Below are 56,153 nucleotides of genomic sequence, written 5' to 3' on the forward strand. Positions count from 1 at the left end.
CATATCAACGCCCGCCTTAATAGCAAACAAACAGAGACTTTTTGCAAAATTAGCACAGAAGATGCCGTTTTTCTGGAAAATACTTTATTGAAATTAGGGCTATCGATACGTGCCTGGCATCGTATTCTCCGAGTTTCTCGCACAATTGCGGACTTAAAAGAACAAAACCGAATAGAAAAACCAGATATTATGGAAGCACTCAGTTATCGAAGTATGGATAGGCTACTTATTCAACTACAAAAGTAGACTGGATAAACTATAAATTAAAAGAGGGGCAAAAATTGCCCCTCTTGCGTAGATCATTAATAACAATGATGGTATTAATCATCAGTATCGGTATAGTCCTCTGCAACATCAACCTGCGGTTTTCCGCCGGAAAGAGTATGAAAACGTTTTGGACGGCTGATTTTTGCCAAATACTTAGTCCATACCTTTTCCTCTATCGTTGCGGGTGCACGTTCACCACGGCAAACTGAAACAAACAGCTTTTCTTCTTCTGTTTGAGGTTCACGTTTACCAAGATCCAATTCATTGAACGCATGACCGTGGCGTTCTAGCAATTGGGCCTCTTTGATGGTGAAATCACCATGACGGGAAAATCCACGTGGATAATTTTTATTATCAAAAAAACGATTAGTCGTGATGAAGCTTTCAGCCATCTGACACACTCCTAACTCTCATGTCATACCAATTATGGCGCGGAGTATTAGGGAGGCTTGACATTCTGTAAAACAAAATATTTAAATCTTAACGACAAAAACTATTGGAGATGCATGTGGACACTGAATTACTGAAAACCTTTTTGGAAGTCAGTAAGACTCGTCACTTTGGTCGGGCAGCTGAATCGCTCTATTTAACACAATCCGCTGTTAGCTTTCGGATCCGCCAACTAGAAAATCAGTTGGGTACCAATTTATTCACACGGCATCGCAATAATATCCGTCTAACCGCTGCCGGAGAACGCCTGGTTCCTTATGCAGAATCACTAATGAATACTTGGCAATTGGCAAAGAAAGAAATTAATTATGTTGCCCAGCATACAAAACTTTCTATCGGCGCTACAGCATCTCTATGGGAAAGTTACCTGACATCCTGGCTAAATGCATTTTACCAATACCACCAAGAAACCAGAATAGAATCTCTCATTTCGACACGCCAATCACTCGTTAAGCAATTGCATTCTCGTGAATTAGATCTACTCATTACGACAGAACTGCCCAAAATGGATGAGTTTCAAAGCCAGTTAATCGGTAATATCCAGCTTGTTTTATTAACGACTCAGCATAATCTTGATAAGGGCGTAGAAAATTATATTAAACTGGAATGGGGTGCGGATTTTCATCAGCAAGAACAACAAATTTTAAAGAGCGATCACCCGCCTATTATCACAACCACATCAGCGCATATTGCCAGAGAATTACTGGACAGTGTGAATGCGACTACCTTTCTTCCTATACACTGGCAAAAGGAATATCCCAAACTCGTTGCCTTACCTAATAATGAGTTAATAGAACGACCCTTGTACGCGGTATGGCTACAAAACAGTGATCAACAAACCCTCATCCAGCGCTTATTAAAAATTCCTGTTGAGAAAGCACCTATCACTGCCTAAGGGTAGTGTTGATAGTAAAGAACGGCTGAGTGTTCAGAGAAAAAGTGGCATGTCGAATAGTTTGGAATTACAAAAGATTTAAGTTGAAAAACGCTGTCTCAGAATCACCTAGAAAATGGCAGAAAAGAAAAAACCCAGCTAAATTTAGCTGGGCTATTAATCTGAAAGCTATATAAATTATTACTTAGTTGTTAACTGGCAGGGGCGGAGAGGCTCGAACTCCCAACACCCGGTTTTGGAGACCGGTGCTCTACCAATTGAACTACGCCCCTAAATACGGTGGCGGTGCGGACGGGACTCGAACCCGCGACCCCCGGCGTGACAGGCCGGTATTCTAACCAACTGAACTACCGCACCACCGAATTTCTTTCGCCTGGCTGCCTTTTGTGCCAGCAACCGGCCTTCTAATTTAAAATGTCTGGCAGTGTCCTACTCTCGCATGGGGAGACCCCACACTACCATCGGCGCTACGGCGTTTCACTGCTGAGTTCGGCATGGGGTCAGGTGGGACCACCGCGCTATTGCCGCCAGACAAATCCGGTTTTCAATCTCGAACAAGCTATTTCTCTCTGAAACTCTCTCTCTGCCCACTAAAACACCTTCGGTGTTGTCAGGTTAAGCCTCTCGGTTCATTAGTACTGGTTAGCTCAACGTATCGCTACGCTTACACACCCAGCCTATCCACGTCTTCGTCTTAAACGTTCCTTCAGGACCCTCTAAGGGTCAGGGAAGACTCATCTTAAGGCAAGTTTCCCGCTTAGATGCTTTCAGCGGTTATCTCTTCCGCACTTAGCTACCGGGCAATGCCATTGGCATGACAACCCGAACACCAGTGGTGCGTCCACTCCGGTCCTCTCGTACTAGGAGCAGCCCCTTGCAATCTTCCAACGCCCACGGCAGATAGGGACCGAACTGTCTCACGACGTTCTAAACCCAGCTCGCGTACCACTTTAAATGGCGAACAGCCATACCCTTGGGACCTACTTCAGCCCCAGGATGTGATGAGCCGACATCGAGGTGCCAAACACCGCCGTCGATATGAACTCTTGGGCGGTATCAGCCTGTTATCCCCGGAGTACCTTTTATCCGTTGAGCGATGGCCCTTCCATGCAGAACCACCGGATCACTAAGACCTACTTTCGTACCTGCTCGCGCCGTCACGCTCGCAGTCAAGCTAGCTTATGCCTTTGCACTAACCTCACGATGTCCGACCGTGATTAGCTAACCTTCGTGCTCCTCCGTTACGCTTTGGGAGGAGACCGCCCCAGTCAAACTACCCACCAGACACTGTCCGCAACCCGGATGACGGGTCCACGTTAGAACATCAAACATTCAAGGGTGGTATTTCAAGGATGGCTCCATGCAGACTGGCGTCCACACTTCCAGGCCTCCCACCTATCCTACACATCAAGGCTCCATGTTCAGTGTCAAGCTATAGTAAAGGTTCACGGGGTCTTTCCGTCTTGCCGCGGGTACACTGCATCTTCACAGCGAGTTCAATTTCACTGAGTCTCGGGTGGAGACAGCCTGGCCATCATTACGCCATTCGTGCAGGTCGGAACTTACCCGACAAGGAATTTCGCTACCTTAGGACCGTTATAGTTACGGCCGCCGTTTACTGGGGCTTCGATCAAGAGCTTCGCCTTGCGGCTAACCCCATCAATTAACCTTCCAGCACCGGGCAGGCGTCACACCGTATACGTCCACTTACGTGTTTGCACAGTGCTGTGTTTTTATTAAACAGTTGCAGCCAGCTGGTCTCTGCGACTGGCCTCGGCTCCGGACGCGCGGTCCTTCACCTAACGCCAGCGTGCCTTCTCCCGAAGTTACGGCACCATTTTGCCTAGTTCCTTCACCCGAGTTCTCTCAAGCGCCTGAGTATTCTCTACCTGACCACCTGTGTCGGTTTGGGGTACGATTAATGATAATCTGGAGCTTAGAGGCTTTTCCTGGAAGCAGGGCATCAGCAACTTCGCCACCGTAGTGACTCGTCATCAGACCTCAGTGTGATGGTCAGCCGGATTTACCTGGCTCACCCACCTACATCCTTAAACCGGGACAACCGTCGCCCGGCCTGCCTAGCCTTCTCCGTCCCCCCATCGCAATTATCACCAGTACAGGAATATTAACCTGTTGCCCATCGACTACGCTTTTCAGCCTCGCCTTAGGGGTCGACTCACCCTGCCCCGATTAACGTTGGACAGGAACCCTTGGTCTTCCGGCGAGCGGGTTTTTCACCCGCTTTATCGTTACTTATGTCAGCATTCGCACTTCTGATACCTCCAGCAGACCTCACAGTCCCCCTTCAACGGCTTACAGAACGCTCCCCTACCCAACAACACCTTAAGTGTCGCTGCCGCAGCTTCGGTGCATGGTTTAGCCCCGTTACATCTTCCGCGCAGGCCGACTCGACCAGTGAGCTATTACGCTTTCTTTAAATGATGGCTGCTTCTAAGCCAACATCCTGGCTGTCTGAGCCTTCCCACTTCGTTTCCCACTTAACCATGACTTCGGGACCTTAGCTGGCGGTCTGGGTTGTTTCCCTCTTCACGACGGACGTTAGCACCCGCCGTGTGTCTCCCGTGATAACATTCTTCGGTATTCGCAGTTTGCATCGGGTTGGTAAGTCGGGATGACCCCCTAGCCGAAACAGTGCTCTACCCCCGAAGATGAATTCACGAGGCGCTACCTAAATAGCTTTCGGGGAGAACCAGCTATCTCCCGGTTTGATTGGCCTTTCACCCCCAGCCACAAGTCATCCGCTAATTTTTCAACATTAGTCGGTTCGGTCCTCCAGTTAGTGTTACCCAACCTTCAACCTGCCCATGGCTAGATCACCGGGTTTCGGGTCTATACCCTGCAACTTAACGCCCAGTTAAGACTCGGTTTCCCTGCGGCTCCCCTATACGGTTAACCTTGCTACAGAATATAAGTCGCTGACCCATTATACAAAAGGTACGCAGTCACACCCTAAAGGGTGCTCCCACTGCTTGTACGTACACGGTTTCAGGTTCTCTTTCACTCCCCTCGCCGGGGTTCTTTTCGCCTTTCCCTCACGGTACTGGTTCACTATCGGTCAGTCAGGAGTATTTAGCCTTGGAGGATGGTCCCCCCACATTCAGACAGGATACCACGTGTCCCGTCCTACTCATCGAGCTCACACTGCCAACGCCTTCGGATACGGGGCTATCACCCTTTACTGCCGGCCTTTCCAGACCGTTCTCCTGACGCTGACACTGCTGATGGCTCTGGGCTGCTCCCCGTTCGCTCGCCGCTACTGGGGGAATCTCGGTTGATTTCTTTTCCTCGGGGTACTGAGATGTTTCAGTTCCCCCGGTTCGCCTCATTAACCTATGAATTCAGTTAATGATAGTGTGACAAGTCACACTGGGTTTCCCCATTCGGACATCGCCGGCTATCACGGTTCATATCACCTTACCGGCGCTTATCGCAGATTAGCACGTCCTTCATCGCCTCTGACTGCCTAGGCATCCACCGTGTACGCTTATTCGCTTAACCTCACAACCCGAAGGTGTCTTCGGAGATGCGGGTTGAGAGACGCCTCAATACTGTCTTAACAGCACTGAGTGTTTCAAATTTTCAGCTTGTTCCAGATTGTTAAAGAGCATGATTTGTAAATCGGCTGTCACCAGCCCACTTAAAAATACAGTTGGTTACGCCTCTCACCCGTTCCCCGCAGCGTGGCGTCCCCTAGGGGATTCGAACCCCTGTTACCGCCGTGAAAGGGCGGTGTCCTAGGCCTCTAGACGAAGGGGACATCTGTCTTCTTCGCAGACGCGCTGCTTCTTCTTCATTTTCATCAGACAATCTGTGTGAGCACTGCAACAATAACCTATCGTCGGTTTAAGGAGGTGATCCAACCGCAGGTTCCCCTACGGTTACCTTGTTACGACTTCACCCCAGTCATGAATCACAAAGTGGTAAGCGCCCCCCCGAAGGTTAAGCTACCTACTTCTTTTGCAACCCACTCCCATGGTGTGACGGGCGGTGTGTACAAGGCCCGGGAACGTATTCACCGTAGCATTCTGATCTACGATTACTAGCGATTCCGACTTCATGGAGTCGAGTTGCAGACTCCAATCCGGACTACGACAGACTTTATGAGGTCCGCTTGCTCTCGCGAGGTCGCTTCTCTTTGTATCTGCCATTGTAGCACGTGTGTAGCCCTACTCGTAAGGGCCATGATGACTTGACGTCATCCCCACCTTCCTCCGGTTTATCACCGGCAGTCTCCCTTGAGTTCCCACCATTACGCGCTGGCAACAAAGGATAAGGGTTGCGCTCGTTGCGGGACTTAACCCAACATTTCACAACACGAGCTGACGACAGCCATGCAGCACCTGTCTCACGGTTCCCGAAGGCACTTTCGCATCTCTGCAAAATTCAGTGGATGTCAAGAGTAGGTAAGGTTCTTCGCGTTGCATCGAATTAAACCACATGCTCCACCGCTTGTGCGGGCCCCCGTCAATTCATTTGAGTTTTAACCTTGCGGCCGTACTCCCCAGGCGGTCGATTTAACGCGTTAGCTCCGGAAGCCACAGCTCTAGGCCACAACCTCCAAATCGACATCGTTTACAGCGTGGACTACCAGGGTATCTAATCCTGTTTGCTCCCCACGCTTTCGCACCTGAGCGTCAGTGTTCGTCCAGGAGGCCGCCTTCGCCACCGGTATTCCTCCACATCTCTACGCATTTCACCGCTACACGTGGAATTCTACCCCCCTCTACGAGACTCTAGCCAACCAGTCTTAGATGCCGTTCCCAGGTTAAGCCCGGGGATTTCACATCTAACTTAATTGACCGCCTGCGTGCGCTTTACGCCCAGTAATTCCGATTAACGCTTGCACCCTCCGTATTACCGCGGCTGCTGGCACGGAGTTAGCCGGTGCTTCTTCTGCGGGTAACGTCAAACGCCAACCTTATTCAGGCTGCCGCCTTCCTCCCCGCTGAAAGTACTTTACAACCCGAAGGCCTTCTTCATACACGCGGCATGGCTGCATCAGGCTTGCGCCCATTGTGCAATATTCCCCACTGCTGCCTCCCGTAGGAGTCTGGGCCGTGTCTCAGTCCCAGTGTGGCTGGTCATCCTCTCAGACCAGCTAGGGATCGTCGCCTAGGTGAGCCTTTACCCCACCTACTAGCTAATCCCATCTGGGTTCATCCGATGGCGTGAGGCCCGAAGGTCCCCCACTTTGCTCCACAGAGATTATGCGGTATTAGCCACCGTTTCCAGTGGTTATCCCCCGCCATCGGGCAGATCCCCAGACATTACTCACCCGTCCGCCGCTCGCCGGCAAGAAAGCACGCTTTCTCCCGCTGCCGCTCGACTTGCATGTGTTAGGCCTGCCGCCAGCGTTCAATCTGAGCCATGATCAAACTCTTCAATTAAAAGTCTGATGCTCAAAGAATTAAACGGTTTATTCATAATGAATTCACTGTTAGTCACTCTTTAAGACTTGATTCTTTCTTTCGCCTTTCGGCGTTGAGATAGGGTCTTGCGAGTGCCCACACAGATTGTCTGATTAATTTGTTAAAGAGCGTGTCAACCGGGCATTGCTGCCGGGTTGCGAGGCTGCGTATCTTACGCTTTTCGCCCCGAGAGTCAAGCGTTTATTTTCGCTTTCTTCTCCCTGCCCGGCGCGGCCTGTATCAGCGTGGCGTCGGTCAGTGGTGGCGCATTATAGGGACTTTTACGGCGCTGGCAATCGTTTTTTTGAATTTTATTTTCATGTGCGTGTTTTTTGTTCTTTTTGGTGTAAAAATCATTCAAATAGACCAAAATTCATGTAATCCTCTCCGTTATATGACAATTTTTCCCTCAACAATATTTCTATACAATTGTTATTCACCCTTACTATTGAGGTTTTTATGTCCACTGTTCTGCGTCAATATCTAAATTTCTATCCCCAAGTTGGCCAAAAAGTTTTTTTAGACTCGTCTTCTATTGTAATTGGAGATGTCAAATTAGCAGATGATGTCAGTATCTGGCCTCTTGTCGTTATCAGGGGTGATGTGAATTATGTTTTAATTGGCTCGCGTACAAATATTCAAGATGGTTCTGTTTTACATGTGACTCATAAATCTTCAGATAATCCTAATGGTTTCCCGCTGATAATTGGCGAAGATGTCACGGTAGGTCATAACGCAGTACTACATGGATGCAAAATTGGAGATCGCGTCTTAGTTGGTATGGGTTCTATCTTACTTGATGGCGTCATTGTTGAAGACGATGTCGTAATTGGAGCCGGCAGCCTAGTTCCCCCAGGGAAAAAATTAGAAAGCGGCTATCTGTACATCGGTAGCCCCGTCAAACAAGTAAGAAAACTCAAATCTGAAGAGTTGAAAGGGCTACTCTATTCCTCCAATAATTACGTTCGCTGGAAAGATAACTATTTGTCAGCACAATCTGAAAGCAGAGAGTAACGTCCCAATTGATCATCATCCCCACTCAAAATGACCGTTTCAAACTCTTCTTCCAAATCCCAACGATGTTGGCGAAATAGATCGAGTGGGTGATGATCTTTACCATAACGTCCTATTATTTCATCAGAACTGATCATACACTCCACTAGCATACCATTCACCATTGCTGGAAATATCACCTTATTTTCTATTTCATCCCATTCTTCACGATCGGGAAATTGTATTGATTGATTCACGCGTGTCATTCCCGTCTCAGGGCATTTAAAACAGGTTCCATTTCAGGAAATACTCCATGCCATAATTCAAAAGAGTATGCGGCTTGTCCCACCAACATTCCTAAGCCATCAGCCAAACGTGAAACACCATGCTGATGAGCAAACTTCAGGAAAGGGGTTAATCCATGCTGGTAATACATGTCGTAACACACACTATTATTTTGGAAAATCAATGGTGATATGGCTGGAATTTGTCCATCAAGACCAGAAGCCGTTGCATTAATGATAATGTCAAAATCGGGATTAATAAGGTCAATGGTGCTCATTTCAATGGCTCGTATATCACCTAGCAGAGAAAATTTATTTGCAATTATTTGTGCTCGCTCAAATGTCCGGTTAGTGATAACTATGGAGCAACCAATTGATAACAAAGGATATAGCACGCCTTTTGCAGCTCCACCAGCGCCTATGATTAGAATCTTTTGTCCTTGAGTGATGAACTTGAGTCGCTGCAAATCCACTAATAGCCCCATACCATCTGTATTATCACCGAGTAATCGGTTTCCATCTATCCGTTTTAATGTGTTAACTGCACCACAGATACTGGCCCGTTCAGTCAATTCATCTGAGTACTTGTAAGCTCTTTCTTTAAAAGGAACAGTAATATTCGCCCCTAACCCCCCTCGCGAAAAAAAATGCGTTAAGGTTTGTTCAAAATTGTCTACTGGAGCAAGTACTTTCCCATATTGATGTTCAATACCTGTCTGTTCAGCAAATAATTGATGAATATAAGGGGATTTACTATGTGCAATTGGATTACCAAAAACTGCAAATTTATCCATTAGTTATCTAGCCTTGCCGGTATAGTTTGCCAGTTAACGCATCCCTGATTTCTGACGGGTTCTTACGCTCTCCAACCTTTCCTTCTAAGATTGGGATACGATCTCCAAATTGCTGCCTGACCTCTTCTACACTACGACAAGGTTCTAATCCACTGAGATTCGCACTGGTAGAAACAAGCGGTTTTTCATATATAGAGCAGAGTTGCTTAACCAAAGGGTGATCCGTAACTCGAACAGCTAATGTTGAAAACCTACCAGTCAGCCATTTTGGTGTAGTTATTTTCGCAGGTATTACCCATGTAACAGGACCAGGCCAAAATGAGAATATGGTTGCCTTCTGGAGCTCACTTAGCTGTTTATCATCAATATAAGGACATAGCCTTTCATAATTATCAGAAATAAGAATTAATCCTTTCTCCCAAGGCCTATTTTTCAATGCCAACAACTTTTGCACTGCTTTTTCACTATCAGGATCACATCCTAATCCAAAAACAGCTTCAGTCGGATAGGCAATAACTTTTTCTTCTTTTAAGGCTGTGATAACAACATTAAATGCTGGAAAGATTTTATGGCTCATTTGATGTCTCAATTTCATTAACTTGTTGCTTACTACACAACTTATTGGCACAGAATAATTTTGTGCCTCGGGAAGTGCGCTTTTCTACTAACAATGGATAGTGGCAAAACGTACATTCACCTGAGATAGGCTTATTGTTGAGTGCAAACTGACACGCGGGATAGCGGCTACAGGAATGAAATGTTTTACCAAAGCGGGACTTGCGCTGAAGTAATTTTCCTTTCTGACATTGAGGGCAATGAATTGACGTATCGTCAGGTTTATCAATTAATTCTGTATGCCCACATTCAGGGTAATGGCTACAGCCAATAAACATGCCATAACGTCCTTGGCGTAAGACTAGAGTAAAGCCACATTTTGGACAGATTTGCCCATCCAACTCTTTAACAATATGTCCTTCTGCCTGCGCTTTCAAGGGGCGAAGATAATGGCAAGATGGATAACTGGAACACGCATAAAATGGCCCATGAACTCCATTACGGATCACTAAATCAGCACCACACTCAGGGCAATGCTCTGTTTCTTTTATAGCAAAAGGAACTCTCTTCGACATATCTTACTCGCTGAATATCGGCAACCGCTATAACATAGGAAAAAGCACAAATTGAATAGGTTAACCGGTTCGAACATACCCACCAGCAACAACAGCAACTTTTCCCATCAGTTCTAACTCCAATAATTTGGTCATGACTTCCGTAACAGGCAGGGAAGAACGCTGAGCGATCACATCAATCGGTGTCACTTCACTACTTACGTTAACCAGCACATCTAAAAATGGCAACTCTGCTTGTTCAAATTGCCTATTTTCTTTCTCCTGGTCTTTTTCTTCGAGATTAGCCCATTGAAAGGCAACACTAATATGTTCCATGATATCCATTACATTCGTTACCAAATAAGCTCCCTGTTTGATCAACCAATGGTTGCCTTCGTTTGCGGGAGTCCCCAATGGTCCTGGTAATACAAAAATATCCCGGCCCTGTTCAAGGGCACAGCGAGCTGTAATCAATGATCCACTGCTTTTGTGCGCTTCTACAATGAGAAGAGCTAAACTTAACCCACTAATGATCCGATTTCTTCTTGGAAAATGTTTGGCTTTAGGAGGAGTATCAGGAAAAAACTCAGAAACTAATGCGCCATGTTCTTTAATATTCGCGGCCAAGGTTTTATGCCTAGTGGGGTAGATATTTGCAAGTCCACTACCAAGTACTGCAATTGTTTTCCCCCCTGAATCTAACGCTGCTTGATGACAGATACCATCAATACCAATCGCTAATCCACTCGTCACTACCAGATTATTTTTAGCTAAATCGCTTGCGAACATCTTCCCCCATTTATCACCATAAAAGGTCGCAGCTCTGCTACCAACCATTGAGATCTGTCTTTGAGATAAGACAGATACGTCACCTGCAACAAAAAGCACAAGAGGTGGAGAATGTATTTGCTTTAATAAAAGCGGATAGGTGGGATGAGAGAAAGTCAGCAAATGATGATCAGGTTGCTCTAACCACTTGAGAGCTGAAATCAATACGGAAGAGTTAGCTTTTGTAAATTGCAGACATTGTGCAGATGACAAGCCACACGCTTTAAGCAAAGATGTGCTACAACTCTTCGCTTGCAACAAGTGCTCCATCACAATCATGGCCTTCTCTACTGAGAGATGAGAAACCATTTTCATTCTTAACCACATTTCCATCGCTTCCATAACGTCATCCTGACTTAAAATTGAGAACAACACACCCATGATTAATTTATGCTCAATACTGTCAATCTAAATAGGAAATGTCTAGAATAGGCGTTAATTCTCACTCATTTTTTGGATGCAGTTCTAAACCTATATGTCAGTTTTACAAGTATTACATTATCCAGACGAGCGACTTCGCATAGTTGCCAAGCCAGTAAAAAAAGTCGATGCAGAAATCCAGCGTATCATTGATGATATGTTCGAAACAATGTATGCAGAGGAAGGAATAGGCTTAGCAGCAACGCAAGTTGATATACATCAGAGAATTATTGTCATTGATGTCTCTGAAAATCGAGATCAACGACTTGTTCTTATTAATCCTGAGGTCGTTAATGAAACGGGAGAAACAGGAATAGAAGAAGGTTGCTTATCTGTTCCTGAACAACGTGGATTTGTGTCACGTTTTGAACAAGTAAAGATTAAAGCTTTAGATTATCACGGTCTGCCATTGGAATTGGAAGCCGACGGGTTACTGGCAATTTGTATCCAGCATGAAATGGATCATTTGATCGGTAAACTTTTTGTTGATTATCTATCACTGTTAAAACGCCAACGTATCCGTCAGAAAGTTGAAAAAATTGATCGATTAAGAGCCAAAAACAAATAATTCTTATTATCACAGGAAATAACAGTGTCTGATTCTTTACGTATTATTTTTGCCGGAACCCCTGATTTCGCGGCTCGCCATCTGGCTGCTTTATTAAACTCTCAACATCAAATTGTTGGAGTACTCACTCCACCAGACAAACCGGCAGGAAGAGGTAAAAAACTGACACCAAGTCCTGTAAAGGCATTGGCTGAAGAGCATGATATTCCCGTTTTTCAGCCAAAGACCTTACGTACTGAAGAAAGCCAGCAATGGATCATGGAACAGCAGGCTGATATTATGGTTGTTGTTGCATATGGCTTAATTCTTCCTCAAGCAGTTTTAGATATACCTCGCTTGGGATGCCTGAATGTTCATGGTTCCTTGCTACCGCGCTGGCGCGGCGCGGCACCAATTCAGCGTTCCATTTGGGCTGGCGACCAGGAAACTGGCGTAACTATCATGCAGATGGACAAAGGGCTTGATACTGGCGATATGTTGCTAAAAGCAACTTGCCCTATTACAAATGAGGATACCAGTGCCAGCTTATATGAAAAACTTGCTAATATTGGCCCAGAAGCCTTACTCGACACTTTAAGTTTAATCACATCAGGAAAATGTCAGCCTGAAAGTCAGGATGACACTTTTGTGACTTACGCTGAAAAACTGAGTAAAGATGAAGCAAAAGTAGATTGGAATTTACCTGCAACCCAAATTGAGCGTTGTGTTCGTGCTTTCAATCCTTGGCCTATGAGTTTCTTCTTAATTAATGACCAACCAGTTAAAATCTGGCGAACAGAAGTCATTGCAGAGCAAACAACCCAAGTTCCCGGAACAATTATCAACGCGGATAAACAAGGTATCCAAATTGCAACTGCAAATGGAATATTAAATATTACCCACTTGCAACCCCCAGGTAAGAAAGCCATGTCAGCCGCCGACTTCTTAAACTCTAAACATGAGTGGTTTTCACCTGGCAACAAAATCAACTGATACTAACTTTGCCTAAATATTTCTAGCATTCAGGCTTCTTCTTATTTTTAGTTATGCTGACAAAGGTCAGCTTTTTTGACCATACCATGAAAAATATATATAACCTGAGAAGCATCGCTGCGAAAGCAATTACTCAAGTGCTTGAGCAAGGGCAATCCCTCAGCACCGTACTACCTGAGTTCCAACAAAAAGTTTCTGATAAAGATAAAGCGCTGCTGCAAGAGATCTGTTTCGGTGTGATGAGGGTATTACCTCAGCTTGAGTGGTTTATCAATCAGCTCATGGCAAAGCCATTGAAGGGAAAACAACGTATTTTCCACTACTTAATCATGGTTGGTATATATCAGCTCATGCATACGCGTATACCTGCACATGCTATACTTGCCGAAACTGTCAATGGTGCAACTGACTTAAAACGACCACAGCTGAAAGGCGTAATCAATGGTGTCCTTCGCCAGTTTCAGCGCCAACAGCAATTATTAATAGAACAATCAAATAATAACATTGGTCAATACCTACATCCTAAATGGCTGCTAGAGCGAATTCAAAAAGCATATCCCCAAAATTGGCAAGCTATAGTAGATACCAACAACCAAAAACCACCTATGTGGTTGCGAGTTAATCAACTTTATCATACGGCCAACGAGTATTTTGCACTATTAAAAGAAGCCAATATAGAAGCAGAATTAGATATCAGACAGGCTAGTGCTATTCGTCTTCTTAGCCCTTGTCCAGTCAGTGCACTACCAGGATTCCAGCAAGGATGGGTAACCATTCAGGATCGCTCCGCTCAAGGATGTGCTGAACTATTAACTCCACGGGACGGGGAATCTATACTGGATCTCTGTGCTGCACCGGGTGGAAAAACCACACATATCCTTGAAATTGCACCAAAATCTAAGGTTCTCGCGATCGATATTGATGAACAACGAATTAAGCGAGTGAAAGAAAACTTACAACGACTTAATTTAAATGCAGTCGTCAAAACAGGTGATGGCCGCCTTCCCCATGAATGGGCTTCCGGTGAACAATTTGATCGTATCCTTCTTGATGCACCATGTTCTGCTACAGGCGTCATTCGCCGTCATCCTGACATCAAATGGTTACGCAGAAATGAAGATATTGAGCAATTAGTGATATTACAAGCAGAAATCCTTAATGCTATCTGGCCATACTTAAAACAAAATGGCACGCTAGTTTATGCTACCTGTTCAATTCTGCCTCAAGAAAATAGTGAGCAAATAAAAGCATTTTTGGCCCGTCACACCGATGCCGTATTATCAGAAACAGGCAATTCAGGCACTCTCGGAACTCAAATTATTCCAGAAATTGCAGGGGGTGATGGCTTCTTTTATGCCCGACTAACTAAGCAATGATAATATGCTCTTGTTCCGATAGAACGAGAGAAATTTATGGTTTTGCTAAAAGCCTAATAATAGAAGACGGCTTTCAATCGAAAAGAGAATGCTATGAAGATAATCATTTTGGGTGCAGGCCAGGTTGGTGGAACATTAGCTGAAAATTTGGTTGATGAAAACAATGATATTACTGTCGTTGATACCGATACCGATCGTTTACGTCAATTGCAGGATAAATTCGATCTCCGAGTTGTAAATGGGCATGGCTCCCACCCAAGAGTATTAAGAGAAGCTGGAGCTGAAGATGCTGATATGTTGGTCGCTGTTACAAACTCAGATGAAACCAATATGATTGCATGCCAAATAGCTTACTCTCTATTTAACACACCGAATAAGGTCGCCCGGATACGTTCATCAGAATATATCCGAGAATCAGAGAAACTATTCCAACCTGATCATATTCCTATTGATTATTTAATATCTCCTGAACAATTAGTTATTGATTACATCTATAAATTGATTCAATACCCTGGAGCATTACAAGTTGTGAATTTTGCGGAGGGGCGTGTCAGTATTGTTGCGGTGAAGGCCTATTATGGTGGTTCATTAGTTGGCAATGCCTTGTCTTCACTCCGGGAGCATATGCCACATATTGATAGCAAAGTTGCTGCTATATTTCGTCATGATCGTCCCATTAGGCCACAAGGTTCAACAATTATTGAAGCCGGAGATGAAGTGTTCTTCGTGGCTGCCTCACAGCATATCAGAGCTGTCATGAGTGAACTACAACGTCTTGAAAAGCCATATAAACGTATCATGATTGTTGGTGGTGGCAATGTTGGTGCAGGGTTAGCTTTGCGCCTTGAAAAAGATTACAGCGTCAAACTAATTGAACATAACCAAAAAAGAGCCACGGAATTAGCCGAATTATTACATGATACCATTGTGTTCTATGGCGATGCTTCAGACCAGGAATTGCTAACAGAAGAACACATTGAACAGGTTGACGTTTTTATAGCATTAACAAATGATGATGAAGCCAATATTATGTCAGCTATGCTTGCAAAACGCATGGGCGCTAAAAAAGCCATGGTTCTTATTCAACGCAGTGCATATGTTGATTTAGTACAAGGCGGAGTCATTGATATTGCAATCTCTCCTCAACAGGCAACAGTATCAGCACTACTTGGTCATGTTCGCAAGGCAGATATTGTCAGTGTATTCTCATTAAGAAGGGGAGTGGCTGAAGCCATCGAAGCCATAGCTCATGGTGATGAGCATACTTCAAAAGTGGTTGGGCGTAAGATAGGTGATATCAAATTACCACCAGGCACAACAATCGGTGCCATTGTCCGTAGTGAAGAAGTCATCATTGCTAATGATTATAGTATTATTCAACAAGGTGATCATGTAATCATGTTTATTACTGACAAAAAATTTGTCCCGGAAGTAGAAAAGCTTTTCCAACCCAGCCCTTTCTTCCTGTAAAAGCACCAATTAAGTGATTTATTATATTAACCCGAATTCTGGATAAAAAATTGGCGAAGTGCCTGTTCCAAGAGCAAAGTTTTGGTGCACACCAAAAACCGCTCTAAGAAGGAACAGGCAATGAACAAACTAGTTGAAATTTTCTGCGATGTCGATGACTTTTGTCGTTTTTTCATTCCTCAATGGGAACAGTTTTGTCTTAATAAGGGGCATCGTCTACGCCGCAGGCAAGGTCACATGTATCCCAGTGAAATGATGACCATCCTGATCCGCTTTCACATGTCGCATTACCGTGATTTTAAACATTTTTATCTGGAGCATATTTGGAAATATCATCATCACGATTTTCCAACTTTGCTCAGTTATACCCGTTTTGTCAGTGTTTCCCCTTCCGTTTTAGTGCCGCTGTGCAGTTATCTGACTCAGTTAAAAGGAAAGCCCACGGGGATCGCTTTTATTGATTCCACGAGTTTACGCGTGTGCCATAACATTCGTATTCCCCGCCATAAGGTGTTTGAGGGGGTGGCACAGCGAGGAAAAACCTCGATAGGGTGGTTTTACGGTTTCAAATTACACTTGATTGTTAACCATCAGGGCGAAATTCTGGCACTCAAAATCACCGCCGGTAATGTGGATGATCGGGAACCGGTTCGCGAATTAGCAAAAGCATTAACGGGTTCTCTTTATGGTGACAAAGGCTATCTTAGTCAAGAACTGGCAGGTGCTTTAGCGCAAGCGGGTGTAACGTTCATGACAAAAAAGCGCCGTCACATGAAAGCGCAAGTGCTGGCTGAATGGGATAATATAATGTTATCAAAGCGTTTTATTATTGAAACAATTAATGGGCAATTAAAAACCATTTCTCAAATAGAGCATTCCCGGCACCGAAGTATAAAAGGATTTCTATTGACCGTTTTAGGTGGTGTCATTGCTTACTGCCTAAAATGGAAGAAACCGTCACTGAAAGTTTTCTACTCAGAAGAAGATTTTCCAATGACGGCTTAAACGGAATTCGGGTTATATTAATATCATCCAGTTAAAAAATTAGAAGGTCAATAATAACAACTTTAAAAAATTATTATTATTGGCCTCCCAACCACCCTTTTTACCATATTTTTCTTTACGATTATAACTGCCTTTACCTTTCTTATTTTTTTCAACTCGCTGTCTGAACAAAGGATCGTGTAATAAAGCTTCTATCGCATTGTCTTTAATAACGCCTTTTTTATGGCAATATCTTGTCATTATAACCTCTAAGTATAATTAATGAATAAGGCAATTTTTTGATTAAAAACACTGAAATTTTACTCTTAACATTCAGAATAATAAAGAAAAATTATCTATTTATTACATGCCCCTTCTTCCAAAATTTCTAATATAGAACAATATGTACTGACATGCGCACTACCACAACAGGCATCACTCAACATTTTCAAGGAATCGCGCATCTTTTGCATTTCTAATAACTTTTCTTCAACTTCTCGCAGCCTAGAATCAACAATATACTTCGACTCCTGGCATGTATGATGTTCAGGATCAACCCGAATAGAGAGTAACTCTACGATTGCATCCAGTGTAAAACCTAGTTGTTTGGCATAACGGATAAAGCGTAATCGCTGTAAATCCTGTTTAGTATAAAGTCTATAACCCCCATCAGTTCTTTCTCCATGAAGCATCAATCCTTGTTTTTCATAAAAGCGGATGGTATCCGGCGTTACACCTGCTAATTTAGCTAACTGACCAATGCGATACATAGAGAATTTTCCTATTAAGTCGTGAATAAGCACAATACTAACAGAATAGGTTAAAAGATCATCCAGGCGGGAAGATTTGCGGGTTAACGAATAAAGATAAGAGAGTGACTAAAGAAGAAAAATTATCAGAAGGCAATAAAAAACCGGGATAATACCCGGTTTTTTACGCCTCTACAGATTACTCTGCAGATGCTGCTTCTGTCTGAGACTCTGCTGCGCGGTCAACAAGCTCGATGTATGCCATCGGTGCATTGTCACCAGCACGGAAGCCACACTTCAGAATACGAGTGTAACCACCTGCGCGGCTCGCAAAACGCGGGCCCAGTTCATTAAACAGTTTTGCCACGATCTCATTATCACGAGTACGGGCGAATGCCAGACGACGATTAGCTACGCTGTCGGTCTTGGCAAGAGTAATCAGCGGCTCAACGACGCGACGCAGTTCTTTCGCTTTAGGCAGAGTCGTCTTGATGATTTCATGACGAACCAAAGAACCTGCCATGTTGCGGAACATAGCTTGGCGATGGCTGCTGTTGCGGTTCAATTGACGACCACTCTTACGATGGCGCATGACCTTATCCTTCTCAGTAAAACCTTAACCTGTGATCTAGTTATTCATCAGCAATACTTGCTGGCGGCCAATTTTCCAGGCGCATGCCCAGAGAGAGTCCACGCGAAGCCAGTACGTCTTTAATCTCAGTAAGAGATTTTTTACCCAAGTTAGGCGTTTTAAGTAACTCAACTTCAGTACGCTGTACCAGATCACCGATGTAGTGGATAGCTTCTGCTTTAAGGCAGTTAGCAGAGCGGACAGTCAATTCCAGATCGTCAACAGGGCGCAGCAGGATCGGATCAAACTCTGGCTTCTCTTCTTTAACTTCTGGTTGACGTACATCACGTAAATCAACAAAAGCTTCTAGTTGTTCAGCCAGAATGGTAGCTGCCCGGCGAATCGCCTCTTCAGGATCGATTGTACCGTTAGTCTCCATCTCGATAACCAGCTTGTCCAGGTCAGTACGTTGTTCTACACGAGCTGCTTCAACATTGTAGGCAATACGCTCTACTGGGCTATAGCAAGCATCTACTAACAAACGACCGATAGGGCGCTCATCTTCTTCCGAATGAATTCGGGCAGAAGCCGGCACATATCCACGACCGCGCTGAACTTTAATACGCATGCCAATGGAAGCGCTTTCGTCAGTCAGATGGCAGATTACGTGCTGCGGCTTGACGATTTCGACATCACCATCATGGATGATATCGGCTGCAGTCACAGGGCCAATGCCAGATTTATTCAAAGTAAGGACAACTTCATCTTTACCCTGAACTTTCACCGCCAGCCCTTTCAGATTGAGGAGAATCTCCAGGATATCTTCCTGTACACCTTCTTTGGTGCTGTACTCATGCAGTACACCATCAATCTCAACCTCAGTCACCGCACAACCCGGCATAGACGAAAGCAGAATACGGCGCAGTGCGTTGCCAAGAGTATGGCCAAAGCCACGCTCTAATGGCTCAAGGGTCACCTTGGCGTGCGTCGAACTGACTTGCTCGATATCTACCAGGCGCGGTTTTAGAAACTCTGTCACAGAACCCTGCATTGTGTCCTCTCTTTGGTGCTAAGCTTTACTTAGAGTAAAGCTCGACGATCAGGTGTTCGTTAATGTCAGCGGATAGATCAGTACGTTCAGGAATACGCTTGAACACACCTTCCATCTTCGCAGCATCAACTTCCAACCAAGTTGGTTTCTCACGCTGCTCAGCCAGCTCTAAGGCTGCTTTAATGCGAGCCTGCTTCTTCGCTTTTTCACGAACGCTGACTACGTCATTCGGGGATACCTGATAAGAAGCGATGTTAACAACGCGACCATTTACCATGATAGCCTTATGGCTTACCATCTGACGTGATTCAGCACGAGTCGCGCCGAAGCCCATACGATAGACGACGTTATCCAAGCGACTTTCCAGCAAGTTCAGCAGGTTTTCACCTGTATTGCCTTTCAGACGAGTTGCTTCTTTATAGTAGTTACGGAATTGACGCTCTAGAACACCGTAAATACGACGAACTTTTTGTTTTTCACGTAACTGTACACCATAGTCAGACAGACGCGGTTTACGTGCGCCGTGCTGGCCTGGTGCTTGTTCTAACTTACACTTGGTGTCAATCGCGCGAACGCCAGACTTCAGGAAAAGGTCTGTACCCTCGCGACGGCTCAGCTTGAGCTTAGGACCCAAATATCTTGCCATTTTCTTTCTCCAACAATCCTAAAAACGAAGACGTATTAAACGCGACGTTTCTTCGGTGGGCGACAACCGTTATGAGGGATCGGAGTCACATCAGTAATATTAGTGATGCGGAAACCAGCCGCATTTAATGCGCGGATAGTTGACTCACGGCCCGGACCAGGTCCTTTAACCATAACTTCCAGGTTCTTAATTCCGTATTCTTTCACTGCTTCAGCGCAGCGCTCTGCTGCAACCTGAGCTGCAAACGGAGTAGATTTACGAGAACCACGAAAACCGGAACCACCGGCAGTTGCCCAACCCAGTGCGTTACCTTGACGATCAGTAATAGTAACGATGGTGTTGTTGAAAGAAGCATGGATATGAGCCACACCGTCAGAGACTTGTTTTCTTACACGCTTACGTGCACGAATAGGTGCTTTTGCCATTATTCAATACCCCGATTATTTCTTGATCGGCTTACGCGGACCCTTACGGGTACGTGCATTGGTCTTAGTACGCTGACCGCGAACTGGTAGACCACGACGATGACGCAAACCACGATAGCAACCAAGGTCCATCAGACGTTTGATACTCAGGGTTACTTCACGACGCAGATCGCCTTCTACAACGTATTTGGCAACTTCGTCACGCAGCTTGTCAATTTGCTCTTCAGACAGCTCACTGATCTTAACATTTTCAGCAATGCCCGCTGCTACACAAATTGCTTGTGAGCGGGTTTTACCGATACCGTAGATCGAAGTCAATGCGATTACAGTATGTTTTTGATCAGGAATGTTAATGCCTGCTATACGGGCCACTATGCACTCCTACAATATTTATTCACTGCAACATCATTCTGAAAAGCCCGTTTTCAGGATACTCAAATAATGTTGCTGTCAGATAAAAAAGATTGGCTGGCTAATTTAGCCAGCTCAACCCAACTTTGCAAGAAAAATATGCGATTAATTAGCCTTGGCGCTGTTTGTGCTTAGGCTCTGCACTGCAAATCACGCGAACGATACCGTTACGCTTAACAATTTTACAGTTGCGGCATAATTTCTTGACGGAAGCACGAACTTTCATTTTTACTCTCCGTAACTTCTCAAGCAAACCAATTAGCGGTTATATCCTTTCAGGTTTGCCTTCTTCAATGCAGACTCATATTGACTCGACATCATCAAAGTTTGCACTTGAGCCATAAAGTCCATGATGACGACAACTACAATCAGTAGGGAAGTACCACCAAAATAGAATGGAACTTTCATTGCATCACGCATGAACTCCGGGATTAAGCAGATAAAAGTAATATATAACGCACCAACTAAGGTTAGACGAGTCATTACTTTATCGATGTACTTAGCCGTTTGCTCTCCCGGACGAATTCCTGGTACGAATGCACCGGACTTCTTCAGGTTATCTGCTGTTTCTCTTGGATTGAAAACCAAAGCCGTATAGAAGAAACAGAAGAAGATGATTGCAGATGCGTATAATAACACATAGAGCGGTTGACCTGGTTGCAAATACATAGAAATAGTTGTCAACCAATTCCAGCCTGTTCCACCACCAAACCAAGAAGCTATGGTACCAGGGAACAAAATAATACTGGAAGCAAAAATTGCAGGGATAACCCCAGCCATATTCACTTTCAACGGTAAATGTGTACTTTGTGCCGCGAAAACTTTACGACCTTGCTGACGTTTTGCATAGTTAACGACAATACGGCGTTGACCACGCTCAATGAAAACAACGAAGAAAGTCACGGCAAACACTAATACTGCAACCAACAGCAACAGGAGGAAGTGCAGGTCGCCTTGCCGAGCTTGCTCGATGGTGTGACCAATCGCAGGTGGTAACCCCGCAACGATACCAGCAAAGATTATGATCGAAATACCGTTACCGATACCCCGTTCAGTAATCTGCTCACCCAGCCACATCAAGAACATCGTCCCCGTGACCAGACTTACAACAGCCGTGAAATAGAACGCAAGACCAGGATTAATGACTAGCCCTTGCATTCCAGGCATATTCGGCAACCCAGTAGCAATACCTATTGACTGGAATATTGCCAGCACTAATGTGCCATAGCGGGTATACTGACTAATCTTACGACGACCAGCTTCCCCTTCCTTCTTGATCTCTGCTAAACGAGGATTAACCACCGTTAGCAACTGGATAATAATAGATGCAGAAATATACGGCATTATCCCCAGTGCAAAGATAGAAGCACGGCTTAAAGCACCACCAGAGAACATGTTAAACATTTCAATGATGGTGCCTCTTTGCTGCTCGAGCAATTTGGCAAGCACAGCGGCATCAATACCAGGGATTGGAATAAAAGAGCCAATACGGAAAACAATTAGAGCTCCAATGACAAACAAAAGTCTGCGTTTTAACTCGCCTAATCCGCCTTTGGCACTTTGAAAATCTAATCCTGGTTGTTTAGCCATCTGTTACTTATTCCTCAATTTTACCGCCAGCAGCTTCAATTGCAGCACGGGCGCCTTTAGTAACACGCAAGCCACGCACAGTTACTGCGCGATTGACTTCGCCAGAAAGCATTACTTTAGCGAATTCAATTTGAGGGCCAATAATGTTAGCAGCTTTCAGTGCATTCAGATCAATAACATCGCCTTCAACACGGGCAAAGTCAGACAGACGAATTTCTGCGGTAACCATTGCTTTACGTGAAGTGAAGCCAAATTTTGGCAAACGACGATATAAAGGCATTTGGCCGCCTTCAAAACCACGACGAACGCCACCGCCAGAACGAGATTTCTGACCTTTGTGACCACGGCCGCCAGTTTTACCCAGGCCAGAACCAATACCACGACCTACACGTTTAGGTGCGTGCTTGGCACCTTCAGCCGGAGACAGAGTATTTAAGCGCATCTGTTACTCCTCAACCTTAACCATATAGGAAACCAAGTTGACCATACCGCGAACCGCTGGTGTATCTTCACGCTCAACAGTATGACCAATACGACGCAGACCTAAACCAGTCAAAGTTGCCTTATGTTTAGGCAAGCGACCAATTGAACTGCGAACTTGAGTAATTTTAATAGTCTTAGCCATGGTCATTACCCCAGAATTTCTTCGACGGATTTGCCACGCTTAGCTGCGACCATTTCCGGAGATTTCATGCTGTCTAAAGCATCCAAAGTTGCACGAACCACGTTAATCGGGTTAGTGGAACCGTAGGTTTTAGCCAGTACGTTACGAACTCCAGACACTTCCAGAACAGCACGCATCGCACCACCGGCGATAATACCTGTACCTTCGTGAGCAGGTTGCATGAACACACGAGAACCTGTGTGTGAACCTTTCACTGGGTGGTACAGAGTGCCGCTGTTTAGTGCGACGGTTTTCATATTGCGACGTGCTTTTTCCATCGCTTTCTGGATCGCTGCCGGAACTTCGCGTGCTTTGCCGTAGCCAAAACCAACGCGACCGTTACCATCACCAACTACAGTCAGTGCTGTAAAGCTGAAAATACGGCCACCTTTAACGGTTTTAGATACGCGATTTACCGCGATCAGCTTTTCCTGCAGTTCGCCAGCTTGTTTTTCGATGTGAGCCATCTTACACCTCTACCTTAGAACTGAAGGCCAGCTTCACGGGCAGCATCTGCCAGTGCCTGGACTCTACCATGATATTGGAAACCAGAACGGTCAAAGGATACATTTTTGATACCTTTTTCCAGAGCACGTTCAGCAACAATTTTACCAACTACTGCTGCGGCTTCTTTGTTTCCAGTAAATTTCAGTTGTTCACTGATAGCTTTTTCTGTTGTAGAAGCGGCCACCAGAGTTTCAGAACCATTTGGTGCGATAACCTGCGCATAAATATGGCGAGGGGTACGGTGTACCACCAGGCGAGTTGCACCCAGTTCCTGGAGCTTGCGGCGTGCGCGGGTCGCACGACGGATACGAGCTGCTTTCTTATCCATAGTGTTACCTTACTTCTTCTTAGCCTCTTTGGTACGCACGACTTCATCGGCGTAACGAACACCCTTGCCTTTATATGGCTCAGGACGACGATAGGCACGCAGATCTGCCGCAACCTGACCAATCACCTGCTTATCAGCACCTTTCAGTACGATTTCAGTTTGTGATGGGCATTCCGCAGTAATGCCTGCTGGCAGCTGATGCTCGACCGGATGCGAAAAACCTAAAGACAAGCTAACTGCATTGCCTTTAACTGCCGCACGGTAACCGACACCTACCAGTTGAAGTTTCTTAGTGAAACCTTCGTTAACACCGATAACCATTGCATTCAACAGAGAACGAGTTGTACCTGCCTGAGCCCAAGCATCTGCAAAACCTTCGCGTGGTGCGAAAGTCAGTTGGTTATCCGCATGTGTAACTTCAACTGCGTTGTGGATTTTACGACTTAATTCGCCGTTTTTACCCTTAATCGAAATAACCTGACCGTTGAGTTTAACCTCTACGCCGGCAGGAATGACGACGGGTGCTTTTGCAACACGAGACATTCTTTCCTCCCGATTAAGCTACGTAGCAGAGAATCTCGCCACCCAGACCAGCCTGGCGAGCTGCACGATCAGTCATTACACCTTTAGAGGTAGAAACAACAGCAATACCCAGGCCAGCCATAACTTGTGGCAGCGCATCTTTTTTCTTATAGATGCGCAGACTTGGGCGGCTTACACGCTGAATGCTTTCTACAACAGCCTTACCTTGGAAATATTTCAGAGTAATTTCCAGTTCTGGCTTGGTGTCGCCTTCGATTTTAAAATCTTCAATATAACCTTCTTCCTTCAGCACGTTGGCAATTGCCACTTTCAGCTTGGAGGAAGGCATGGTGACCGCAACTTTATTCGCGGCCTGACCGTTACGGATACGGGTCAGCATATCCGCGATCGGATCTTGCATGCTCATCTGTCTTTACTCCCGTGATTCAAATGGTGACAATTACCAGCTAGCCTTTTTAAGGCCCGGAATTTCACCGCGCATAGCGGCTTCGCGGACTTTAATACGGCTCAACCCAAACTTCCGCAAAAATGCATGCGGACGCCCAGTCTGACGGCAGCGGTTACGCTGGCGGCAAGGGCTGGAATCACGTGGCAGTGTTTGCAGCTTGAGAACAGCATCCCAACGGTCTTCATCAGATGCGTTTACATCAGAGATGATCGCTTTCAGTTCGACGCGTTTTGCGAAGAATTTCTCAGCTAATTTTGCACGTTTTACATCACGTGCTTTCATCGATTGCTTAGCCATGAATACCCTGCCTTACTTGCGAAACGGGAAGTTAAACGCAGCCAATAGTGCGCGACCTTCATCATCAGATTTCGCAGTAGTGGTAATGGTAATATCCAAACCACGTACGCGATCCACTTTATCATAATCGATTTCAGGGAAGATGATTTGCTCACGAACACCCATGCTGTAGTTACCACGACCATCAAATGATTTAGCCGACAAACCGCGGAAGTCACGGATACGTGGTACAGCAATAGAAACCAGGCGCTCAAAGAACTCCCACATGCGTTTGCCACGCAGGGTTACTTTACAGCCGATTGGATAGCCCTGACGGATTTTGAAGCCTGCAACTGATTTGCGTGCTTTGGTGATCAATGGCTTCTGACCAGTGATTGCTGCCAAGTCAGCTGCTGCATTATCCAGCAGTTTTTTGTCAGCGATCGCTTCACCAACACCCATGTTCAGGGTGATCTTCTCGACCCGAGGGACTTGCATGACAGAATGGTAACCAAACTGAGTCATCAGTTTCTGGACTACCTCGTCTTTGTAGTAATCATGCAGTTTCGCCATCGTATACTCCAAATTACTTGATAGTTTCGTTGTTAGATTTGAAGAAACGAACTTTTTTGCCGTCTTCGAATCTAAAACCTACACGGTCAGCCTTGCCGGTTACTGCGTTAAAGATTGCAACGTTAGAAACATTAATAGCTGCTTCTTTTTCAACGATGCCACCTGGTTGATTCAGAGCCGGGACTGGCTTCTGATGTTTTTTAACCAGATTAATACCTTCAACAATGACTTTACCAGAAGAAAGAACCTGTTTTACTTTACCGCGCTTACCTTTGTCTTTACCAGTCAGCACAATAATTTCGTCATCACGACGGATTTTCGCTGCCATTGCCTGCTCCTTAGAGTACTTCAGGTGCCAGAGAGATAATTTTCATGAATTTCTCATTACGAAGTTCACGAGTTACCGGCCCAAAAATACGCGTACCAATAACCTGCTCACTATTGTTGTTTAACAATACGCAAGCGTTGCTATCGAAGCGAATGACAGAACCGTCCGGGCGACGAACACCCTTCTTGGTGCGCACCACTACCGCTTTCAGGACATCACCTTTTTTTACTTTACCACGAGGAATTGCTTCCTTAATGGTAATTTTGATGATGTCACCGACATGTGCGTAGCGACGGTGCGAGCCACCTAGAACCTTGATACACATTACGCGACGTGCACCGGAGTTGTCGGCCACGTTCAGCATAGTCTGTTCTTGGATCATTTTAGTGCTCCGCTAAATGTCAACTACTACTGAGCCACTTTATTTTTAAAGAGGCCGTTTCAATATCCCATACTACGAGGGCGCGGCATTATAACACCACATCTTCGCGATGGACAGAAAAATAAACGGCTCGGTTATTTTTGAGCCGTTTATTTCGTACGAGATAACGTCCTATTATAGAACCGCTTTCTCTACAACGCGAACTAAGGTCCAAGATTTCGTCTTAGACAGTGGACGGGTTTCGCGGATTTCCACGACATCACCAATTCCACATTCATTGTTCTCGTCATGTACATGCAGTTTGGTCGTACGTTTGATGAACTTACCATACAGAGGATGTTTCACCTTACGCTCAATAGCAACAACAATGGATTTTTCCATTTTGTCGCTAATAACACGACCTTGCAGAGTACGGATTTTATCGGTCATTACGCACCCGCCTTCTCAGTCAGTAAAGTCTTAACGCGTGCAATATTACGACGCACTTGTTTCAACAGGTGAGACTGTTGCAGCTGGCCACTTGCCGCCTGCATACGCAGATTGAATTGTTCACGCAACAGGTTCAGCAGCTCAGTGTTCAGCTCTTCAACGCTTTTTTCGCGCAGCTCTTGTGCTTTCATTACATCACCGTCTTAGTTACAAAGGTGGTTTTGATAGGCAGTTTCGCTGCTGCCAGCTTGAATGCTTCACGAGCCAGCTCTTCAGGCACACCGTCCATTTCATACAGGACCTTACCGGGTTGGATCAAGGCAACCCAATACTCTACGTTACCTTTACCTTTACCCATACGCACTTCGAGTGGCTTTTCGGTGATAGGTTTGTCTGGGAACACACGGATCCAGATTTTACCTTGACGCTTAATTGCACGGGTCATAGCACGACGTGCCGCTTCGATCTGACGAGCAGTCAGACGACCACGGCCCACAGCTTTTAGACCGAAAGTGCCGAAGCTAACATCCGCACCTGCAGCCAGACCACGGTTGCGGCCTTTGTGCACTTTGCGGAATTTCGTACGCTTTGGTTGTAACATCAGCGACTCTCCTTACTTGCGGCCTTTACGCTGCTGCTTTTTAGGTTGCGCAGCCGGTTTTTCCGCCTGTTCAACTGCAGCCATACCACCCAGGATCTCACCTTTGAAGATCCATACCTTAACGCCGATTACACCATAAGTGGTGTGCGCTTCAGAAGTATTGTAGTCGATGTCCGCACGCAGAGTGTGCAGAGGTACACGACCTTCACGATACCATTCAGTACGCGCGATTTCAGCACCGCCCAGACGGCCACTGACTTCCACTTTGATACCTTTAGCGCCCAAACGCATAGCGTTCTGTACAGCACGTTTCATAGCACGGCGGAACATAACACGACGTTCCAACTGTGAGCTGATGCTGTCAGCAACCAGTTTTGCGTCCAGTTCAGGTTTACGCACTTCGGCAATATTAATCTGCGCAGGAACACCAGCGATTTCCGCTACAGCCTTACGCAGTTTTTCAACGTCTTCACCTTTTTTACCGATTACAATACCTGGGCGAGCAGTATGAATAGTCACACGAATGCTTTTCGCAGGACGTTCGATAACAATACGTGAAATAGATGCTTTAACCAGTTCTTTATTCAAGTACTGGCGCACTTTAAAGTCGCTGTCTAGGTTGTCAGCGAATTCTTTGGTATTCGCATACCAGGTAGAGTTCCAAGGTTTGACAATACCCAGACGAATACCATTAGGATGTACTTTCTGACCCATTGCTAGTCTCCAGAGTCTCAGCGATCGGACACAACCACAGTAATGTGGCTGGTGCGCTTCAGGATACGATCTGCACGGCCTTTGGCACGAGGCATAATGCGCTTCATAGTTGGGCCTTCGTCTACGAAAATCTTCGTAACTTTCAGATCATCGATGTCAGCGCCATCGTTGTGTTCTGCGTTAGCAATAGCAGACTCAAGTACTTTCTTCACTAGACCAGCAGCTTTCTTGTTGGTATAGGTCAGAGTTTCCAGAGCTTGCGACACTTTCTTACCGCGGATCAGGTCAGCCACAAGGCGAACCTTCTGAGCAGAAGAACGAGCGTGGCGATGTTTAGCGATAGTTTCCATCTCTTCCTCCTACCTTAGCGCTTTTTAGCCTTTTTATCGGCCGCATGGCCGCGATAAGTACGGGTCGGCGCGAATTCACCCAGTTTGTGACCAACCATTTCGTCGGAAACAAAAACTGGAACATGCTGACGACCATTATGGACAGCGATGGTCAAACCGATCATGTTAGGAAAGATCGTTGAACGACGGGACCAAGTCTTAATAGGCTTTTTGTCTCCGCTTTCCACCGCTTTCTCTACCTTCTTCAGCAAGTGCAGGTCAATAAATGGACCTTTCTTGAGAGAACGTGGCATGGCTTATCCTCTAATTATTTTTTAGAACGGCGACGTACGATATATTGATCAGTACGTTTGTTGCTACGGGTCTTCTTACCTTTGGTCTGAATACCCCATGGTGTTACAGGGTGTTTACCAAAGTTACGACCTTCACCACCACCATGTGGATGGTCTACTGGGTTCATCGCCGTACCGCGAACGGTAGGACGGATACCACGCCAGCGGCTTGCACCAGCTTTACCCAGAACGCGCAGCATATGTTCTGCGTTACCAACTTCACCTAAAGTAGCACGGCAGTCAGACAGTACTTTACGCATTTCACCAGAACGCAGACGCAGGGTTACATAAGAACCATCACGTGCAACGATTTGAGCATAAGCACCGGCTGAGCGAGCCAGCTGTCCGCCTTTACCTGGTTTCATTTCTATGTTATGAACAGTAGAACCAACCGGGATATTGCGCATTGGCAGGGTGTTACCCGTCTTAATTGCTGAATCAGCACCAGACTGGATTTGATCACCTGCTTTCAGGCCTTTAGGGGCAAGGATGTAACGACGCTCACCGTCTTTATACAAAACCAGCGCGATGTTTGCTGAACGGTTTGGATCATATTCCAGACGCTCAACTACAGCAGGGATACCGTCTTTGTTACGTTTGAAGTCAACCAGACGATAATGCTGTTTATGGCCACCACCAATGTGACGAGTGGTAATACGACCATTGTTGTTACGACCACCAGTTTTGCTGTTTTTTTCCAACAACGGAGCATAAGGTTTACCCTTATGCAGCTCTGGGTTAACCACTTTAACAACGTGGCGACGGCCCGGAGACGTAGGTTTACATTTAACAATTGCCATTGTTCTTTACTCCTCCGACTTACTCAGCGCCGCCAACGAAGTCCAGGTTCTGGCCTTCTTTCAAGGTGACGTAAGCTTTTTTCCAGTCGCTACGACGACCAATACGCTGACCGTGGCGTTTAACTTTACCTTTCATCAGCAAAGTGTTTACACCTTCCACTTCAACTTCAAACAGTTTCTGTACGGCAGCTTTGATCTCTGCTTTAGTCGCGTCTTTCGCAACTTTGAGAACGATGGTATTGCTTTTTTCCATCGCTGTAGAAGCTTTTTCAGATACATGCGGCGCGCGCAGTACTTTCAGCAGACGTTCTTCACGGATCATGCCAGCATCTCCTCAACTTGCTTCACAGCTTCAGCAGTCATAACCACTTTATCGAAGGCGATCAGGCTTACAGGATCGATACCAGCTGCATCACGAACGTCAACCTTATACAGGTTACGAGCAGCTAAGAACAGATTCTCATCGACTTCGCTAGTGATGATTAGTACGTCTTCCAGAGCCATTTCTTTCAGTTTCTGTACCAGCAGCTTAGTTTTAGGTGCTTCAACAGAAAACTTCTCGACAACGATCAGACGATCTTGACGTACCAATTCAGACAGGATGCTTTTCAGAGCACCACGGTACATCTTTTTATTAACTTTTTGACTGTGGTCCTGTGGTTTCGCTGCGAAAGTTACACCACCAGAGCGCCAAATTGGACTCTTAATAGAACCAGAACGTGCACGACCAGTGCCTTTCTGACGCCATGGTTTTTTACCTGAACCAGAAACTTCAGCACGAGTTTTCTGAGCACGAGTACCTTGACGAGCACCAGCTGCATACGCAACAACTACTTGATGAACAAGCGCTTCATTGAAATCACGCCCGAAGGTAGTTTCGGAAACAGTCAGCGCGCTTTGCGCGTCTTTCATTACCAATTCCATTCCTATCTCCTCGACGTTACGCCTTGACAGCCGGTTTTACGATCAGGTTACTGTTCGTTGCACCTGGAACAGCACCTTTGACCAGCAGCAGGTTACGCTCAGCGTCAACACGTACTACATCTAAGCTCTGAACGGTTACACGCTCATTACCCAGTTGGCCTGCCATTTTCTTGCCTTTAAATACCTTGCCCGGAGTCTGGTTCTGACCGATAGAACCCGGAACACGGTGAGACAAGGAGTTACCATGGGTAGCATCTTGAGTACGGAAGTTCCAGCGTTTAACAGTACCCGCGAAACCTTTACCTTTAGATGTACCAGTAACGTCAACTTTTTTAACGTCAGCGAAAATTTCAACGCTAATGCTTTGACCTACAGTGAATTCTGCATCGTCTGCTGACAGACGAAATTCACGCAAGATGCGGCCGGCTTCAACACCAGCTTTAGCGAAATGACCTGCTTCAGATTTATTAACGCGGTTAGCTTTTTTGCTACCAGTCGTTACCTGAATTGCGCGATAACCGTCAGTCTCGTTGCTTTTAACTTGAGTTACACGATTATCTTCGATTTCGATAACAGTTACAGGAATTGAAACGCCCTCTTCAGTGAAGATGCGAGTCATACCCACTTTTTTACCGACTAAACCAATCATTGTTTCAACCTCTCAATCGTTCAATGACCTGATTAACCCAGGCTGATCTGCACGTCTACACCGGCAGCCAGATCCAGACGCATCAGAGCATCAACGGTTTTCTCGGTTGGCTCAACGATGTCAACCAGACGTTTGTGAGTGCGAATTTCGTACTGATCACGAGCATCTTTGTTAACATGCGGAGAAATCAGAACGGTAAAACGCTCTTTACGAGTCGGCAGCGGGATCGGACCACGAACCTGCGCACCAGTGCGCTTCGCAGTCTCTACGATTTCCGCAGTTGATTGATCGATCAAACGATGATCAAATGCTTTCAGGCGGATACGGATTCTTTGGTTCTGCATGAGACCAGAGCTCCAACTATTTTATAAACGTAAATGACTACTTCTCGCACCCATTTCGATTGATGGGGGAGTGTAATCGTTCTATGCATAACCCCCATATCGGAGGTATTTTAATGGCGGCAATTCACCGCTCATTGCTGATTATAAATCAGCCCTACTTTACGTAGGTAAGCCCGCGTATTATACGTGAATTTACTCACAAAGCAAGATTAAGGATGAAATCTATTCAAAAAAGTACACTCAAGAAGAAACAGAAAATGGAAAACAGAAGGAAAACGCCCTATATACATAATGTTATAGGGCGACTGAATGTTAATTATTCTTCTTCATTGAGTTGATATTGAATGTAGTTTTGTATGCCAATTCGAGTTATCAGTTCCAGTTGAGTTTCCAACCAATCTATGTGATTTTCTTCATCAGCAAGTACTTCTATCATTAAGTCTCTGCTCACATAGTCATGCACTGAATCAGCATATGCGATAGCTTCTCTGAGATCCTTAGTACCACGTAATTCTAATTCCAGATCAGATTGCAGCATTTCTTCCACATCTTCTCCGATATTGAGTTTTCCTAAATCTTGTAGATTTGGCACTCCTTCAAGGAAAAGAATACGCTCAATCAGCTTATCTGCATGCTTCATCTCATCAATAGACTCTCGGTATTCGACGTCATTTAAACGTATCAATCCCCAATTTTTAAACATTCGGGCATGCAAAAAATATTGATTAATCGCGACAAGTTCATTACCAAGAAGTTTATTCAAATGTGCAATTATTTTTTTATCACCTTTCATAACAAGTCCCTCCGCTTCCAGTCACTAAAGTGTAGTACTAATTTAGCAGAGTAATTGCAAGAAAATTGTGTTTATTTTAAGCAACATTATTTATTGAGAGCAGTAGAGATATCTCCTCATTCAGTATCTCACGTGCTTGACGTATGCATTTTCCGCAGTCACTTCCTACAGGAACAAAGTTTCGCAATTCTCTGATTGAGCGGACATGTCGCTGATGGACAGCGTTACGTATGGTTTTATCACTTACTGCATTACAGAGACAGACATACATGGAAGCACTCTTCTAACTATCTACATTCTTGATGGATTTTTAGAGCAGATAACCTATCTACACCTAAAATTTCTCACGCTTATAAAACAAGCAACACACCAGAATAGTAAATAGAAATGAATCTCATTTCAATTATTGTTTTTATTTTATTGTTATACAATAAAGCCACCGTTTATGGTGGCTTAAAATAAAAAAAGAGGAGCCACTAGGCTCCCCTTTTATCATAACATTCTGATTATAAAAAATTAGGCAATGACTTTAGCAACAACACCAGCACCGACAGTACGGCCACCTTCACGGATGGCGAAACGCAGACCGTCGTCCATGGCGATTGGTGCAATCAGGGTCACTTTCATGTTGATGTTGTCACCTGGCATTACCATCTCTACGCCTTCTGGCAGTTCGATAGTACCGGTTACGTCCGTTGTACGGAAGTAGAACTGTGGACGGTAACCTTTGAAGAATGGGGTATGACGACCACCTTCATCTTTGCTCAGGATGTACACTTCAGATTCGAACTGAGTGTGTGGGTGGATAGACGCTGGCTTCGCCAGAACCTGACCACGCTCAACATCATCACGCTTAGTACCACGCAGCAGAACACCAACGTTCTCACCAGCACGGCCTTCGTCCAGCAATTTGCGGAACATTTCAACACCTGTACAGGTCGTTTTCGTGGTTTCTTTGATACCGACGATTTCAACTTCGTCGCCCACTTTAACGATACCGCGCTCTACACGACCGGTGACTACGGTACCACGACCGGAGATAGAGAAAACGTCTTCGATTGGCAGCAGGAATGGCTTATCAATGTCACGCTCTGGCTCTGGGATGTAAGTATCCAGGGCTTCTGCCAGTTCGATGATTTTTGCTTCCCACTCGGCTTCGCCTTCCAGCGCTTTCAGCGCAGAACCACGGATGATTGGCGTGTCGTCGCCTGGGAAATCGTATTGAGACAGCAGCTCACGAACTTCCATTTCAACCAGTTCCAGCAGCTCTTCATCATCAACCATGTCACATTTGTTCAGGAACACGATGATGTATGGAACGCCTACCTGACGACCCAGCAGGATGTGCTCACGCGTCTGTGGCATTGGGCCATCAGTCGCCGCAACAACCAGGATCGCGCCGTCCATCTGAGCAGCACCGGTGATCATGTTTTTCACATAGTCGGCGTGGCCTGGGCAGTCAACGTGTGCATAGTGACGAGTTGGGGTATCGTATTCTACGTGAGAAGTAGAGATGGTGATACCACGCGCTTTTTCTTCTGGTGCGTTATCGATCTGATCGAATGCACGAGCGCTACCGCCGTAGGTTTTTGCCAAAACGGTGGTGATTGCAGCAGTCAAGGTAGTTTTACCGTGGTCAACGTGGCCGATAGTACCAACGTTAACGTGCGGTTTTGAACGTTCAAACTTTTCTTTAGACATTAGGTTGTCCCTCTAAGACACGGAATCGGTGGTTTCACCACATCAACCAAGCAATTTGCTTGTGAGATATTTACAGGAAGAAAATCAGGGGCAAGAACATGGAGAAGTGGTGCTGATAGGCAGATTCGAACTGCCGACCTCACCCTTACCAAGGGTGTGCTCTACCAACTGAGCTATATCAGCACATCTTGGAGCGGGCAGCGGGAATCGAACCCGCATCATCAGCTTGGAAGGCTGAGGTAATAGCCATTATACGATGCCCGCGTGAACTCGGCTACCTGACTTAAATCAGCTGTATACTGTATCTCAAGTGCTTTTCTGGAGTATAAACTCGAGCAGAACACTCAAGATTAAAACTGGTTAATGGTGGTGGGGGAAGGATTCGAACCTTCGAAGTCTGTGACGGCAGATTTACAGTCTGCTCCCTTTGGCCGCTCGGGAACCCCACCTTTTCCAAATTTTTAATGGTGCCGGCACCAAGAATCGAACTCGGGACCTACTGATTACAAGTCAGTTGCTCTACCATCTGAGCTATGCCGGCATCAAGTGCTGCGCATTCTAGGAAGAGTTGACTCACGATGCAACAAAAAAATTGTTTTTTTTGTTCTTTTGCTCATAAAACAGTCATTTTTAATATTACTGATGTTTTTTTCAATACTTTTAGATCAAATAACCAACAGAGACATCTTATCCAGGAAGAACCAATAAACGAATTTACCTATTATTTTTTTGAAAATTATTTGGTTAATCTTATCCCTACCTTTCTAAAAGGAAGAAAAATGGCTAGCCAATCCCTCCAGAGAGAGCAATTTTTTTAATTTTTTGTATTTCTCATCAAAAAAATCACTAAAATCATAAAAAAATCTACGCCTACAATAACGCAACCGATATGATGATATTTATTTTTGTCGGATACGGGTGTTTTCAACAACCTGTCCAACCTGCATAGATAGGCAGACGTTGGCTTATGAATAAGAAAGAATCTTTTTTGACGACTCCATATTTACAATTTGATCGTGAACATTGGGCAACATTGCGTGACTCGATACCTTTAACGTTAACAGAAGAAGAAGTTGCCGCTTTAAAAGGGATTAATGAAGAAATCTCAATAGATGAGGTGATTGAAATTTATCTTCCATTGTCACGCCTCCTCAATTTTTATATTAGCTCTAATTTACGACGACAAGCAGTACTTGAGCAGTTTTTAGGAACAGACGAACAAAAAATACCTTATGTTATAGGTATCGCGGGCAGTGTTGCAGTCGGAAAAAGCACAACTGCGCGCTTATTACAGGCATTACTAAGCCGTTGGCCAGAACATCGTCGTGTTGAGTTAGTAACAACAGACGGTTTTCTGCATTCTAACGATGTATTAAATGAACGTGGTTTAATGAAAAAAAAGGGATTTCCTGAATCCTATGATATGCACAATTTGGTCAAATTCGTCGCCGACATAAAATCAGGCACGGAAAAAGTCGCAGCACCGGTCTATTCTCACCTAAGCTATGATATTGTTCCGGATGAGCAACTGATTATTGAAAAACCGGACATCCTTATTCTTGAAGGTTTAAACGTATTACAAAGTGGCATGGATTACCCACATGAGCCACATCATGTATTTGTTTCTGATTTTGTTGATTTTTCTATTTATGTTGATGCACCAGAAAAATTACTCGAGCAATGGTACATCAGTCGTTTTCTTAAGTTTCGACAAGGGGCTTTTTCCGATCCTGATTCTTATTTCCACAACTATTCTAAGCTGACAACAAAAGAAGCCATCACAGTAGCATCGAATATTTGGCGAGAAATTAATGGATTAAACTTACAGCAAAATATCTTACCAACCCGAGAACGGGCTAGCTTGATTATGACGAAAGGAACTAATCATACCATTGAAAGCGTCAGATTAAGAAAATGAAACAAAAGCCGGAAATAGTTGAACTGACCCCAGAAGGTTGGACATTTTAGTTAAACGGCGTGTAAGGCCTGATTTCGATATGCTATCGGAGTTAGGCCTTTTAATTTCACCTTGATCCGTTTTGTATTGTAATATTCAATGTATTCTTCTATTTTTTCAATCAGTTCATCCGCACTTTTAAAGTGCTGCTGGTGATACATTTCTGTTTTGAGTAAGGCAAAAAAGTTTTCTGCCATCGCATTATCCAAACAGTTCCCTTTCCTCGACATACTTTGTTTAATATCTTTATCAGCAAGTTGCTTTTGATAAGCCTTATGCCGATATTGCCAACCTTGATCACTGTGAATGAGTGGCTTAGCGTGAGCATCTAGCCCATCTAATGCCTCTTTTAGCATCTCTGTCACTAAAGGCAGACTCGCCTTTTTCGCCACGTTGTAAGCGATAACCTCTTGATTAAATAAGTCAATAATAGGTGATAGATAGACTTTTTGTTCATTCACTTTAAATTCCGTCACATCCGTTACCCATTTCTCATTAGGTTTTGTCGCGCGAAAATCTCTTGCCAACCAATTCGGTGCTGTTTTTCCAACTTCCCCACGATAAGAACGATATTTCTTCGGCCTTACCGTGGATTTTAGGTTTAATTGCCCCATTAATCGTTGTACTGTTTTATGATTGATTTTAAAGCCATTTTTTCTCAATGCTAAATGAATGCGGCGATAACCATAACGACCTTTATGCTCATGATAGATAGTTTTAATCATCTCTATTTCTTGTTCATAAGCACGCGTTTTTTTAAGCGCCTGGCATTGATAGTAAAACACGCTTCTTGCAAGATTAATGGCACAAAGTAAGTGCTTTAATGGATATTTCTTTTTAAGAGCTAAAACAATTAACGCTTTTTCTTTGCTCGTGGGCGTTTCTTCTGTTCCAGCTCTGCTAACTTTTTTAGGACCGCATTTTCTGCCCGCAAATAAGCTAATTCTTCTTTAAGTTCCTCAACTGTCATTTCGTCATCAGATTTCGGCGGGGTTTTAGGTCGGGATTTCATTGGGGGTCTTCCTCGCTGAGGACTTTCGAGTCCTTTGATACCGGTTTCATTATACTTATCAAGCCAGACTGATAAGGTACCTGGAGTCGTTAAATTGAGAACTGCACTAGTGTGAGTGAGGGACCAATCATGTGTCCACATTAATTTTAAAGCTTGGAGTTTTGTGACAGTACAAAGAGAGTGAGACGTTGGCAAAAAGGCGTTATCGCCATGAATGGCAACAACTTGAGCCCAGTATCGAATTTGTCGAGAAGAGATTGAATATTCCGCTGATAGCTTATCCGATGTGTTACCTGCCAGACATCGTTTAGCAATAATGATTTTTAGTTCACGACTATATTTAGACATAAAAAACCCCCAGTAATTAGTTGTCCAACTATTGGGGGTCACTTCATAGTTCCGGCTTTATTATTAACAACCTCTTAAGGATATTTCCCCGCCAATATAGGGCGTAATAACACCATTGATATCAAGTAACAGAGCACCTTGTGGATCAATCCCACGAGCTACGCCATAGACTTCCCGATCACCAATAATTAGCTTTACATTACGATTGATAAAATTATCTAATTTAAACCAGCGAGACATAAAAGGCGTTAACCCTTCTTTTTCAAACTGAGTTAATGCTTTTTTAAGTTCCACGATGATTTCAGCGACCAACTTATTCCGCTCAACAACTGTTCCTGATTGTTGTAAATTAGTCCAATGCTGATTAATTGATCTCTGTTGATCGCTACTCATCGAGATATTGATACCTATTCCGATTACAACATGAGCCGCATCCCCTGTTTTTCCCGTCAGCTCAACCAATATTCCTGCCAATTTTTTATCATCCAAATATAAATCATTTGGCCATTTTACTTTTACTCTTTCCGCCCCCTGTCGGTTAAGGACTTCTGCAATGATAATACCTACCACTAAACTTAAACCTATCGCTGCCGCTGGCCCCTGTTCCAAACGCCAATACATAGATAGGTATAAGTTTCTACCAAAAGCAGAAATCCATTTCCTACCACGGCGTCCTCGACCGGCATACTGGTATTCTGCAACACAAGCATCACCTGAATTGAGTTCCGCAAACTTTTCCAGAATATACTGATTTGTGGAATCAATAACAGGTATCACTTCAATGTGGTTATTGGGGAGAAAATTTTCAATAACTTCTTTATCTAGCAGATTCATTGGGGCTGGGAAACGATAACCTTTACCCGGGAGAGTTAGAATTTCGACACCCCATTCACGGATAGTCTGAATATGTTTATTGATCCCTGCACGACTCATTCCCAATTTTTGGCCAAGTTGCTGACCTGAATGAACCTGACCATCAGATAATACTTTAATTAATTTTAATGGAGTACCGATATCTTTCATGAAATACATTCCACTGCGTCTATCTCACCTTCACTACCAATGAAACGCACTTCAGGTTCTAAGAAGATATTAAATTTTTCTGCAACCTTGCTATACACATAAGCCGCCAAGTCAATGACATCTTGTCCGGTTGCATGACCTTTATTAATTAATACCAGTGCTTGTTTAGTATGTATCGCAGCGCCGCCAATAGAATATCCCTTCAATTGACACTGTTCGATAAGCCAACCCGCTGCAATCTTTATGCTTTTCTCATTATGAGGGTATTGAGGACAGTTTGGATATTCAGACTTAATTTTGCATGCTAACTCAATTGATACTATAGGATTTTTAAAGAAGCTTCCCGCATTTCCCATCAACACTGGATCTGGCAGTTTATTCCGACGCATTTCACATACAGTATCGAATATTTGTTTGGGGGTGATATTTTCTTGTGAAAGCTGCGCTAACGCACCGTACGTTAAAATAGGCTTCCATTGCTTACTCAGACGTAATCCAACAGCAGTGATAGCATAGCCGTTTTTATATTGATGCTTAAATATGCTGTCTCTATACGCAAATTGACACTCCTTTGCCGTTAGACGAATTAGATTACCTGATTTCAGCTCGACAAAATCCACATATTCACAAACATCTTTAAACTCAACACCATAAGCCCCAATATTTTGGATTGGAGCAGATCCAACATTGCCAGGGATCAAAGCGAGATTTTCTAAACCATAGATCTGTTGCTTAAATAAATAAGTAATCAGCTCATGCCAATTTTCACCTGCCCCAACATGAATGTACCATTCAATATCAGTCTGTTGGATATTAACACCAAGAATACGGTTTAGAATCACTGTGCCTTTAAAATTTTCAGTAAAGAGGACGTTACTTCCTCCTCCCAACAATAAAATAGGATGATGCTTTTTGATTGCTCTTTGCCATAAAGCTAGGAGAGATTCAACAGAATTGGCGATATCGATATGCTCGGCACAGGCTGAAATGCCAAATGTGTTAAACGTTTTTAGTTGAGTAAATTGACAGACAGACATTCATTTCAAGCCCAATAGATAATTTAAATGTAGTCTATCAGACTCTACATTTGAAAGATAAGTACGTAATAAGCCGTACTTATCTCCTATTAAATATATTCAAAAGTTAGAAATGCAAAAGGCCACTCGTATGAGTGGCCTTTTGACTGGGTATTAAAGCTTGGCAGTTCCCTACTCTCACATGGGGAGACCCCACACTACCATCGGCGCTACGGTGTTTCACTACTGAGTTCGGCATGGGGTCAGGTGGGACCACCGCGCTATTGCCGCCAAGCAAATTCTGTTTTATTTGCCGAACACATTATTTATGGTGCTGATACCCAGATTCGAACTGGGGACCTCACCCTTACCAAGGGTGTGCTCTACCAACTGAGCCATATCAGCAAAGGCTAAAAATAAAAAGTGCTGCCAATCGGGCAACACTTATTAATTTAATGTCTGGCAGTGTCCTACTCTCGCATGGGGAGACCCCACACTACCATCGGCGCTACGGTGTTTCACTGCTGAGTTCGGCATGGGGTCAGGTGGGACCACCGCGCTATTGCCGCCAAACAAATTCTGTTTTCTTTGTCGAACACATTATTTATGGCGGTGACTCTCTCTCTGCCCACTAAAACACCTTCGGTGTTGTCAGGTTAAGCCTCTCGGTTCATTAGTACTGGTTAGCTCAACGTATCGCTACGCTTACACACCCAGCCTATCCACGTCTTCGTCTTAAACGTTCCTTCAGGACCCTCTAAGGGTCAGGGAAGACTCATCTTAAGGCAAGTTTCCCGCTTAGATGCTTTCAGCGGTTATCTCTTCCGCACTTAGCTACCGGGCAATGCCATTGGCATGACAACCCGAACACCAGTGGTGCGTCCACTCCGGTCCTCTCGTACTAGGAGCAGCCCCTTGCAATCTTCCAACGCCCACGGCAGATAGGGACCGAACTGTCTCACGACGTTCTAAACCCAGCTCGCGTACCACTTTAAATGGCGAACAGCCATACCCTTGGGACCTACTTCAGCCCCAGGATGTGATGAGCCGACATCGAGGTGCCAAACACCGCCGTCGATATGAACTCTTGGGCGGTATCAGCCTGTTATCCCCGGAGTACCTTTTATCCGTTGAGCGATGGCCCTTCCATGCAGAACCACCGGATCACTAAGACCTACTTTCGTACCTGCTCGCGCCGTCACGCTCGCAGTCAAGCTAGCTTATGCCTTTGCACTAACCTCACGATGTCCGACCGTGATTAGCTAACCTTCGTGCTCCTCCGTTACACTTTGGGAGGAGACCGCCCCAGTCAAACTACCCACCAGACACTGTCCGCAACCCGGATGACGGGTCCACGTTAGAACATCAAACATTCAAGGGTGGTATTTCAAGGATGGCTCCATGCAGACTGGCGTCCACACTTCCAGGCCTCCCACCTATCCTACACATCAAGGCTCCATGTTTTTTTTTTAGCTATAGTAAAGGTTCACGGGGTCTTTCCGTCTTGCCGCGGGTACACTGCATCTTCACAGCGAGTTCAATTTCACTGAGTCTCGGGTGGAGACAGCCTGGCCATCATTACGCCATTCGTGCAGGTCGGAACTTACCCGACAAGGAATTTCGCTACCTTAGGACCGTTATAGTTACGGCCGCCGTTTACTGGGGCTTCGATCAAGAGCTTCGCCTTGCGGCTAACCCCATCAATTAACCTTCCAGCACCGGGCAGGCGTCACACCGTATACGTCCACTTACGTGTTTGCACAGTGCTGTGTTTTTATTAAACAGTTGCAGCCAGCTGGTCTCTGCGACTGGCCTCGGCTCCGGACGCGCGGTCCTTCACCTAACGCCAGCGTGCCTTCTCCCGAAGTTACGGCACCATTTTGCCTAGTTCCTTCACCCGAGTTCTCTCAAGCGCCTGAGTATTCTCTACCTGACCACCTGTGTCGGTTTGGGGTACGATTAATGATAATCTGGAGCTTTTTTGCTTTTCCTGGCAGCAGGGCATCAGCAACTTCGCCACCGTAGTGACTCGTCATCAGACCTCAGTGTGATGGTCAGCCGGATTTACCTGGCTCACCCACCTACATCCTTAAACCGGGACAACCGTCGCCCGGCCTGCCTAGCCTTCTCCGTCCCCCCATCGCAATTATCACCAGTACAGGAATATTAACCTGTTGCCCATCGACTACGCTTTTCAGCCTCGCCTTAGGGGTCGACTCACCCTGCCCCGATTAACGTTGGACAGGAACCCTTGGTCTTCCGGCGAGCGGGTTTTTCACCCGCTTTATCGTTACTTATGTCAGCATTCGCACTTCTGATACCTCCAGCAGACCTCACAGTCCCCCTTCAACGGCTTACAGAACGCTCCCCTACCCAACAACACCTTAAGTGTCGCTGCCGCAGCTTCGGTGCATGGTTTAGCCCCGTTACATCTTCCGCGCAGGCCGACTCGACCAGTGAGCTATTACGCTTTCTTTAAATGATGGCTGCTTCTAAGCCAACATCCTGGCTGTCTGAGCCTTCCCACTTCGTTTCCCACTTAACCATGACTTCGGGACCTTAGCTGGCGGTCTGGGTTGTTTCCCTCTTCACGACGGACGTTAGCACCCGCCGTGTGTCTCCCGTGATAACATTCTTCGGTATTCGCAGTTTGCATCGGGTTGGTAAGTCGGGATGACCCCCTAGCCGAAACAGTGCTCTACCCCCGAAGATGAATTCACGAGGCGCTACCTAAATAGCTTTCGGGGAGAACCAGCTATCTCCCGGTTTGATTGGCCTTTCACCCCCAGCCACAAGTCATCCGCTAATTTTTCAACATTAGTCGGTTCGGTCCTCCAGTTAGTGTTACCCAACCTTCAACCTGCCCATGGCTAGATCACCGGGTTTCGGGTCTATACCCTGCAACTTAACGCCCAGTTAAGACTCGGTTTCCCTGCGGCTCCCCTATACGGTTAACCTTGCTACAGAATATAAGTCGCTGACCCATTATACAAAAGGTACGCAGTCACACCCTAAAGGGTGCTCCCACTGCTTGTACGTACACGGTTTCAGGTTCTCTTTCACTCCCCTCGCCGGGGTTCTTTTCGCCTTTCCCTCACGGTACTGGTTCACTATCGGTCAGTCAGGAGTATTTAGCCTTGGAGGATGGTCCCCCCACATTCAGACAGGATACCACGTGTCCCGTCCTACTCATCGAGCTCACACTGCCAACGCCTTCGGATACGGGGCTATCACCCTTTACTGCCGGCCTTTCCAGACCGTTCTCCTGACGCTGACACTGCTGATGGCTCTGGGCTGCTCCCCGTTCGCTCGCCGCTACTGGGGGAATCTCGGTTGATTTCTTTTCCTCGGGGTACTGAGATGTTTCAGTTCCCCCGGTTCGCCTCATTAACCTATGAATTCAGTTAATGATAGTGTGACAAGTCACACTGGGTTTCCCCATTCGGACATCGCCGGCTATCACGGTTCATATCACCTTACCGGCGCTTATCGCAGATTAGCACGTCCTTCATCGCCTCTGACTGCCTAGGCATCCACCGTGTACGCTTATTCGCTTAACCTCACAACCCGAAGGTGTCTTCGGAGATGCGGGTTGAGAGACTCGCTCAATACTGTCTTAACAGTACTGAGTGTTTCAAATTTTCAGCTTGTTCCAGATTGTTAAAGAGCAAAAATTTCACAACACACGCCGTGCCTGTGTTCTGAAATGGTTTTATTCATCGAAGAGGATGGTGGAGCTAAGCGGGATCGAACCGCTGACCTCCTGCGTGCAAGGCAGGCGCTCTCCCAGCTGAGCTATAGCCCCATTAAGATACCGTGCGCCTTTCACCGTCTGCCGGGTCTGGACTTGGTAGGCCTGAGTGGACTTGAACCACCGACCTCACCCTTATCAGGGGTGCGCTCTAACCACCTGAGCTACAAGCCTATGCCGATACCGTCTCTTCATTTTCATCAGACAATCTGTGTGAGCACTGCAACAATAACCTATCTTCGGTTTAAGGAGGTGATCCAACCGCAGGTTCCCCTACGGTTACCTTGTTACGACTTCACCCCAGTCATGAATCACAAAGTGGTAAGCGCCCCCCCGAAGGTTAAGCTACCTACTTCTTTTGCAACCCACTCCCATGGTGTGACGGGCGGTGTGTACAAGGCCCGGGAACGTATTCACCGTAGCATTCTGATCTACGATTACTAGCGATTCCGACTTCATGGAGTCGAGTTGCAGACTCCAATCCGGACTACGACAGACTTTATGAGGTCCGCTTGCTCTCGCGAGGTCGCTTCTCTTTGTATCTGCCATTGTAGCACGTGTGTAGCCCTACTCGTAAGGGCCATGATGACTTGACGTCATCCCCACCTTCCTCCGGTTTATCACCGGCAGTCTCCCTTGAGTTCCCACCATTACGTGCTGGCAACAAAGGATAAGGGTTGCGCTCGTTGCGGGACTTAACCCAACATTTCACAACACGAGCTGACGACAGCCATGCAGCACCTGTCTCACGGTTCCCGAAGGCACTTTCGCATCTCTGCAAAATTCCGTGGATGTCAAGAGTAGGTAAGGTTCTTCGCGTTGCATCGAATTAAACCACATGCTCCACCGCTTGTGCGGGCCCCCGTCAATTCATTTGAGTTTTAACCTTGCGGCCGTACTCCCCAGGCGGTCGATTTAACGCGTTAGCTCCGGAAGCCACAGCTCTAGGCCACAACCTCCAAATCGACATCGTTTACAGCGTGGACTACCAGGGTATCTAATCCTGTTTGCTCCCCACGCTTTCGCACCTGAGCGTCAGTCTTCGTCCAGGGGGCCGCCTTCGCCACCGGTATTCCTCCACATCTCTACGCATTTCACCGCTACACGTGGAATTCTACCCCCCTCTACGAGACTCTAGCCAACCAGTCTTAGATGCCGTTCCCAGGTTAAGCCCGGGGATTTCACATCTAACTTAATTGACCGCCTGCGTGCGCTTTACGCCCAGTAATTCCGATTAACGCTTGCACCCTCCGTATTACCGCGGCTGCTGGCACGGAGTTAGCCGGTGCTTCTTCTGCGGGTAACGTCAAACGCCAACCTTATTCAGGCTGCCGCCTTCCTCCCCGCTGAAAGTACTTTACAACCCGAAGGCCTTCTTCATACACGCGGCATGGCTGCATCAGGCTTGCGCCCATTGTGCAATATTCCCCACTGCTGCCTCCCGTAGGAGTCTGGGCCGTGTCTCAGTCCCAGTGTGGCTGGTCATCCTCTCAGACCAGCTAGGGATCGTCGCCTAGGTGAGCCTTTACCTCACCTACTAGCTAATCCCATCTGGGTTCATCCGATGGCGTGAGGCCCGAAGGTCCCCCACTTTGCTCCACAGAGATTATGCGGTATTAGCCACCGTTTCCAGTGGTTATCCCCCGCCATCGGGCAGATCCCCAGACATTACTCACCCGTCCGCCGCTCGCCGGCAAGAAAGCACGCTTTCTCCCGCTGCCGCTCGACTTGCATGTGTTAGGCCTGCCGCCAGCGTTCAATCTGAGCCATGATCAAACTCTTCAATTAAAAGTCTGATGCTCAAAGAATTAAACGGTTTATTCATAATGAATTCACTGTTAGTCACTCTTTAAGACTTTAATCTTTTTTCGCCTTTCGGCGTTGCGATAGTGTCTTGCGAGTGCCCACACAGATTGTCTGATTAATTTGTTAAAGAGCGTGTCAACCGGGCATTGCTGCCGGGTTGCGAGGCTGCGTATTTTACGCTTTTCGCCTCGAGAGTCAAGCGTTTATTTTCGCTTTCTTCTCCCTGCCCGGCGCGGCCTGTATCAGCGTGGCGTCGGTCAGTGGTGGCGCATTATAGGGACTTTTACGGCGCTGGCAATCGTTTTTTTGAAAAAAACCACCAACCGTTGATTATTTCGGCAAATTTAACTTAAAGTGATAGTTTTTCCAGCGTAAGGAAGCCAAATTCGCGTAAAACAGGACGCAGCGCTTCACTTGATGGTTCTATTTTTGTGCAATATGCCAAGCTATCCGCTGTTGTCAAAAATAAACCTTCCCGATTTTCCCGATGCCTAACTAACCATGCCGTTCTGCGGGCAATAGCACTGCCCGAATCAATTAATCTTGTTCCGCTTGGTAAAACTTGTGAAAGCTCCTCGGCTATCAGAGGAAAGTGGGTACAACCTAAAATCACAGTGTCCGGTGGTTCTTCCATTTTCAGCCACGGTTTTAATATTTTCTCCAGCTCTTTTAATGGAACATCCTTGCCATGTAATTTTCCCTCGGCTAATTCGACTAACTCGGCAGAGCCAATTGAATGCATCTGACAATCCGACGCAAATCTTGCAATCAATTCTTTAGTATAGTGACGATTCACTGTGGCTCGCGTCGCCAATAATCCAACCACACGATTACAAGTTAGCTTCGCAGCAGGTTTAATCGCCGGAACAACGCCAACAACAGGAAAAGGAAAATGCTCACGTAAAACGGGCAAGCTGACTGTACTGGCGGTATTGCAAGCAATAACGACAATCGCCAAAGGGTGTTTCTTCTGAATTGTATCAACGACCTGAACAACCCTTTCTATAATGACTTCTGCCGTTTTCTCACCATAAGGAAATGCTTCATTATCGAAAGCATATATATAGTGGAGATCCGGCAAAAGTTGCCGAATCTCTTGATAGACAGATAGCCCCCCCACTCCGGAATCAAAAACCAGAATCGTTGGGCGGGCAGTATTGTTTAAATCAGAAGTGTCAGAAGCTGTAGCTGCCAGTGAGGTAATATTCTCGTCCTGAAGTGCGATAACCATAGGCTGTCTCATAATTTTTATCAAACAGATTAGCTATTCTAGCACGGATCGTGAAATGGTCGGTGATTGGATATGAGGCATTCACATACCATATACTGACACCACCTAACTTGACTGTCTGCGGAGGATATGTTCTATAGTCATGATCATAACGCCGACCAATATATTGATAGGTGATTCCCCAATCGACATTAAAGGCCTCCCAATCTAATTGATATTTAACTTGCTGCTTAGCTCTGCGAGTGAGTGGCTTATTATCACCGTCTCGTGGATCAACATACTGCAATGTTAGCTGGTGCTGGAATACACCGGTATCCATTGTTCCCGTCCACTCAGCGCCTGCGATTCTTGCCTTTCCAATATTTTCATAACGGTTATTGGCGAAATCTATCAATTGATCGATATCGTTACGATAAGCCGATAAACGCCAACTAAGTGCCCCGGTCAATCCTTCAATGCCAACTTCCCATTGTTGACTTTTTTCCGGCGTCAGATTTTCATTTCCCCATTGGCTATAAAGTTGACTCAGCGTCGGCGCCTTAAACGCTGTCCCATAGGCACTAATAAAACGATAGCCATCCATAAACGTCCAGCCGATACCCATTTGTCCCGTTGTATTCCAATCATATTCAGAATGGCGATCTGAACGCACAGCACCTTCTACAATGACATCCTGAATCTTTTGCTGTGCCGTTAAATAGAATCCCGTATTATCAACATATTTTTGCGTGGGGATATGATTAGAACCAGCGGCCACCGATTCCCTTTTCCAATCAATCCCACTACTGATTGCACCATAACCAACCTGCCAGCGATTTCCCCATTGAACATTATATTGTTTCGAATCACTCAGACTGGAATTTTGGCCATAACGACCGTATTTAGGGAAATAGTTGTTATCTTTGACATGACTGTAACTGGCAATGAATTGAGAAGAATAAATACCTTGATTAAAGTGAATACCAGTATCATAGGTACGGTTGGACAGTTCACGCGTATCCGCCTCACCAAGACTCTGTGCGTCATAAGCCGTCCGGTTATTAAAACCATAGGTTCGGGCAAATCCACTGAGGTGCGCATTGATTTTATGATCCAATTCCAACCACCCCATTTTGCTCATAAAGCCATCACGATCTGGCTGGTGGTATCCGCCTGTTTTACCATCAACAACGACATCAAACCCTTTGGTATAAGTATAACCTGCGGCTGTCGTTAATAAGGTATTCTCACCAATTTGTTGCTGTGTCGAACCATCATAGTTTTGATATCCGTTCGATCCTAGTCCGGCATTTAACGTTGTGCCCCGTTGTGCTCGCTTTGTGATGATATTGATCACGCCACCAATCGCATCAGAACCATACACCGCAGACCGTGCACCATGGACATATTCTATTCGTTGTACCATTGAAAGCGGGATCTGACTAAAATCGGCCGCGCCGGTAATACCTGCCTGATTCAAACGAATGCCATCCACCAGCACCAGCGTATGATTTGAATTTGTGCCTCGCACAAATAAAGAGGAATGTTGGCCAATTCCGCCATTCTGCGCAATATCAACACTGGGTAAGCGCCGTAAAACGTCAACTAAGTTATTCGATTGCCAACGATCAATATCCTCACGCGTCACTACCGTTACAGGGGCTAAAACAGAAGAAACCGGCTGATTAAATCGATTAGCGGTAACCACTAACGAGTCTTGATCATCAGCAACCGCAAAATGACCCCAACTAGAAAATACCGCCACAGACGCAGCAGACAAAAAAAGCTGTTTTTTATTTATCATAAGACTTGTAATGAGAATGTATATGTTTTCTGACGATGGCGTATTTTCTGACTATATAGCATAGATAAGCATCTAACGACCCTGTTGCTCACCATGATTATGCCACTATTGCTAAAGCGCCATGCTACGATGAAGACCTTAACGTGTCCAGAATGCCTCTCCATCAAAAAAAGAAGCGAATAAATCAGAAAACTGGACATCCTTTGTACTTTCCCTACAATGCCGCTCGGAAATTTTTCTTAACGTGACCATACGAGAACCAGATAATGCAGAATGCCTTGCCAACGGAAAATTATGAAAATCAATTGATGGAGAAGATCCATCGCCTGAAAGGGATGATGACCCCCTTTAGTGCACCTGAGCCTGACGTTTTCCGTTCCCCTGCATCACATTACAGAATGCGAGCAGAATTCCGTATCTGGCATGAGGAAGATGACCTCTACCACATCATGTTTGATCAGCAGACCAAACAACGTATTCGTATTGATCAATTTCCGGTAGCCAACCCGTTAATCAACAACATGATGCAAGCCATCATTAGCGGCATAAAAGACAACCCGGTATTACGCCATAAACTCTTTCAGGTGGATTATCTCTCCACTCGTAGTAACAAAATCATTGTCTCATTGCTGTACCACAAAAAACTGGATGATGAATGGCGTGAACATGCAACTGCTCTGCGTACTCAACTTATCGCCGCAGGATTTGATGTTCAGCTTATTGGACGCGCATCAAAAACTAAAATCATGCTTGACCATGACTATATAGATGAAGAGTTACCTGTTGCCGGTAAGACCATGATTTATCGTCAGGTTGAAAATAGCTTCACTCAGCCAAATGCCAGCATCAATATTCATATGTTGGAATGGGCGATCGACAGCACCAAAGATGCTAAAGGTGACTTACTTGAGCTATATTGCGGCAACGGTAATTTTTCTCTGGCGCTGGCACAGAATTTTGATCGAGTATTGGCAACAGAAATTGCCAAACCCTCCGTTGCGGCCGCACAATTCAACATTGCCGCAAACCACATTGAAAATGTACAGATTATCCGCATGTCAGCGGAAGAATTTACACAGGCAATGAATGGAGAAAGGACATTTAATCGACTACAAGGGATTGATTTAAACAGTTATCAATGCGAAACCATCTTTGTCGACCCGCCACGCAGTGGGTTGGATGAAGAAACGGTCAAAATGGTTCAAGCGTATCCCCGTATCCTGTATATCTCCTGCAATCCAGAAACGCTCTGCAAAAATCTGGAAACACTGATACAAACCCACACGGTCAGAAAACTGGCACTCTTTGATCAATTTCCTTATACCCATCACATGGAATGTGGTGTGCTATTGGAAAAAAGAACATCATCGCCAATAAACCAACATTAAAAACGAAAACGCCACAACACTAAAGGGTGGCGTTTTTAACTGAATTGTTCTCAATAAAAACAATCAACACCGATTTTCTGAAGTGAATATCGCTTGCTGCTTGCGTTTTTTCATTTTTAGGTAGATCCAAAACACTAAGGCCATGCTAATGATAACCGGCAGGAAATTAGACCCCATTTTTGGATATTCCATCCGAATAAAAGCGCTATACATGAACAAACCTAAGAAGAAGCACCCGACAGCGAGCCTTGGCAACCCTTGTGCCATTGGATAATTCAAATAACGTTGATGGAGACAATATAAAGAAAGAACCAATGCAATAATAGGGAAAATAGAAAAAGGGACAAATGAACTGAAAAAGGCTGAGAAAGTTCCGTTCGTTGCCACTCCGACTATAAGAGCCAGCAACATTGTGCTTTTATCTTGGCGGTATTGTTCCATCGTATTGTTCTCCTTTCATGATTATTCAGAGGATTTAGGACTCGCGTTAGGGACAGTATTTTTTTCTTGCTCACGACGATACCAATAATAAGCGCCTTTGGAAATCATACGGAGTTGTAAAACCAAACGTTCTTCGAGACGATGCCTTTTTTCTTCATCAATATCCAATGCTTCTGCACCTGCACTGAATACGATTGTTACCATCGCCTCAGCTTGTATTTCACTAAAGTGACGAGGCATATGCCTGGCTTGCTCAAGATAGTCGGCCAATTCGGCAATAAAATGCTGGATTTCTCGTGCTACAGCCGCACGGAATTCAGCCGATGTCCCGGAGCGTTCACGCAGCAACAGCCGGAACGCATTGGGATTGTTGCCAATAAACTCCATAAACGTTGAAACCGAAGTACGGATGACGCTGCCTCCTTTTGCAATGCGCTGACGCGCCTGACGCATTAGCTGACGCAACATTAAACCACTTTCATCCACCATCGTCAGCCCCAACTCATCAACATCCCGAAAATGTCGATAAAAAGAAGTCGGCGCAATACCAGCTTCCCGAGCCACTTCTCGTAGGCTCAGACTTGTAAAGCTGCGTTCAGCACTGAGTTGGCTGAATGCCGCTTCAATCAGGGAGCGACGGGTTTTTTCTTTCTGTTTTGCTCTGACGCCGGTTACGTTACTCACAACAATCCTGATCTATCTCGATTTTGTAATCAGGCAAATATAACAGATTCTGTCAGGTTTGCTGTGATTGTTCTCTTAAACATATTATTCTCTGTTTCCCTGTTTTATGTCTAAACAATGGGATAAAAACCGTGCAATCATTGGGTTATTACAATAAATAATGTTAAGATAGCGTTGTTATTTTGTGTAAAAACAGGTCATCCCTCTATGCAACATACTCATTTTGATGCCATTGTGATTGGCTCTGGTCCCGGAGGGGAAGGAGCCGCAATGGGGTTGGTGAAACAAGGTAAAAACGTTGCTGTTATAGAACGTTACAATAATGTCGGTGGTGGATGTACTCATTGGGGCACCATACCATCGAAAGCGCTCCGCCATGCCGTTAGTCGTATTATTGAATTTAATCAAAACCCCCTCTACAGTGATAACTCCCGCATCCTCCGCTCTTCATTTTCAGAAATTCTGCGTCATGCTGAAGTGGTGATTAACCAACAAACTAAAATGCGCCAAGGATTTTATGAGCGTAACCGCTGCAAAATGTTTGCCGGGGAAGCAACGTTCATTGATGAACACCAGATCAAAGTCCGTTATGCCGATGATAGTTTTGATATCTTGAGTGCAGACAAAATTATCATTGCCACTGGCTCCCGTCCTTACTGCCCACCTGATGTCGATTTTACCCATTCCCGTATTTATAACAGCGATACCATTTTGCAACTGACCCACGAACCACACCATGTGATTATTTATGGTGCCGGCGTGATTGGCTGTGAATATGCCTCAATTTTCCGGGGATTAGGTGTTAAGGTGGATTTGATCAATACCCGTGATCACCTGCTATCCTTTCTTGATCAAGAAATGTCTGATGCCCTCTCCTACCATTTCTGGAATAGTGGCACTGTCATCCGCCACAATGAAGAATATGAAAAGATTGAAGGTGTCGAAGATGGTGTCATTGTTCACTTGAAATCCGGTAAGAAAGTCAAAGCGGATTGCCTATTGTATGCCAATGGCAGAACAGGCAATACCGATACGTTAGATTTAGACAATGTTGGGCTGGAAACCGATAGCCGGGGCTTACTGAAAGTTAATCGCGTCTACCAAACCAGCAATGAAAATATCTACGCAGTGGGTGATGTTATCGGCTATCCAAGTCTGGCTTCGGCGGCTTACGATCAGGGGCGTATTGCTGCAAAAGCCATCACGACAGGTAATGCTGGTCTGCAATTGGTAGAAGATATCCCAACGGGGATTTACACCATTCCTGAAATCAGTTCAATTGGCAAAACTGAGCAACAATTGACCTCAATGAAGATCCCTTATGAGGTAGGCCGCGCGCAATTCAAGCATCTGGCAAGAGCGCAAATTGCAGGGATGAATGTTGGCAGTATCAAAATCCTTTTCCATCGTGAAACAAAACAGATTTTAGGTATCCACTGTTTTGGCGAACGAGCTGCCGAGATCATTCACATTGGTCAGGCTATCATGGAGCAAAAAGGAGAAGGCAATAATATCGAATATTTCGTTAATACGACCTTCAATTATCCGACAATGGCGGAAGCCTACCGAGTTGCAGCACTCAATGGGCTAAACCGATTATTTTGATATTTTGCCAGGCACATCGAAATAACGCCCCATTTTCGTCCGAATCGCCTCTGCCAACTGCTCATAGCGACCACGCAGAGGTGAACCGGGACGATAGACCAAGATGACGGATCGCTTAGGTTCCGGCCCATCACATTCCAAGTAACAAACACCATCACGATTTCCCTCTCTCGGAACCGACAAATCAGGTAATAATGTGATACCGCTGCCCGCAGCAACCATGTTACGCAACGTTTCCAGGCTAGTTCCCCTAAAATGGGTATCTTCCTTGGCCCCCGCCTGAAAACAGAATCCCATGGCTTGATCGCGCAAACAGTGCCCATCTTCCAGCATTAATAATTTCTCACCGGAAAGCTCATCCATCTTAATTTTCGCTCGTCCGGCCCATTTGTGATCTTCATACACCGCCAGTTTCATCGACTCTTCAAACAACGGCACTTCAATAAATGCTTCCGTTTCTTTCACCAACGCCAGGATGGCACAATCCAGCTTCCCACTATCGAGTTGCGCCAACAAATTTTGGGTCTGAGCCTCATGCAGATACATTTCCAATTTGGGGAACAACTTATGCAGTTCAGGAATGATCCGTGGCAGGAGATAAGGGCCAATGGTTGGAATCAGGCCAATATGCAACGGCCCGGACATACTTTCACCTTGGAGAGAGGCCATTTCTTGCAAGACTTTCACTTCTCTCAAGACAGTTTTAGCCTGTTCCACCAGTAGCAGACCCTGTTGGGTAAATAAGACCTTGCGACTCGTGCGTTCCAACAACATCACACCAAGTTCATCTTCTAACTTGCGAATTTGCCCACTCAGTGTCGGTTGGCTGACATGACAAGCATCAGCGGCTCGGCGAAAATGCCGATATTCAGCCAGTGCTACCAGGTACTCCAGATCGCGGATATTCATTTCCAACCCCATTGTTGACGGTCAATATTTGACGAGAAAGCACGATATTTTTAGATATGGTCGTTATTATACACATATTAAGTCATTAACTTAACAGATGATAACATTAAGTAATTAATTGATTTCACTGTAAAAAACTTGAAATATTTTATCCGTATTGTATCTTCATTTAGTAAACCATCTTAAACGATATCTATTATATAAAAAACACAGTAGGGTATATATGAGACTGACACTATTAATTACCTTAATTATCTTTGTAGGATTGGAATTAAGAGTCCCAATATCATACTTACCCACAATGGCTGAAGAAGTCATTAATAGCCTGCATATAAGCACGTATTTATTCTCATTTTTAACCTCCATTTACCCATTATGTTTCTTCTTTATCTCCCCTTTAGTTCCCTGGCTGGAGAAAAAGATATCGCTGAATAAAATCATTACGTTATCAATGACAGTGAGTATTGTTGCTTACATGCTGAGATTAGAACAAAGCGTCCCCATACTTATCGCTTCAACGTTTTTATTTGGCTTTTCCATCTCATTGGGCAATATATCACTCCCTTCTTTTATAAAAAGACAGAGTGAAAATAAAATATCTTTATTATCATCTCTTTATACCGCATCACTCTATCTTGGCCCTGCATTGGCGACTTCACTGACTATTCCAATTAAAAATCATCTGAACTTATCATGGAATACCGTTCCTCTATTCTGGATGTGCATCCCTATTATTGCGCTAATCGTGATAGGGATATTCACCATGAAAGAAGACAAAAAAGAAAAAATTAAAGATGTGCTATCAATAAGGGAAATTCAGAATGATTCATCTAACCCAAAAAACATAACGCCTGTAAAAAACATTTTTTGTTATTCGATGGCGCTCTATTTTGGCATTTTATCCGGCATATTTTTTATTGTCACCGCGTGGATGCCAACCATTATTATTTCTTTTGGATTTAATCACGAAACCGCTGCCCTATACTCATCTTTATTTACTTACTCGGCCATCCCTTTCTCCATACTGACATCATATATTATCTATAAAACCAAGAAACAATGGATCTACTTTGTTTTCAGTCCTCTCATTGTCCTATTTGGTGTTGCCAACATGATCTACTGGAAAGATCATCTGCCGCTATTTTTAATTATCATGGGGATTGGCTCAGGCATTTGCACAGGTGTTGCTTTTATCACCCCACTATTAAGATTTAAGAACCCATTTAATGTGACAAAAACCAATGCAATGATGCAATCCATTGGTTATCTCATTGCATTTATATCACCCATTTTGTCATCCTTTATTTTCGAGAAGACAGCCCAATGGGATGATGTACTTTGGCTGATTTTAGCGGCCTTAGCGGTGCAAACATTAATCGGAATCCCGCTTGGGAAAAAACAGTATTTAGACAATGAATAAGGATGTAGCATGGATAAAAGAAATGTCATATATATGAAACAATTTTCATGTTACCGCTTACAAACAGAAAATTCATTCACGCCTCGCGCTGTGAGGCGTGAATAAATGCATCGTAAAAAATAACGACCATAAAATACAACTCTTCTTTTTTTACAGGAGAGTTTCATATTAATGATCTTTTCCGATTAACTGTTTCGCTTCTGCAATCGCTTGCTTCACTTGTTTTTGCGCTACGCCTCCTTTTGCCAGACGTTTGTCCAGACAAGATTGCAGAGATAAGACATCGTAAACGTCCTCAGAAATAACATGACTGAATTTTTGCAATTCAGGCAGAGAAAGTGCTTCCAATGCCCTACCTTTGTCAATGGCCATAACGACGACTTCGCCAACGATATGATGTGCTTCACGGAATGGAACCCCTTTGGCGACCAAATAATCCGCTAATTCGGTCGCATTGGCATACCCCCGTTTTGCCGCCTCTTCACAACGGGAACGTTTGACTTGAAGGCCATCCAGCACCAGTATCGCCATATGCAGACAATCCAACCAAGTATCCAGCGCATCAAACAAGCCTTCCTTATCTTCCTGCATGTCTTTATTGTAAGCGAGAGGAAGCCCTTTCAACGTCATCATCATCCCGGTTAATGCGCCCTGAACTCGCCCACATTTTCCACGGATAAGCTCCAATGCATCAGGGTTTTTCTTTTGTGGCATCAAAGAGGAGCCGGATGTTACCCGATCCGACAACTCAACAAACCCGGCTTCACCACTATTAAAGAAAATCAGATCTTCAGAAAAACGCGAAAGATGGATCATACTCATGCTCGCATCTGACAACAATTCCAGGACGTGATCACGATCAGACACACTGTCCAGACTATTCCGTGTCGCGGATGCAAAACCCAACCATGACGCGAGTTGCTCACGATCAATGTCATAAGCTGTTCCTGCCAACGCGCCACTCCCTAACGGGCTGACATTCAACCGCTTTAAGGCATCGTGTAAACGATCTTCATCACGGCTAAACATTTCCCGATAAGCCAAACACCAATGTGCAAAAGTGACAGGCTGCGCTCGCTGCAAATGGGTATAACCCGGCATGACGGCATCTTGATTATTTTCGGCGGTGAACACGAATGCTTGTTGCAACTCAACCAATGCCTTCAGGATATGGGCAACCTGATCTTTGCACCATAACTTCAAATCAGTCGCAACCTGATCATTACGGCTGCGCCCGGTATGAAGCTTCTTAGCTAAATCACCCACTTTCGTGATAAGTTGCCCTTCGACCCAACTGTGAATATCTTCTGCATCGCTTTGCAGGATAGCCTGAGGGTTGATTTGCACTTCATTCAGCAACGCATTTAACGCCAGCTCCAGCTTTTGCTGCTCTTCGGAAGTTAATACCGCCACCGTGACCAATGCTTTTGACCACGCGATTGAGCCAATAATATCCTGCTCTGCCAAGCGATAATCAAAACGCAGTGAATCATTAAATTGCCTGAACCGCTGATCGGCTGCCTGACTGAAACGCCCGCCCCAAAGTGCCATAATCTCGTTCCTATTCTCGCGATAAGTCTTGGCAATACATTTATTGCCAATCATAAATGGATACCAAAAAATTAATTTTTGTTATTCAATGCCCGGATACGTGAGGAAAGCGAATAAAGGCGAATAAACCCTTCTGCATGACGATGATCGTAAACCGCATCCTCGCCAAAAGTAGCGAATTCCTCAGAATAGAGACTATTGTCTGATTTTTTCTGCACTGCCGTCACTTGCCCTTTATAAAGTTTAAGCACGACTTCACC

At 45.1% G+C, this 56,153-nt stretch carries 62 protein-coding genes, 10 tRNA genes and 7 rRNA genes (2 of these 79 running past the window's edge); 12 read left to right on the forward strand and 67 right to left on the reverse strand.

Annotation, left to right across the window (positions count from 1 at the left end; genetic code table 11):
- A protein-coding gene (locus XPG1_RS15845) for a YifB family Mg chelatase-like AAA ATPase (RefSeq protein ID WP_045960120.1) crosses the window boundary here: on the forward strand, positions 1-246 show its end. The gene continues 1,272 nt to the left of window position 1, outside the view; 246 of the gene's 1,518 nt are visible here — the last part of the coding sequence; the start codon falls outside the window, past its left edge; it ends in the stop codon at positions 244-246.
- A gap of 74 nt (positions 247-320) precedes the next feature.
- Here XPG1_RS15845 and XPG1_RS15850 read toward each other — a convergent pair whose 3' ends face one another.
- Positions 321-659 carry a MaoP family protein gene (locus tag XPG1_RS15850; protein WP_045960121.1) on the reverse strand — a complete coding sequence of 113 codons (339 nt, stop codon included), beginning with the start codon at positions 657-659 and terminating at the stop codon, positions 321-323.
- Between the two features lie 116 nt (positions 660-775).
- On the opposite strand from XPG1_RS15850, the gene hdfR reads away from it, so the two are divergent.
- Positions 776-1,612: an HTH-type transcriptional regulator HdfR gene (hdfR, locus tag XPG1_RS15855; protein WP_045960122.1), complete on the forward strand. Its 837-nt coding sequence runs from the start codon at positions 776-778 to the stop codon at positions 1,610-1,612.
- Between the two features lie 196 nt (positions 1,613-1,808).
- On the opposite strand, the gene XPG1_RS15860 is transcribed toward hdfR, so the two are convergent.
- From XPG1_RS15860 to XPG1_RS15885, 6 genes are all read right to left on the reverse strand, one after another.
- A tRNA-Trp gene (locus XPG1_RS15860) sits at positions 1,809-1,884 on the reverse strand.
- Between the two features lie 8 nt (positions 1,885-1,892).
- Positions 1,893-1,969: transfer RNA gene (locus XPG1_RS15865), tRNA-Asp, on the reverse strand.
- A gap of 59 nt (positions 1,970-2,028) precedes the next feature.
- A 5S ribosomal RNA gene (gene rrf / locus XPG1_RS15870) occupies positions 2,029-2,144 on the reverse strand.
- Positions 2,145-2,223: 79 nt separating this feature from the next.
- A 23S ribosomal RNA gene (locus tag XPG1_RS15875) occupies positions 2,224-5,131 on the reverse strand.
- A 183-nt stretch (positions 5,132-5,314) separates the two neighbouring features.
- Positions 5,315-5,390, reverse strand: a tRNA-Glu gene (locus XPG1_RS15880).
- A gap of 87 nt (positions 5,391-5,477) precedes the next feature.
- A 16S ribosomal RNA gene (locus XPG1_RS15885) occupies positions 5,478-7,020 on the reverse strand.
- The 16S, 23S and 5S rRNA genes sit together here with 3 tRNA genes alongside, the layout of an rRNA operon.
- 480 nt (positions 7,021-7,500) lie before the next feature.
- On the opposite strand from XPG1_RS15885, the gene XPG1_RS15890 reads away from it, so the two are divergent.
- On the forward strand, positions 7,501-8,055 hold the full coding sequence (locus tag XPG1_RS15890) for a gamma carbonic anhydrase family protein (protein ID WP_045960123.1): 555 nt from the start codon (positions 7,501-7,503) through the stop codon (positions 8,053-8,055).
- On the opposite strand, the gene XPG1_RS15895 is transcribed toward XPG1_RS15890, so the two are convergent.
- From XPG1_RS15895 to dprA, 5 genes are read right to left on the reverse strand one after another with little or no spacing between them, the layout of a single operon-like run.
- On the reverse strand, positions 8,022-8,291 hold the full coding sequence (locus tag XPG1_RS15895) for a DUF1488 family protein (RefSeq protein WP_045960846.1): 270 nt from the start codon (positions 8,289-8,291) through the stop codon (positions 8,022-8,024). The two genes, XPG1_RS15890 and XPG1_RS15895, sit on opposite strands and share 34 nt — an antisense overlap.
- Before the next feature lie 5 nt (positions 8,292-8,296).
- Positions 8,297-9,112 (reverse strand): shikimate dehydrogenase, encoded by an 816-nt coding sequence (gene aroE, locus XPG1_RS15900; protein ID WP_045960124.1) that lies wholly within the window; start codon positions 9,110-9,112, stop codon positions 8,297-8,299.
- 7 nt (positions 9,113-9,119) lie between these two features.
- Positions 9,120-9,689 (reverse strand): L-threonylcarbamoyladenylate synthase type 1 TsaC, encoded by a 570-nt coding sequence (tsaC, locus tag XPG1_RS15905; protein ID WP_045960125.1) that lies wholly within the window; start codon positions 9,687-9,689, stop codon positions 9,120-9,122.
- Positions 9,679-10,242: a DNA topoisomerase family protein gene (locus XPG1_RS15910; protein ID WP_045960126.1), complete on the reverse strand. Its 564-nt coding sequence runs from the start codon at positions 10,240-10,242 to the stop codon at positions 9,679-9,681. Before XPG1_RS15910 ends, tsaC begins: the two co-directional genes overlap by 11 nt.
- A gap of 60 nt (positions 10,243-10,302) precedes the next feature.
- The gene (dprA, locus tag XPG1_RS15915; RefSeq protein WP_045960127.1) at positions 10,303-11,391 is read right to left on the reverse strand and encodes a DNA-protecting protein DprA; all 1,089 of its coding nucleotides are present in this window, start codon (positions 11,389-11,391) and stop codon (positions 10,303-10,305) included.
- A gap of 133 nt (positions 11,392-11,524) precedes the next feature.
- On the opposite strand from dprA, the gene def reads away from it, so the two are divergent.
- The 5 genes from def (at position 11,525) to XPG1_RS15940 (ending at position 16,860) form a co-directional block, all read left to right on the forward strand.
- On the forward strand, positions 11,525-12,037 hold the full coding sequence (def, locus tag XPG1_RS15920; protein ID WP_045960128.1) for a peptide deformylase: 513 nt from the start codon (positions 11,525-11,527) through the stop codon (positions 12,035-12,037).
- 24 nt (positions 12,038-12,061) lie between these two features.
- Positions 12,062-13,009, forward strand: a complete 948-nt coding sequence (gene fmt / locus XPG1_RS15925; RefSeq protein WP_045960129.1) for a methionyl-tRNA formyltransferase — start codon at positions 12,062-12,064, stop codon at positions 13,007-13,009.
- An 86-nt stretch (positions 13,010-13,095) separates the two neighbouring features.
- A complete protein-coding gene (rsmB, locus tag XPG1_RS15930; RefSeq protein WP_045960848.1) occupies positions 13,096-14,385 on the forward strand; it encodes a 16S rRNA (cytosine(967)-C(5))-methyltransferase RsmB in 1,290 nt (429 codons plus the stop codon).
- 93 nt (positions 14,386-14,478) lie between these two features.
- The gene (trkA, locus tag XPG1_RS15935; RefSeq protein WP_045960130.1) at positions 14,479-15,855 is read left to right on the forward strand and encodes a Trk system potassium transporter TrkA; all 1,377 of its coding nucleotides are present in this window, start codon (positions 14,479-14,481) and stop codon (positions 15,853-15,855) included.
- A 120-nt stretch (positions 15,856-15,975) separates the two neighbouring features.
- The gene (locus tag XPG1_RS15940; RefSeq protein ID WP_045960131.1) at positions 15,976-16,860 is read left to right on the forward strand and encodes an IS982 family transposase; all 885 of its coding nucleotides are present in this window, start codon (positions 15,976-15,978) and stop codon (positions 16,858-16,860) included.
- A 39-nt stretch (positions 16,861-16,899) separates the two neighbouring features.
- Here XPG1_RS15940 and XPG1_RS15945 read toward each other — a convergent pair whose 3' ends face one another.
- The 37 genes from XPG1_RS15945 to XPG1_RS16125 form a co-directional block, all read right to left on the reverse strand.
- A complete protein-coding gene (locus XPG1_RS15945; protein WP_045960132.1) occupies positions 16,900-17,100 on the reverse strand; it encodes an alternative ribosome-rescue factor A in 201 nt (66 codons plus the stop codon).
- A 95-nt stretch (positions 17,101-17,195) separates the two neighbouring features.
- Positions 17,196-17,609: a Zn(2+)-responsive transcriptional regulator gene (gene zntR / locus XPG1_RS15950; RefSeq protein ID WP_045960133.1), complete on the reverse strand. Its 414-nt coding sequence runs from the start codon at positions 17,607-17,609 to the stop codon at positions 17,196-17,198.
- A gap of 178 nt (positions 17,610-17,787) precedes the next feature.
- Positions 17,788-18,180, reverse strand: a complete 393-nt coding sequence (gene rplQ / locus XPG1_RS15955) for a 50S ribosomal protein L17 (RefSeq protein WP_010847501.1) — start codon at positions 18,178-18,180, stop codon at positions 17,788-17,790.
- A 40-nt stretch (positions 18,181-18,220) separates the two neighbouring features.
- Positions 18,221-19,210 carry a DNA-directed RNA polymerase subunit alpha gene (locus tag XPG1_RS15960; protein ID WP_045960134.1) on the reverse strand — a complete coding sequence of 330 codons (990 nt, stop codon included), beginning with the start codon at positions 19,208-19,210 and terminating at the stop codon, positions 18,221-18,223.
- 25 nt (positions 19,211-19,235) lie between these two features.
- Complete coding sequence (rpsD, locus tag XPG1_RS15965) at positions 19,236-19,856, reverse strand: 30S ribosomal protein S4 (protein WP_045960135.1); 621 nt, start codon at positions 19,854-19,856, stop codon at positions 19,236-19,238.
- 35 nt (positions 19,857-19,891) lie between these two features.
- The gene (rpsK, locus tag XPG1_RS15970; RefSeq protein ID WP_002919257.1) at positions 19,892-20,281 is read right to left on the reverse strand and encodes a 30S ribosomal protein S11; all 390 of its coding nucleotides are present in this window, start codon (positions 20,279-20,281) and stop codon (positions 19,892-19,894) included.
- 15 nt (positions 20,282-20,296) lie between these two features.
- Complete coding sequence (gene rpsM, locus XPG1_RS15975) at positions 20,297-20,653, reverse strand: 30S ribosomal protein S13 (RefSeq protein ID WP_038269629.1); 357 nt, start codon at positions 20,651-20,653, stop codon at positions 20,297-20,299.
- 148 nt (positions 20,654-20,801) lie between these two features.
- A complete protein-coding gene (rpmJ, locus tag XPG1_RS15980) occupies positions 20,802-20,918 on the reverse strand; it encodes a 50S ribosomal protein L36 (protein ID WP_012768118.1) in 117 nt (38 codons plus the stop codon).
- Between the two features lie 32 nt (positions 20,919-20,950).
- On the reverse strand, positions 20,951-22,282 hold the full coding sequence (gene secY / locus XPG1_RS15985) for a preprotein translocase subunit SecY (protein WP_045960136.1): 1,332 nt from the start codon (positions 22,280-22,282) through the stop codon (positions 20,951-20,953).
- A gap of 7 nt (positions 22,283-22,289) precedes the next feature.
- Positions 22,290-22,724 carry a 50S ribosomal protein L15 gene (gene rplO / locus XPG1_RS15990; protein ID WP_045960137.1) on the reverse strand — a complete coding sequence of 145 codons (435 nt, stop codon included), beginning with the start codon at positions 22,722-22,724 and terminating at the stop codon, positions 22,290-22,292.
- Between the two features lie 3 nt (positions 22,725-22,727).
- Positions 22,728-22,907, reverse strand: coding sequence for a 50S ribosomal protein L30 (gene rpmD, locus XPG1_RS18110; RefSeq protein WP_008913894.1), 180 nt, complete (start codon positions 22,905-22,907; stop codon positions 22,728-22,730).
- Positions 22,908-22,912: 5 nt separating this feature from the next.
- The gene (rpsE, locus tag XPG1_RS16000; protein WP_010847493.1) at positions 22,913-23,413 is read right to left on the reverse strand and encodes a 30S ribosomal protein S5; all 501 of its coding nucleotides are present in this window, start codon (positions 23,411-23,413) and stop codon (positions 22,913-22,915) included.
- A 14-nt stretch (positions 23,414-23,427) separates the two neighbouring features.
- Positions 23,428-23,781: a 50S ribosomal protein L18 gene (gene rplR, locus XPG1_RS18115; RefSeq protein ID WP_012990483.1), complete on the reverse strand. Its 354-nt coding sequence runs from the start codon at positions 23,779-23,781 to the stop codon at positions 23,428-23,430.
- Positions 23,782-23,790: 9 nt separating this feature from the next.
- Positions 23,791-24,324, reverse strand: a complete 534-nt coding sequence (gene rplF / locus XPG1_RS18120; RefSeq protein ID WP_045960138.1) for a 50S ribosomal protein L6 — start codon at positions 24,322-24,324, stop codon at positions 23,791-23,793.
- A gap of 13 nt (positions 24,325-24,337) precedes the next feature.
- The gene (gene rpsH / locus XPG1_RS18125) at positions 24,338-24,730 is read right to left on the reverse strand and encodes a 30S ribosomal protein S8 (protein WP_045960139.1); all 393 of its coding nucleotides are present in this window, start codon (positions 24,728-24,730) and stop codon (positions 24,338-24,340) included.
- A 33-nt stretch (positions 24,731-24,763) separates the two neighbouring features.
- Positions 24,764-25,069, reverse strand: coding sequence for a 30S ribosomal protein S14 (rpsN, locus tag XPG1_RS18130; RefSeq protein WP_045960140.1), 306 nt, complete (start codon positions 25,067-25,069; stop codon positions 24,764-24,766).
- Between the two features lie 12 nt (positions 25,070-25,081).
- Positions 25,082-25,621 carry a 50S ribosomal protein L5 gene (gene rplE, locus XPG1_RS16025; protein WP_045960141.1) on the reverse strand — a complete coding sequence of 180 codons (540 nt, stop codon included), beginning with the start codon at positions 25,619-25,621 and terminating at the stop codon, positions 25,082-25,084.
- 13 nt (positions 25,622-25,634) lie between these two features.
- Positions 25,635-25,949, reverse strand: a complete 315-nt coding sequence (gene rplX, locus XPG1_RS16030) for a 50S ribosomal protein L24 (RefSeq protein WP_045960142.1) — start codon at positions 25,947-25,949, stop codon at positions 25,635-25,637.
- A 10-nt stretch (positions 25,950-25,959) separates the two neighbouring features.
- Entirely contained in the window at positions 25,960-26,331 is a 372-nt protein-coding gene (gene rplN, locus XPG1_RS16035; protein WP_010847486.1) for a 50S ribosomal protein L14, read from the reverse strand.
- 174 nt (positions 26,332-26,505) lie between these two features.
- Positions 26,506-26,760 (reverse strand): 30S ribosomal protein S17, encoded by a 255-nt coding sequence (gene rpsQ / locus XPG1_RS16040; protein ID WP_038240484.1) that lies wholly within the window; start codon positions 26,758-26,760, stop codon positions 26,506-26,508.
- A complete protein-coding gene (rpmC, locus tag XPG1_RS16045) occupies positions 26,760-26,951 on the reverse strand; it encodes a 50S ribosomal protein L29 (RefSeq protein ID WP_010847484.1) in 192 nt (63 codons plus the stop codon). Before rpmC ends, rpsQ begins: the two co-directional genes overlap by 1 nt.
- Entirely contained in the window at positions 26,951-27,361 is a 411-nt protein-coding gene (rplP, locus tag XPG1_RS18135) for a 50S ribosomal protein L16 (RefSeq protein ID WP_012990491.1), read from the reverse strand. Before rplP ends, rpmC begins: the two co-directional genes overlap by 1 nt.
- A 12-nt stretch (positions 27,362-27,373) precedes the next feature.
- The gene (gene rpsC / locus XPG1_RS18140) at positions 27,374-28,075 is read right to left on the reverse strand and encodes a 30S ribosomal protein S3 (RefSeq protein WP_045960143.1); all 702 of its coding nucleotides are present in this window, start codon (positions 28,073-28,075) and stop codon (positions 27,374-27,376) included.
- A gap of 17 nt (positions 28,076-28,092) precedes the next feature.
- Positions 28,093-28,425 carry a 50S ribosomal protein L22 gene (rplV, locus tag XPG1_RS16060; RefSeq protein ID WP_010847481.1) on the reverse strand — a complete coding sequence of 111 codons (333 nt, stop codon included), beginning with the start codon at positions 28,423-28,425 and terminating at the stop codon, positions 28,093-28,095.
- 14 nt (positions 28,426-28,439) lie between these two features.
- On the reverse strand, positions 28,440-28,718 hold the full coding sequence (gene rpsS / locus XPG1_RS16065) for a 30S ribosomal protein S19 (protein ID WP_011148791.1): 279 nt from the start codon (positions 28,716-28,718) through the stop codon (positions 28,440-28,442).
- Between the two features lie 14 nt (positions 28,719-28,732).
- Positions 28,733-29,557 (reverse strand): 50S ribosomal protein L2, encoded by an 825-nt coding sequence (gene rplB, locus XPG1_RS16070; protein ID WP_045960144.1) that lies wholly within the window; start codon positions 29,555-29,557, stop codon positions 28,733-28,735.
- A 19-nt stretch (positions 29,558-29,576) separates the two neighbouring features.
- Complete coding sequence (gene rplW / locus XPG1_RS16075) at positions 29,577-29,879, reverse strand: 50S ribosomal protein L23 (protein WP_045960145.1); 303 nt, start codon at positions 29,877-29,879, stop codon at positions 29,577-29,579.
- On the reverse strand, positions 29,876-30,481 hold the full coding sequence (gene rplD, locus XPG1_RS16080; protein WP_045960146.1) for a 50S ribosomal protein L4: 606 nt from the start codon (positions 30,479-30,481) through the stop codon (positions 29,876-29,878). Before rplD ends, rplW begins: the two co-directional genes overlap by 4 nt.
- A 16-nt stretch (positions 30,482-30,497) precedes the next feature.
- Entirely contained in the window at positions 30,498-31,130 is a 633-nt protein-coding gene (gene rplC / locus XPG1_RS16085; protein ID WP_045960147.1) for a 50S ribosomal protein L3, read from the reverse strand.
- Positions 31,131-31,162: 32 nt separating this feature from the next.
- Positions 31,163-31,474, reverse strand: a complete 312-nt coding sequence (gene rpsJ, locus XPG1_RS16090) for a 30S ribosomal protein S10 (RefSeq protein WP_001181005.1) — start codon at positions 31,472-31,474, stop codon at positions 31,163-31,165.
- Between the two features lie 316 nt (positions 31,475-31,790).
- On the reverse strand, positions 31,791-32,267 hold the full coding sequence (gene bfr, locus XPG1_RS16095; RefSeq protein ID WP_045960148.1) for a bacterioferritin: 477 nt from the start codon (positions 32,265-32,267) through the stop codon (positions 31,791-31,793).
- Between the two features lie 76 nt (positions 32,268-32,343).
- Entirely contained in the window at positions 32,344-32,538 is a 195-nt protein-coding gene (gene bfd / locus XPG1_RS17825; RefSeq protein ID WP_071825398.1) for a bacterioferritin-associated ferredoxin, read from the reverse strand.
- A 245-nt stretch (positions 32,539-32,783) separates the two neighbouring features.
- Positions 32,784-33,968 (reverse strand): elongation factor Tu, encoded by a 1,185-nt coding sequence (gene tuf / locus XPG1_RS16105; RefSeq protein ID WP_045959653.1) that lies wholly within the window; start codon positions 33,966-33,968, stop codon positions 32,784-32,786.
- A gap of 107 nt (positions 33,969-34,075) precedes the next feature.
- A tRNA-Thr gene (locus XPG1_RS16110) sits at positions 34,076-34,151 on the reverse strand.
- Positions 34,152-34,157: 6 nt separating this feature from the next.
- Positions 34,158-34,232, reverse strand: a tRNA-Gly gene (locus tag XPG1_RS16115).
- A gap of 100 nt (positions 34,233-34,332) precedes the next feature.
- Positions 34,333-34,417 (reverse strand) — tRNA-Tyr (locus tag XPG1_RS16120).
- Between the two features lie 16 nt (positions 34,418-34,433).
- A tRNA-Thr gene (locus XPG1_RS16125) sits at positions 34,434-34,509 on the reverse strand.
- A gap of 426 nt (positions 34,510-34,935) precedes the next feature.
- On the opposite strand from XPG1_RS16125, the gene coaA reads away from it, so the two are divergent.
- The gene (coaA, locus tag XPG1_RS16135) at positions 34,936-35,886 is read left to right on the forward strand and encodes a type I pantothenate kinase (RefSeq protein WP_045960151.1); all 951 of its coding nucleotides are present in this window, start codon (positions 34,936-34,938) and stop codon (positions 35,884-35,886) included.
- Between the two features lie 50 nt (positions 35,887-35,936).
- Here coaA and XPG1_RS16140 read toward each other — a convergent pair whose 3' ends face one another.
- The 13 genes from XPG1_RS16140 to btuB form a co-directional block, all read right to left on the reverse strand.
- A complete protein-coding gene (locus XPG1_RS16140; protein WP_157879560.1) occupies positions 35,937-36,869 on the reverse strand; it encodes an IS3 family transposase in 933 nt (310 codons plus the stop codon).
- Positions 36,779-37,285 carry a helix-turn-helix domain-containing protein gene (locus tag XPG1_RS16145; protein WP_045959034.1) on the reverse strand — a complete coding sequence of 169 codons (507 nt, stop codon included), beginning with the start codon at positions 37,283-37,285 and terminating at the stop codon, positions 36,779-36,781. The genes XPG1_RS16140 and XPG1_RS16145 overlap by 91 nt, the downstream gene beginning before the upstream one ends.
- 63 nt (positions 37,286-37,348) lie before the next feature.
- Positions 37,349-38,308, reverse strand: coding sequence for a bifunctional biotin--[acetyl-CoA-carboxylase] ligase/biotin operon repressor BirA (birA, locus tag XPG1_RS16150; RefSeq protein WP_045960152.1), 960 nt, complete (start codon positions 38,306-38,308; stop codon positions 37,349-37,351).
- Positions 38,305-39,345, reverse strand: coding sequence for a UDP-N-acetylmuramate dehydrogenase (gene murB / locus XPG1_RS16155; protein ID WP_045960153.1), 1,041 nt, complete (start codon positions 39,343-39,345; stop codon positions 38,305-38,307). The genes birA and murB overlap by 4 nt, the downstream gene beginning before the upstream one ends.
- A 158-nt stretch (positions 39,346-39,503) precedes the next feature.
- Positions 39,504-39,619 (reverse strand): 5S ribosomal RNA (rrf, locus tag XPG1_RS16160).
- 34 nt (positions 39,620-39,653) lie between these two features.
- Positions 39,654-39,729, reverse strand: a tRNA-Thr gene (locus XPG1_RS16165).
- 52 nt (positions 39,730-39,781) lie between these two features.
- Positions 39,782-39,897 (reverse strand): 5S ribosomal RNA (gene rrf, locus XPG1_RS16170).
- A gap of 79 nt (positions 39,898-39,976) precedes the next feature.
- A 23S ribosomal RNA gene (locus tag XPG1_RS16175) occupies positions 39,977-42,884 on the reverse strand.
- Between the two features lie 169 nt (positions 42,885-43,053).
- A tRNA-Ala gene (locus XPG1_RS16180) sits at positions 43,054-43,129 on the reverse strand.
- Positions 43,130-43,172: 43 nt separating this feature from the next.
- Positions 43,173-43,249, reverse strand: a tRNA-Ile gene (locus XPG1_RS16185).
- Positions 43,250-43,320: 71 nt separating this feature from the next.
- Positions 43,321-44,863, reverse strand: a 16S ribosomal RNA gene (locus XPG1_RS16190).
- 367 nt (positions 44,864-45,230) lie between these two features.
- A complete protein-coding gene (gene murI / locus XPG1_RS16195; protein ID WP_045960154.1) occupies positions 45,231-46,112 on the reverse strand; it encodes a glutamate racemase in 882 nt (293 codons plus the stop codon).
- Complete coding sequence (gene btuB / locus XPG1_RS16200) at positions 46,057-47,895, reverse strand: TonB-dependent vitamin B12 receptor BtuB (protein WP_045960155.1); 1,839 nt, start codon at positions 47,893-47,895, stop codon at positions 46,057-46,059. The genes murI and btuB overlap by 56 nt, the downstream gene beginning before the upstream one ends.
- Positions 47,896-48,161: 266 nt before the next feature.
- Between btuB and trmA the strand changes: the two genes are divergently transcribed.
- Positions 48,162-49,283 (forward strand): tRNA (uridine(54)-C5)-methyltransferase TrmA, encoded by a 1,122-nt coding sequence (trmA, locus tag XPG1_RS16205; protein WP_045960156.1) that lies wholly within the window; start codon positions 48,162-48,164, stop codon positions 49,281-49,283.
- Positions 49,284-49,346: 63 nt separating this feature from the next.
- Here the strand turns inward: trmA and XPG1_RS16210 are convergent, their stop codons facing one another.
- Both XPG1_RS16210 and fabR read right to left on the reverse strand, forming a co-directional pair.
- On the reverse strand, positions 49,347-49,724 hold the full coding sequence (locus tag XPG1_RS16210; RefSeq protein WP_045960157.1) for a YijD family membrane protein: 378 nt from the start codon (positions 49,722-49,724) through the stop codon (positions 49,347-49,349).
- Between the two features lie 21 nt (positions 49,725-49,745).
- Positions 49,746-50,408, reverse strand: coding sequence for an HTH-type transcriptional repressor FabR (fabR, locus tag XPG1_RS16215; protein WP_045960158.1), 663 nt, complete (start codon positions 50,406-50,408; stop codon positions 49,746-49,748).
- Positions 50,409-50,615: 207 nt separating this feature from the next.
- Here fabR and sthA point away from each other — a divergent pair, with 207 nt between their 5' ends.
- Positions 50,616-52,013: a Si-specific NAD(P)(+) transhydrogenase gene (sthA, locus tag XPG1_RS16220; RefSeq protein ID WP_045960159.1), complete on the forward strand. Its 1,398-nt coding sequence runs from the start codon at positions 50,616-50,618 to the stop codon at positions 52,011-52,013.
- Here sthA and oxyR read toward each other — a convergent pair.
- Positions 52,005-52,922, reverse strand: a complete 918-nt coding sequence (oxyR, locus tag XPG1_RS16225) for a DNA-binding transcriptional regulator OxyR (RefSeq protein WP_045960160.1) — start codon at positions 52,920-52,922, stop codon at positions 52,005-52,007. The genes sthA and oxyR overlap by 9 nt on opposite strands.
- A gap of 223 nt (positions 52,923-53,145) precedes the next feature.
- On the opposite strand from oxyR, the gene XPG1_RS16230 reads away from it, so the two are divergent.
- A complete protein-coding gene (locus XPG1_RS16230; protein WP_084717330.1) occupies positions 53,146-54,342 on the forward strand; it encodes an MFS transporter in 1,197 nt (398 codons plus the stop codon).
- 168 nt (positions 54,343-54,510) lie between these two features.
- Here the strand turns inward: XPG1_RS16230 and argH are convergent, their stop codons facing one another.
- Both argH and XPG1_RS16240 read right to left on the reverse strand, forming a co-directional pair.
- Positions 54,511-55,893 (reverse strand): argininosuccinate lyase, encoded by a 1,383-nt coding sequence (gene argH / locus XPG1_RS16235; RefSeq protein WP_045960162.1) that lies wholly within the window; start codon positions 55,891-55,893, stop codon positions 54,511-54,513.
- A 71-nt stretch (positions 55,894-55,964) separates the two neighbouring features.
- Positions 55,965-56,153 carry the 3' portion of an argininosuccinate synthase gene (locus XPG1_RS16240; RefSeq protein WP_045960163.1) on the reverse strand. The gene runs 1,023 nt beyond the window's last position, so only the last 189 of its 1,212 coding nucleotides appear in the window; the start codon falls outside the window, past its right edge; the stop codon is at positions 55,965-55,967.

The sequence above is a fragment of the Xenorhabdus poinarii G6 genome (assembly GCF_000968175.1).
Taxonomy (GTDB): Bacteria; Pseudomonadota; Gammaproteobacteria; order Enterobacterales; family Enterobacteriaceae; genus Xenorhabdus; species Xenorhabdus poinarii.

Coding starts and splice junctions, on each gene's coding strand:
- XPG1_RS15850 (WP_045960121.1), bottom strand. CDS start 659: ATGGCTGAAAGCTTCATCACGACTAATCGTTTTTTTGATAATAAAAAT.
- XPG1_RS15890 (WP_045960123.1), top strand. CDS start 7,501: ATGTCCACTGTTCTGCGTCAATATCTAAATTTCTATCCCCAAGTTGGC.
- aroE (WP_045960124.1), bottom strand. CDS start 9,112: ATGGATAAATTTGCAGTTTTTGGTAATCCAATTGCACATAGTAAATCC.
- tsaC (WP_045960125.1), bottom strand. CDS start 9,689: ATGAGCCATAAAATCTTTCCAGCATTTAATGTTGTTATCACAGCCTTA.
- XPG1_RS15910 (WP_045960126.1), bottom strand. CDS start 10,242: ATGTCGAAGAGAGTTCCTTTTGCTATAAAAGAAACAGAGCATTGCCCT.
- dprA (WP_045960127.1), bottom strand. CDS start 11,391: ATGGAAGCGATGGAAATGTGGTTAAGAATGAAAATGGTTTCTCATCTC.
- def (WP_045960128.1), top strand. CDS start 11,525: ATGTCAGTTTTACAAGTATTACATTATCCAGACGAGCGACTTCGCATA.
- rsmB (WP_045960848.1), top strand. CDS start 13,096: ATGAAAAATATATATAACCTGAGAAGCATCGCTGCGAAAGCAATTACT.
- trkA (WP_045960130.1), top strand. CDS start 14,479: ATGAAGATAATCATTTTGGGTGCAGGCCAGGTTGGTGGAACATTAGCT.
- XPG1_RS15940 (WP_045960131.1), top strand. CDS start 15,976: ATGAACAAACTAGTTGAAATTTTCTGCGATGTCGATGACTTTTGTCGT.
- XPG1_RS15945 (WP_045960132.1), bottom strand. CDS start 17,100: ATGACAAGATATTGCCATAAAAAAGGCGTTATTAAAGACAATGCGATA.
- zntR (WP_045960133.1), bottom strand. CDS start 17,609: ATGTATCGCATTGGTCAGTTAGCTAAATTAGCAGGTGTAACGCCGGAT.
- rplQ (WP_010847501.1), bottom strand. CDS start 18,180: ATGCGCCATCGTAAGAGTGGTCGTCAATTGAACCGCAACAGCAGCCAT.
- XPG1_RS15960 (WP_045960134.1), bottom strand. CDS start 19,210: ATGCAGGGTTCTGTGACAGAGTTTCTAAAACCGCGCCTGGTAGATATC.
- rpsD (WP_045960135.1), bottom strand. CDS start 19,856: ATGGCAAGATATTTGGGTCCTAAGCTCAAGCTGAGCCGTCGCGAGGGT.
- rpsK (WP_002919257.1), bottom strand. CDS start 20,281: ATGGCAAAAGCACCTATTCGTGCACGTAAGCGTGTAAGAAAACAAGTC.
- rpmJ (WP_012768118.1), bottom strand. CDS start 20,918: ATGAAAGTTCGTGCTTCCGTCAAGAAATTATGCCGCAACTGTAAAATT.
- secY (WP_045960136.1), bottom strand. CDS start 22,282: ATGGCTAAACAACCAGGATTAGATTTTCAAAGTGCCAAAGGCGGATTA.
- rplO (WP_045960137.1), bottom strand. CDS start 22,724: ATGCGCTTAAATACTCTGTCTCCGGCTGAAGGTGCCAAGCACGCACCT.
- rpmD (WP_008913894.1), bottom strand. CDS start 22,907: ATGGCTAAGACTATTAAAATTACTCAAGTTCGCAGTTCAATTGGTCGC.
- rpsE (WP_010847493.1), bottom strand. CDS start 23,413: ATGGCTCACATCGAAAAACAAGCTGGCGAACTGCAGGAAAAGCTGATC.
- rplR (WP_012990483.1), bottom strand. CDS start 23,781: ATGGATAAGAAAGCAGCTCGTATCCGTCGTGCGACCCGCGCACGCCGC.
- rplF (WP_045960138.1), bottom strand. CDS start 24,324: ATGTCTCGTGTTGCAAAAGCACCCGTCGTCATTCCTGCCGGCGTAGAG.
- rpsH (WP_045960139.1), bottom strand. CDS start 24,730: ATGAGCATGCAAGATCCGATCGCGGATATGCTGACCCGTATCCGTAAC.
- rpsN (WP_045960140.1), bottom strand. CDS start 25,069: ATGGCTAAGCAATCGATGAAAGCACGTGATGTAAAACGTGCAAAATTA.
- rplE (WP_045960141.1), bottom strand. CDS start 25,621: ATGGCGAAACTGCATGATTACTACAAAGACGAGGTAGTCCAGAAACTG.
- rplX (WP_045960142.1), bottom strand. CDS start 25,949: ATGGCAGCGAAAATCCGTCGTGATGACGAAATTATTGTGCTGACTGGT.
- rplN (WP_010847486.1), bottom strand. CDS start 26,331: ATGATCCAAGAACAGACTATGCTGAACGTGGCCGACAACTCCGGTGCA.
- rpsQ (WP_038240484.1), bottom strand. CDS start 26,760: ATGACCGATAAAATCCGTACTCTGCAAGGTCGTGTTATTAGCGACAAA.
- rpmC (WP_010847484.1), bottom strand. CDS start 26,951: ATGAAAGCACAAGAGCTGCGCGAAAAAAGCGTTGAAGAGCTGAACACT.
- rplP (WP_012990491.1), bottom strand. CDS start 27,361: ATGTTACAACCAAAGCGTACGAAATTCCGCAAAGTGCACAAAGGCCGC.
- rpsC (WP_045960143.1), bottom strand. CDS start 28,075: ATGGGTCAGAAAGTACATCCTAATGGTATTCGTCTGGGTATTGTCAAA.
- rplV (WP_010847481.1), bottom strand. CDS start 28,425: ATGGAAACTATCGCTAAACATCGCCACGCTCGTTCTTCTGCTCAGAAG.
- rpsS (WP_011148791.1), bottom strand. CDS start 28,718: ATGCCACGTTCTCTCAAGAAAGGTCCATTTATTGACCTGCACTTGCTG.
- rplB (WP_045960144.1), bottom strand. CDS start 29,557: ATGGCAATTGTTAAATGTAAACCTACGTCTCCGGGCCGTCGCCACGTT.
- rplW (WP_045960145.1), bottom strand. CDS start 29,879: ATGATCCGTGAAGAACGTCTGCTGAAAGTACTGCGCGCGCCGCATGTA.
- rplD (WP_045960146.1), bottom strand. CDS start 30,481: ATGGAATTGGTAATGAAAGACGCGCAAAGCGCGCTGACTGTTTCCGAA.
- rplC (WP_045960147.1), bottom strand. CDS start 31,130: ATGATTGGTTTAGTCGGTAAAAAAGTGGGTATGACTCGCATCTTCACT.
- rpsJ (WP_001181005.1), bottom strand. CDS start 31,474: ATGCAGAACCAAAGAATCCGTATCCGCCTGAAAGCATTTGATCATCGT.
- bfr (WP_045960148.1), bottom strand. CDS start 32,267: ATGAAAGGTGATAAAAAAATAATTGCACATTTGAATAAACTTCTTGGT.
- bfd (WP_071825398.1), bottom strand. CDS start 32,538: ATGTATGTCTGTCTCTGTAATGCAGTAAGTGATAAAACCATACGTAAC.
- tuf (WP_045959653.1), bottom strand. CDS start 33,968: ATGTCTAAAGAAAAGTTTGAACGTTCAAAACCGCACGTTAACGTTGGT.
- coaA (WP_045960151.1), top strand. CDS start 34,936: ATGAATAAGAAAGAATCTTTTTTGACGACTCCATATTTACAATTTGAT.
- XPG1_RS16145 (WP_045959034.1), bottom strand. CDS start 37,285: ATGTCTAAATATAGTCGTGAACTAAAAATCATTATTGCTAAACGATGT.
- birA (WP_045960152.1), bottom strand. CDS start 38,308: ATGAAAGATATCGGTACTCCATTAAAATTAATTAAAGTATTATCTGAT.
- murB (WP_045960153.1), bottom strand. CDS start 39,345: ATGTCTGTCTGTCAATTTACTCAACTAAAAACGTTTAACACATTTGGC.
- murI (WP_045960154.1), bottom strand. CDS start 46,112: ATGGTTATCGCACTTCAGGACGAGAATATTACCTCACTGGCAGCTACA.
- btuB (WP_045960155.1), bottom strand. CDS start 47,895: ATGATAAATAAAAAACAGCTTTTTTTGTCTGCTGCGTCTGTGGCGGTA.
- trmA (WP_045960156.1), top strand. CDS start 48,162: ATGCAGAATGCCTTGCCAACGGAAAATTATGAAAATCAATTGATGGAG.
- XPG1_RS16210 (WP_045960157.1), bottom strand. CDS start 49,724: ATGGAACAATACCGCCAAGATAAAAGCACAATGTTGCTGGCTCTTATA.
- sthA (WP_045960159.1), top strand. CDS start 50,616: ATGCAACATACTCATTTTGATGCCATTGTGATTGGCTCTGGTCCCGGA.
- oxyR (WP_045960160.1), bottom strand. CDS start 52,922: ATGAATATCCGCGATCTGGAGTACCTGGTAGCACTGGCTGAATATCGG.
- XPG1_RS16230 (WP_084717330.1), top strand. CDS start 53,146: ATGAGACTGACACTATTAATTACCTTAATTATCTTTGTAGGATTGGAA.
- argH (WP_045960162.1), bottom strand. CDS start 55,893: ATGGCACTTTGGGGCGGGCGTTTCAGTCAGGCAGCCGATCAGCGGTTC.